Source organism: Massilia sp. DJPM01 (assembly GCF_030348125.1).
Classification (GTDB): domain Bacteria; phylum Pseudomonadota; class Gammaproteobacteria; order Burkholderiales; family Burkholderiaceae_D; genus Telluria_A; species Telluria_A frigida.
This window is the reverse complement of record NZ_JAQOZV010000039.1, coordinates 1-56,420: the sequence shown is the minus strand read 5'-3', so window position 1 is coordinate 56,420 and position 56,420 is coordinate 1. Positions and strand designations below refer to the sequence as shown.

The 56,420-nt window shown below is 65.3% G+C and carries 55 protein-coding genes and 2 pseudogenes (1 of these 57 running past the window's edge); 41 read left to right on the top strand and 16 right to left on the bottom strand.

What is annotated here, in order from left to right; genetic code table 11:
- From nuoL to PO883_RS22560, 9 genes are all read left to right on the top strand, one after another.
- Positions 1-211: the 3' portion of an NADH-quinone oxidoreductase subunit L gene (gene nuoL, locus PO883_RS22600; RefSeq protein WP_289311752.1), read on the top strand. The gene continues 1,973 nt to the left of window position 1, outside the view; only the last 211 of its 2,184 coding nucleotides appear in the window; the start codon falls outside the window, past its left edge; its stop codon occupies positions 209-211.
- 24 nt (positions 212-235) lie between these two features.
- Positions 236-1,741 (top strand): NADH-quinone oxidoreductase subunit M, encoded by a 1,506-nt coding sequence (locus PO883_RS22595; protein WP_289311751.1) that lies wholly within the window; start codon positions 236-238, stop codon positions 1,739-1,741.
- Between the two features lie 8 nt (positions 1,742-1,749).
- Positions 1,750-3,267 carry an NADH-quinone oxidoreductase subunit NuoN gene (gene nuoN, locus PO883_RS22590; protein WP_289311750.1) on the top strand — a complete coding sequence of 506 codons (1,518 nt, stop codon included), beginning with the start codon at positions 1,750-1,752 and terminating at the stop codon, positions 3,265-3,267.
- Complete coding sequence (locus tag PO883_RS22585; protein ID WP_289311749.1) at positions 3,267-3,590, top strand: DUF2818 family protein; 324 nt, start codon at positions 3,267-3,269, stop codon at positions 3,588-3,590. The genes nuoN and PO883_RS22585 overlap by 1 nt, the downstream gene beginning before the upstream one ends.
- Before the next feature lie 16 nt (positions 3,591-3,606).
- The gene (locus PO883_RS22580; RefSeq protein WP_289311748.1) at positions 3,607-4,179 is read left to right on the top strand and encodes an NUDIX domain-containing protein; all 573 of its coding nucleotides are present in this window, start codon (positions 3,607-3,609) and stop codon (positions 4,177-4,179) included.
- Between the two features lie 6 nt (positions 4,180-4,185).
- Positions 4,186-4,872 (top strand): hypothetical protein, encoded by a 687-nt coding sequence (locus PO883_RS22575; protein ID WP_289311747.1) that lies wholly within the window; start codon positions 4,186-4,188, stop codon positions 4,870-4,872.
- A gap of 8 nt (positions 4,873-4,880) precedes the next feature.
- Positions 4,881-5,567, top strand: a complete 687-nt coding sequence (gene ispD / locus PO883_RS22570; RefSeq protein ID WP_289311746.1) for a 2-C-methyl-D-erythritol 4-phosphate cytidylyltransferase — start codon at positions 4,881-4,883, stop codon at positions 5,565-5,567.
- Positions 5,568-5,585: 18 nt separating this feature from the next.
- Positions 5,586-6,101: a 2-C-methyl-D-erythritol 2,4-cyclodiphosphate synthase gene (gene ispF / locus PO883_RS22565; RefSeq protein ID WP_289311745.1), complete on the top strand. Its 516-nt coding sequence runs from the start codon at positions 5,586-5,588 to the stop codon at positions 6,099-6,101.
- Positions 6,102-6,223: 122 nt separating this feature from the next.
- Positions 6,224-7,174: a hypothetical protein gene (locus tag PO883_RS22560; RefSeq protein ID WP_289311744.1), complete on the top strand. Its 951-nt coding sequence runs from the start codon at positions 6,224-6,226 to the stop codon at positions 7,172-7,174.
- Here the strand turns inward: PO883_RS22560 and PO883_RS22555 are convergent.
- The gene (locus PO883_RS22555) at positions 7,161-7,694 is read right to left on the bottom strand and encodes a PaaI family thioesterase (RefSeq protein ID WP_289311743.1); all 534 of its coding nucleotides are present in this window, start codon (positions 7,692-7,694) and stop codon (positions 7,161-7,163) included. The two genes, PO883_RS22560 and PO883_RS22555, sit on opposite strands and share 14 nt — an antisense overlap.
- 112 nt (positions 7,695-7,806) lie before the next feature.
- On the opposite strand from PO883_RS22555, the gene PO883_RS22550 reads away from it, so the two are divergent.
- The 4 genes from PO883_RS22550 to PO883_RS22535 are packed head-to-tail and all read left to right on the top strand — an operon-like array spanning position 7,807 to position 10,148.
- Complete coding sequence (locus PO883_RS22550) at positions 7,807-8,271, top strand: MarR family winged helix-turn-helix transcriptional regulator (protein WP_289311742.1); 465 nt, start codon at positions 7,807-7,809, stop codon at positions 8,269-8,271.
- Positions 8,255-9,514 (top strand): MFS transporter, encoded by a 1,260-nt coding sequence (locus PO883_RS22545; RefSeq protein ID WP_289311741.1) that lies wholly within the window; start codon positions 8,255-8,257, stop codon positions 9,512-9,514. Before PO883_RS22550 ends, PO883_RS22545 begins: the two co-directional genes overlap by 17 nt.
- A gap of 2 nt (positions 9,515-9,516) precedes the next feature.
- Positions 9,517-9,825, top strand: coding sequence for a hypothetical protein (locus PO883_RS22540; RefSeq protein ID WP_167085046.1), 309 nt, complete (start codon positions 9,517-9,519; stop codon positions 9,823-9,825).
- 2 nt (positions 9,826-9,827) lie between these two features.
- Entirely contained in the window at positions 9,828-10,148 is a 321-nt protein-coding gene (locus tag PO883_RS22535) for a hypothetical protein (RefSeq protein WP_289311740.1), read from the top strand.
- A gap of 41 nt (positions 10,149-10,189) precedes the next feature.
- On the opposite strand, the gene PO883_RS22530 is transcribed toward PO883_RS22535, so the two are convergent.
- Complete coding sequence (locus PO883_RS22530; protein WP_289311739.1) at positions 10,190-10,642, bottom strand: hypothetical protein; 453 nt, start codon at positions 10,640-10,642, stop codon at positions 10,190-10,192.
- Between the two features lie 59 nt (positions 10,643-10,701).
- Entirely contained in the window at positions 10,702-11,616 is a 915-nt protein-coding gene (locus PO883_RS22525; RefSeq protein WP_289311738.1) for a LysR family transcriptional regulator, read from the bottom strand.
- A gap of 202 nt (positions 11,617-11,818) precedes the next feature.
- On the opposite strand from PO883_RS22525, the gene PO883_RS22520 reads away from it, so the two are divergent.
- The 4 genes from PO883_RS22520 to PO883_RS22505 all read left to right on the top strand — a co-directional run bounded on the left by PO883_RS22520 (position 11,819) and on the right by PO883_RS22505 (position 14,432).
- Positions 11,819-12,457 carry an NAD(P)-dependent oxidoreductase gene (locus PO883_RS22520; RefSeq protein ID WP_289311737.1) on the top strand — a complete coding sequence of 213 codons (639 nt, stop codon included), beginning with the start codon at positions 11,819-11,821 and terminating at the stop codon, positions 12,455-12,457.
- A gap of 109 nt (positions 12,458-12,566) precedes the next feature.
- Positions 12,567-13,118: an NADPH-dependent FMN reductase gene (locus PO883_RS22515; protein ID WP_289311736.1), complete on the top strand. Its 552-nt coding sequence runs from the start codon at positions 12,567-12,569 to the stop codon at positions 13,116-13,118.
- Between the two features lie 15 nt (positions 13,119-13,133).
- Positions 13,134-13,544: a VOC family protein gene (locus tag PO883_RS22510; RefSeq protein ID WP_167085035.1), complete on the top strand. Its 411-nt coding sequence runs from the start codon at positions 13,134-13,136 to the stop codon at positions 13,542-13,544.
- Between the two features lie 12 nt (positions 13,545-13,556).
- Entirely contained in the window at positions 13,557-14,432 is an 876-nt protein-coding gene (locus PO883_RS22505) for an ion transporter (RefSeq protein ID WP_289311735.1), read from the top strand.
- A gap of 91 nt (positions 14,433-14,523) precedes the next feature.
- Here the strand turns inward: PO883_RS22505 and PO883_RS22500 are convergent, their stop codons facing one another.
- Positions 14,524-15,252: a hypothetical protein gene (locus PO883_RS22500; RefSeq protein WP_289311734.1), complete on the bottom strand. Its 729-nt coding sequence runs from the start codon at positions 15,250-15,252 to the stop codon at positions 14,524-14,526.
- Positions 15,253-15,645: 393 nt separating this feature from the next.
- Here PO883_RS22500 and phaP point away from each other — a divergent pair, with 393 nt between their 5' ends.
- The gene (gene phaP / locus PO883_RS22495; RefSeq protein ID WP_167085029.1) at positions 15,646-16,320 is read left to right on the top strand and encodes a TIGR01841 family phasin; all 675 of its coding nucleotides are present in this window, start codon (positions 15,646-15,648) and stop codon (positions 16,318-16,320) included.
- 49 nt (positions 16,321-16,369) lie between these two features.
- Here phaP and PO883_RS22490 read toward each other — a convergent pair whose 3' ends face one another.
- The 3 genes from PO883_RS22490 to PO883_RS22480 form a co-directional block, all read right to left on the bottom strand.
- The gene (locus PO883_RS22490) at positions 16,370-17,578 is read right to left on the bottom strand and encodes an acyltransferase family protein (protein ID WP_289311733.1); all 1,209 of its coding nucleotides are present in this window, start codon (positions 17,576-17,578) and stop codon (positions 16,370-16,372) included.
- A 107-nt stretch (positions 17,579-17,685) separates the two neighbouring features.
- A complete protein-coding gene (locus tag PO883_RS22485; RefSeq protein WP_289311732.1) occupies positions 17,686-18,402 on the bottom strand; it encodes a LytTR family DNA-binding domain-containing protein in 717 nt (238 codons plus the stop codon).
- On the bottom strand, positions 18,390-19,445 hold the full coding sequence (locus PO883_RS22480; protein ID WP_289311731.1) for a sensor histidine kinase: 1,056 nt from the start codon (positions 19,443-19,445) through the stop codon (positions 18,390-18,392). The genes PO883_RS22485 and PO883_RS22480 overlap by 13 nt, the downstream gene beginning before the upstream one ends.
- 89 nt (positions 19,446-19,534) lie before the next feature.
- On the opposite strand from PO883_RS22480, the gene PO883_RS22475 reads away from it, so the two are divergent.
- Positions 19,535-20,140 carry a YdeI family protein gene (locus PO883_RS22475; protein ID WP_289311730.1) on the top strand — a complete coding sequence of 202 codons (606 nt, stop codon included), beginning with the start codon at positions 19,535-19,537 and terminating at the stop codon, positions 20,138-20,140.
- Between the two features lie 9 nt (positions 20,141-20,149).
- Here PO883_RS22475 and PO883_RS22470 read toward each other — a convergent pair whose 3' ends face one another.
- The 3 genes from PO883_RS22470 to ribA form a co-directional block, all read right to left on the bottom strand.
- Positions 20,150-21,121, bottom strand: coding sequence for an FHA domain-containing protein (locus PO883_RS22470; RefSeq protein WP_289311729.1), 972 nt, complete (start codon positions 21,119-21,121; stop codon positions 20,150-20,152).
- Positions 21,118-22,539: a S1C family serine protease gene (locus PO883_RS22465; protein ID WP_289311728.1), complete on the bottom strand. Its 1,422-nt coding sequence runs from the start codon at positions 22,537-22,539 to the stop codon at positions 21,118-21,120. The genes PO883_RS22470 and PO883_RS22465 overlap by 4 nt, the downstream gene beginning before the upstream one ends.
- A 76-nt stretch (positions 22,540-22,615) precedes the next feature.
- Positions 22,616-23,266, bottom strand: coding sequence for a GTP cyclohydrolase II (ribA, locus tag PO883_RS22460; RefSeq protein WP_289311727.1), 651 nt, complete (start codon positions 23,264-23,266; stop codon positions 22,616-22,618).
- A gap of 175 nt (positions 23,267-23,441) precedes the next feature.
- Here ribA and PO883_RS22455 point away from each other — a divergent pair, with 175 nt between their 5' ends.
- Positions 23,442-25,340: a PAS domain-containing sensor histidine kinase gene (locus PO883_RS22455; protein ID WP_289311726.1), complete on the top strand. Its 1,899-nt coding sequence runs from the start codon at positions 23,442-23,444 to the stop codon at positions 25,338-25,340.
- Positions 25,341-25,405: 65 nt separating this feature from the next.
- Here the strand turns inward: PO883_RS22455 and PO883_RS22450 are convergent, their stop codons facing one another.
- Positions 25,406-26,107 (bottom strand): pirin family protein, encoded by a 702-nt coding sequence (locus PO883_RS22450; protein ID WP_289311725.1) that lies wholly within the window; start codon positions 26,105-26,107, stop codon positions 25,406-25,408.
- A gap of 151 nt (positions 26,108-26,258) precedes the next feature.
- Between PO883_RS22450 and PO883_RS22445 the strand changes: the two genes are divergently transcribed.
- From PO883_RS22445 to PO883_RS22430, 4 genes are all read left to right on the top strand, one after another.
- Complete coding sequence (locus tag PO883_RS22445; RefSeq protein WP_289311724.1) at positions 26,259-27,194, top strand: LysR family transcriptional regulator; 936 nt, start codon at positions 26,259-26,261, stop codon at positions 27,192-27,194.
- A 149-nt stretch (positions 27,195-27,343) separates the two neighbouring features.
- Complete coding sequence (locus tag PO883_RS22440; RefSeq protein WP_289311723.1) at positions 27,344-28,297, top strand: HDOD domain-containing protein; 954 nt, start codon at positions 27,344-27,346, stop codon at positions 28,295-28,297.
- Complete coding sequence (locus tag PO883_RS22435; RefSeq protein ID WP_289311722.1) at positions 28,290-30,476, top strand: bifunctional diguanylate cyclase/phosphodiesterase; 2,187 nt, start codon at positions 28,290-28,292, stop codon at positions 30,474-30,476. The genes PO883_RS22440 and PO883_RS22435 overlap by 8 nt, the downstream gene beginning before the upstream one ends.
- A 109-nt stretch (positions 30,477-30,585) precedes the next feature.
- Positions 30,586-32,466, top strand: a complete 1,881-nt coding sequence (locus tag PO883_RS22430) for a glycosyltransferase (RefSeq protein ID WP_289311721.1) — start codon at positions 30,586-30,588, stop codon at positions 32,464-32,466.
- A 15-nt stretch (positions 32,467-32,481) separates the two neighbouring features.
- Here PO883_RS22430 and PO883_RS22425 read toward each other — a convergent pair whose 3' ends face one another.
- Positions 32,482-32,697, bottom strand: coding sequence for a DUF3820 family protein (locus PO883_RS22425; protein WP_289311720.1), 216 nt, complete (start codon positions 32,695-32,697; stop codon positions 32,482-32,484).
- Positions 32,698-32,847: 150 nt separating this feature from the next.
- Between PO883_RS22425 and PO883_RS22420 the strand changes: the two genes are divergently transcribed.
- Positions 32,848-33,741 carry an NAD(P)/FAD-dependent oxidoreductase gene (locus PO883_RS22420; RefSeq protein WP_289311761.1) on the top strand — a complete coding sequence of 298 codons (894 nt, stop codon included), beginning with the start codon at positions 32,848-32,850 and terminating at the stop codon, positions 33,739-33,741.
- Between the two features lie 158 nt (positions 33,742-33,899).
- Positions 33,900-34,592: pseudogene (locus PO883_RS22415) on the top strand (alpha/beta hydrolase domain-containing protein); the annotation flags it as partial.
- Positions 34,593-34,613: 21 nt separating this feature from the next.
- Here the strand turns inward: PO883_RS22415 and rsgA (PO883_RS22410) are convergent.
- The 3 genes and pseudogenes from rsgA (PO883_RS22410) to PO883_RS22400 form a co-directional block, all read right to left on the bottom strand.
- The gene (rsgA, locus tag PO883_RS22410) at positions 34,614-34,979 is read right to left on the bottom strand and encodes a GTPase RsgA (RefSeq protein ID WP_289311719.1); all 366 of its coding nucleotides are present in this window, start codon (positions 34,977-34,979) and stop codon (positions 34,614-34,616) included.
- A gap of 8 nt (positions 34,980-34,987) precedes the next feature.
- A pseudogene (locus tag PO883_RS22405) lies at positions 34,988-35,167 on the bottom strand (Tn3 family transposase); the annotation flags it as partial.
- Between the two features lie 27 nt (positions 35,168-35,194).
- Positions 35,195-36,076 carry a LysR family transcriptional regulator gene (locus PO883_RS22400; protein ID WP_289311718.1) on the bottom strand — a complete coding sequence of 294 codons (882 nt, stop codon included), beginning with the start codon at positions 36,074-36,076 and terminating at the stop codon, positions 35,195-35,197.
- A 454-nt stretch (positions 36,077-36,530) separates the two neighbouring features.
- Between PO883_RS22400 and PO883_RS35175 the strand changes: the two genes are divergently transcribed.
- From PO883_RS35175 to PO883_RS22375, 6 genes are all read left to right on the top strand, one after another.
- Positions 36,531-36,731, top strand: coding sequence for a hypothetical protein (locus PO883_RS35175; protein ID WP_373890094.1), 201 nt, complete (start codon positions 36,531-36,533; stop codon positions 36,729-36,731).
- The gene (locus PO883_RS22395; protein ID WP_289311717.1) at positions 36,703-37,062 is read left to right on the top strand and encodes a hypothetical protein; all 360 of its coding nucleotides are present in this window, start codon (positions 36,703-36,705) and stop codon (positions 37,060-37,062) included. The genes PO883_RS35175 and PO883_RS22395 overlap by 29 nt, the downstream gene beginning before the upstream one ends.
- Entirely contained in the window at positions 37,059-37,637 is a 579-nt protein-coding gene (locus PO883_RS22390) for an ester cyclase (RefSeq protein WP_289311716.1), read from the top strand. Before PO883_RS22395 ends, PO883_RS22390 begins: the two co-directional genes overlap by 4 nt.
- 61 nt (positions 37,638-37,698) lie before the next feature.
- Positions 37,699-38,547 carry a CDGSH iron-sulfur domain-containing protein gene (locus PO883_RS22385; protein ID WP_289311715.1) on the top strand — a complete coding sequence of 283 codons (849 nt, stop codon included), beginning with the start codon at positions 37,699-37,701 and terminating at the stop codon, positions 38,545-38,547.
- On the top strand, positions 38,502-39,110 hold the full coding sequence (locus PO883_RS22380; protein ID WP_289311714.1) for an NAD(P)/FAD-dependent oxidoreductase: 609 nt from the start codon (positions 38,502-38,504) through the stop codon (positions 39,108-39,110). The genes PO883_RS22385 and PO883_RS22380 overlap by 46 nt, the downstream gene beginning before the upstream one ends.
- A 46-nt stretch (positions 39,111-39,156) precedes the next feature.
- On the top strand, positions 39,157-41,136 hold the full coding sequence (locus tag PO883_RS22375; protein WP_289311713.1) for an alpha/beta hydrolase domain-containing protein: 1,980 nt from the start codon (positions 39,157-39,159) through the stop codon (positions 41,134-41,136).
- Here the strand turns inward: PO883_RS22375 and rsgA (PO883_RS22370) are convergent.
- Positions 41,133-42,197 (bottom strand): ribosome small subunit-dependent GTPase A, encoded by a 1,065-nt coding sequence (gene rsgA / locus PO883_RS22370; RefSeq protein WP_167085003.1) that lies wholly within the window; start codon positions 42,195-42,197, stop codon positions 41,133-41,135. The two genes, PO883_RS22375 and rsgA (PO883_RS22370), sit on opposite strands and share 4 nt — an antisense overlap.
- Positions 42,198-42,530: 333 nt before the next feature.
- Here rsgA (PO883_RS22370) and PO883_RS22365 point away from each other — a divergent pair, with 333 nt between their 5' ends.
- The 9 genes from PO883_RS22365 to PO883_RS22325 form a co-directional block, all read left to right on the top strand.
- Positions 42,531-43,112 carry a cysteine dioxygenase gene (locus PO883_RS22365; RefSeq protein WP_289311712.1) on the top strand — a complete coding sequence of 194 codons (582 nt, stop codon included), beginning with the start codon at positions 42,531-42,533 and terminating at the stop codon, positions 43,110-43,112.
- Between the two features lie 70 nt (positions 43,113-43,182).
- On the top strand, positions 43,183-44,685 hold the full coding sequence (locus PO883_RS22360; RefSeq protein WP_289311711.1) for an NYN domain-containing protein: 1,503 nt from the start codon (positions 43,183-43,185) through the stop codon (positions 44,683-44,685).
- Between the two features lie 174 nt (positions 44,686-44,859).
- On the top strand, positions 44,860-45,285 hold the full coding sequence (locus PO883_RS22355; protein ID WP_289311710.1) for a hypothetical protein: 426 nt from the start codon (positions 44,860-44,862) through the stop codon (positions 45,283-45,285).
- On the top strand, positions 45,286-45,753 hold the full coding sequence (locus tag PO883_RS22350) for a metallophosphoesterase family protein (protein ID WP_167084999.1): 468 nt from the start codon (positions 45,286-45,288) through the stop codon (positions 45,751-45,753).
- Between the two features lie 61 nt (positions 45,754-45,814).
- Entirely contained in the window at positions 45,815-47,308 is a 1,494-nt protein-coding gene (locus tag PO883_RS22345; RefSeq protein WP_289311709.1) for a sodium:solute symporter, read from the top strand.
- Positions 47,309-47,345: 37 nt separating this feature from the next.
- Entirely contained in the window at positions 47,346-49,211 is a 1,866-nt protein-coding gene (sppA, locus tag PO883_RS22340; protein WP_289311708.1) for a signal peptide peptidase SppA, read from the top strand.
- Between the two features lie 295 nt (positions 49,212-49,506).
- The gene (locus PO883_RS22335; protein WP_289311707.1) at positions 49,507-50,784 is read left to right on the top strand and encodes an efflux RND transporter periplasmic adaptor subunit; all 1,278 of its coding nucleotides are present in this window, start codon (positions 49,507-49,509) and stop codon (positions 50,782-50,784) included.
- Between the two features lie 10 nt (positions 50,785-50,794).
- Complete coding sequence (locus PO883_RS22330; protein WP_289311706.1) at positions 50,795-53,899, top strand: efflux RND transporter permease subunit; 3,105 nt, start codon at positions 50,795-50,797, stop codon at positions 53,897-53,899.
- Positions 53,896-56,420: efflux RND transporter permease subunit (locus PO883_RS22325; protein WP_289311705.1), on the top strand; the 2,525-nt coding region annotated here is incomplete at its 3' end. The genes PO883_RS22330 and PO883_RS22325, both read left to right, overlap by 4 nt.

The following is a 56,420-nucleotide window of genomic DNA, read 5'->3' as shown; positions in this document are numbered from 1 at the left end:
TGGCGCGCGCCTGCTTGGCAACGGCCTGTGGAATATCGGCGACAAGGGCCTGATCGATGGCCTGGTCGTCAACGGAAGCGCGAAAGTGGTTGGCTGGTTCTCGTCCATCGTCCGTCTCGGACAGACCGGCTATATCTACCATTACGCGTTCGTGATGATCATCGGCGTGCTTGGCGCACTGATGTACTTCCTCCCGTTCTGGCACGCTTAATCAGACACGCAAAGACAACAAAACATGATGCAGTCTACGATTTCTAACTTCCCTCCGTATCTGAGCCTGGCGATCTGGCTCCCGATCGTCCTTGGCGCGGCCATTCTTGCGATAGGCCGCGACGACAAGCCGGGCATGACCCGGTGGATGGCGCTGATCGCCTCCATCGCCAGCTTCCTGGTGACGCTGCCGCTGCTCCAGCACTTCGATAACGCCGCGCACGGCATGCAGTTCGTCGAAAGCACGCCGTGGATCGGCCGCTTCAACATCATGTACTCGCTGGCGATCGACGGCCTGTCGCTGTGGTTCGTGCCGCTGACGGCCTTCATCACCGTGATCGTCGTGATCTCGGCTTGGGAAGTGATCGAAAAGCGCGTGGCCCAGTACATGGGTTCCTTCCTGATCCTGTCGGGCCTGATGATCGGCGTGTTCTGCGCCATGGACGGCTTGCTGTTCTACTTCTTCTTCGAAGCGACCCTGATCCCGATGTTCATCATCATCGGCGTGTTCGGTGGCGAGAACCGTGTGTACGCGTCGTTCAAGTTCTTCCTGTACACCTTCCTCGGTTCGCTGTTGACGCTGGTCGCCATCATCTACCTGTACAACGTCTCGGGCGGCAGCTTCGACATCCTGACGTGGCACAAACTGCCGCTGACGATGAAAGAGCAGATCTTCATCTTCCTGGCCTTCCTGATGGCGTTTGCCGTCAAGGTGCCGATGTTCCCGGTCCACACCTGGCTGCCGGACGTCCACGTCGAAGCGCCAACAGGCGGTTCGGCCGTGCTGGCCGCGATCATGCTCAAACTGGGCGCGTACGGCTTCCTGCGTTTTTCGCTGCCGATCACCCCTGACGCATCGCACTACATGGGTGGCTTCATCATCACCCTGTCGCTGATCGCCGTGATCTACATCGGCCTGGTGGCGCTGGTCCAGAAGGACATGAAAAAACTGGTCGCCTATTCGTCGATCGCGCACATGGGTTTCGTGACCCTGGGCTTTTTCATGTTCAACCAGATGTCGGTCTCGGGCGGCATCGTGCAAATGATCTCGCACGGCTTCATTTCGGGCGCCATGTTCCTGTGCATCGGCGTGCTGTACGACCGCATGCACTCGCGCCAGATCGCCGACTACGGAGGGGTGGTCAACCGCATGCCGAAGTTCGCCGCCTTTATCGTGCTGTTCTCGATGGCGAACTGCGGCCTGCCTGCGACCTCCGGTTTCGTGGGCGAGTTCATGGTCATCCTGGGCGCCGTCGAATTCAATTTCTGGATCGGCATGCTGGCGGCGACCGCCCTGATCTTCGGCGCGGCTTACTCGCTGTGGATGGTCAAGCGCGTTGTCTTCGGCGCTGTCGCCAACAAGCACGTCGCCGAACTGACGGACCTGAACACGCGCGAATTCGTCATGCTCGGCACCCTGGCCATCGCCGTGATCGCCATGGGCCTGTACCCGGCGCCGTTCACCGACACGATGCAAACCTCGGTCGCGGACCTGCTCCAGCATGTCTCCGTGTCGAAACTGCCGCAATAAAGAAGACTATGATCCAGACTACGAATCCCAACCTGATCCCGGTTTACGCCGAAATCTTCCTGCTGGTCGCCGCTTCGGCGATCCTCTTGATCGACATGTACCTCAAGGATGGCAAGCGCGTCCTGACCTACTGGCTGTCGCTGGCGACACTGGTCGGCTGCGCCGCCCTGACGTACTCGGACTATGCGGCCGGCACCACGGTCTACACGTTCCATAACATGTTCGTGTCGGACCCGATGGCGAACCTGCTCAAGCTGTTCACCTACCTGGCCATCGGCATCACGCTGGTCTACTCGCGCACCTATGCGACCGAGCGCGGCATGTTGTCCGGTAACCTGGGCGGCGAATTCTATGTGCTCGCGCTGTTCTCGATGCTCGGCCAGATGATCATGATCTCCGGTAATAACATGCTGATCATTTACCTGGGCCTGGAACTGATGTCGCTGTCGCTGTACGCCCTGGTTGCGCTGCGCCGCGATCACGCCGTCTCGACCGAAGCGTCGATGAAGTACTTCATCCTCGGCGCGCTGGCGTCCGGCTTCCTGCTGTATGGTATTTCGATGCTGTACGGCGCCACCGGTTCGCTCGACATCAATGAAATCTCGAAGGCGGCGGCAGCGTCCACCGCCAACCTGAACATCCTGGTGTTCGGCCTGGTGTTCCTGGTGGCCGGCCTGGCGTTCAAGCTCGGCGTCGTCCCGTTCCACATGTGGGTGCCGGACGTGTACCAGGGCGCGCCGACCGCGGTGACCCTGCTGCTGGGCGGCGCGCCGAAACTGGCGGCGTTCGCGATCTGCATCCGCCTGCTGGTGGAAGGCTTGCTGCCGATGGCGATCGACTGGCAGCAGATGCTGATGGTCCTGGCCGTGCTGTCGCTGGCGATCGGTAACCTGACCGCGATTGCCCAGACCAACCTGAAACGGATGCTCGCCTATTCGACCATCGCGCAGATGGGCTTCGTGCTGCTGGGCCTGCTGGCCGGCGTGGTCGCCAATCCGCTCGACGCCAACGCGATTCCCGACGCCAGCAATGCCGCTTCCGCCTACAGCGCCGCCATGTACTACTCGATCACCTACGTGTTGACGACCCTCGGTACTTTTGGCCTGATCATGATGCTGGCCCGTACCGGCTTCGAAGCCGAGGAATTGAACGACTTCAAGGGCCTGGCCAAGCGCAGCCCATGGTTCGCGGCGGTCATGGCGATCCTGCTGTTCTCGCTGGCCGGCGTGCCACCGATGATGGGCTTCGCGGCCAAGTTCGCGGTGCTCGAAGCGGTGCTCTCGACCGGTGCCGTGTGGCTGACCGTGGTCGCGGTGATGTTCTCGCTGATCGGCGCGTTCTACTACCTGCGCGTGGTCAAGGTGATGTACTTTGACGAACCGCTTGATACCACCCCGATCGTTGCGCCGTTCGACATGCGCGCCGTGCTCTCGATGAACGGGATCGCGGCCGTGCTGCTGGGCGTGTTTGCCGGTCCGCTGCTGGCCGCTTGCCTGAACGCGATGACGAAGACTATCGGTTCCTGATGGACGTGTCGTTATCGAGCTGGCTGGCGATCGCCGTGGCACTGGCGGGGGCCAACCTGCCGTTCATGAATGAACGCTTGTTCGGCTTCATCCCGGTGGGCCACGCGACGCCGGAGCATGGTCCGGTCAAGGCCGGCTGGTGGCGCGTGCTGGAACTGGTGGTGCTGTATTTCGTCGTCGGTGGCGTCGCTTATCTGCTGGAAGCGCGCATCGGGAACGTCTTTGGCCAGGCCAAGGAGTTCTACATGATCACCGTGCCGCTGTTCGTGGTGCTGGCGTTTCCCGGTTTCGTCATGCGCTACCTGCGCAAGCGCCATCACTAATTCATTGGAGCCGCGCATGCAGCCGCACCTCACCACCGATCATCTGACCGAGCGCCGTATCGATGGCGAACTGGCCTACGAGGGCAGCTTCCTGAAGGTCTCGCGCGACCGGGTCAGCCTGCCCAACGGCGCCGTCGCCACCCGCGAATACATCCGCCATCCGGGCGCCGTGGTGATCTTGCCGCTGCTGGGCGATGGCCGGGTGCTGCTCGAACGCCAGTTCCGCTATCCGCTCGGGCGCGTCTTCATCGAATTCCCGGCCGGGAAAATCGATGCCGGCGAAGAGCCGCTGGCCTGCGCCAAGCGCGAGCTGCAGGAAGAAACCGGCTACACGGCAACCGACTGGCAATTCATCAGCACCATCCACAACGCCATCGCCTACTCGGACGAGCACCTTGAACTGTTCGTCGCGCGCGGCCTCACCGCCGGCGAGGCGCGCCTGGACGAGGGCGAGTTCCTGGAAACCTTCAGCGCCACCGTGCCCGAGCTGCTCGAGATGGTGCGCACTGGCCGGATCACGGACGTGAAGACCATCATCGGCGCCTTCTGGCTCGATAAACTCCTCGGCGGAAGCTGGCCGCCGGCTTGATCGGCCATGAAGATACTGGCGTTCGCGCTGGCCTTGTCCTGCTCGCACGGCAGCTGGGCGGCGCGCACCGCCTTCCAGGCCCAGTGCGAGGATTCGATGGCCAAGCCGGTCTCGGTCCTGCACTCGACGCCGAACGGCTACTCCATCAACAACACGGTTTCCTTCCACGGCCTGAGCGCCATGAAGCCGGGGGCGCCGGGTACCTTCGTGCTGGGCCTGACCAAGACCGAGTCGCGCTCCACGATCTCGCTCAAGACCCCGACCTTGATCGACCCGGTCAGCGGCTACGAATGCGTGGCGCCGCAGATCACCGTCTCGCTGCTGTACAGCCCGGTCGTGGTGTATGTCGGACGCGAATTTCGCCCGGGTTCTTGTGCATATCAGGAGATTCTTGCGCATGAGATGCGCCACCTCAAGACCTATCTCGACCATTTGCCGAAAGTGGAAGTAACGGTGCGCGCGGCACTGGCCCGGCGCTTCAACGACAAACCCCTGTACGCGCCGCGCGGCCAGGCCATGGCCTTGTTGCAGCAGAAACTCAATACCGGCTGGGCACCGTATATACAAAAAGAGATGGCCAAAGTAGACCCGCTACAAGCCGCCATCGACACGCCGCAAGAGTATGCGCGCCTGAGCAAAGTTTGCGCAGGTGAGGTACAGTCCATTGTGAGACCGGCTAACCGAGACAGATGAAGACAGCCATGAAGCAGATCGCACCGCGCTATATTGCCCTGATCCCCGCCGCCGGCGTCGGCGCGCGCATGGCATCGAGCAGTCCCAAGCAATACCTGCCGATCGGCGCCAAGCCGATGCTGCGCCACACGCTCGACGCCTTCGTGTCGAGCCCCCTGATCGCCCATACCTACGTCGTGGTCAGCGCGCACGACGCGTATATCGACGCCATCGTGCCGTCCGGCGCAGCCACCGTGCTGCGCTGCGGCGGCGCCAGTCGCATGGAGTCGGTCCGCAACGCCCTGCGGGCGCTGGAAGGCGAGCTGCACGCGCATGACTGGGTGCTGGTGCACGACGCGGCGCGGCCGGGACTGGACGCCGCCCTGATCGCCAGGCTGATCGACGCGGTCGGCGACGATCCGGTCGGCGGCTTGCTGGCCTTGCCCGTAGTCGACACCGTCAAGCGCGGCGGCGCCCACGTCAGCACCGTCGCGCGCGACGGCCTGTGGCTGGCGCAGACCCCGCAAATGTTTCGCTACAAGCTGCTGTGCGATGCACTGGCGGCGGCCACCGACGCCAGCGTCATTACCGATGACGCCAGTGCGGTCGAGGCCCTGGGCTTGTCGCCCAAGCTGGTCGAAGGACATCCCCGTAATTTAAAAGTGACGCTGCCGGCGGACATCCGGATCGCCGAGATGTACCTGGCCGCGCCTTAACCTGAAATGAGTGAGACCATGACACTGGCATCCTACAATCCCACCCCGCCGTTCCGTGTCGGAACCGGCTACGACTGCCACGCCCTCGTCGAGGGCCGCAAACTGATTATCGGCGGGGTTGCAATCCCGCACCGCATGGGCCTGTTGGGCCATTCGGACGCCGACGTCCTGCTGCATGCGATCATCGATGCGATGCTCGGCGCGGCCGGCCTGGGTGACATCGGCAAGCATTTCCCTGACACCGATCCGATGTTCGCCGGCGCCGATTCGCGCACCCTGCTGCGCGAAGTGGCGCACCGCGTGGTCGCCACCGGCTACACCATCGGCAACATCGATGCGACCATCATCGCCCAGGCGCCGAAAATGGCGCCGCATATTGCGCAGATGGTGTCGCGCATCGCCGAAGACATCGGCGTGTCGCCCCAGCAGGTCAACATCAAGGCCAAGACCAACGAAAAACTGGGTTACCTGGGACGGGAAGAGGGCATGGCCGCCGAGGCGATCTGCCTGCTGATCAAGTCCGCCTCCGCGTAAGCATCGGCGGCAAGGCCCGCCGGGACGGCGACCGGGAACCTTGATCGCCGTCATGCGGGCCTGAAAACGCGGTCCCTACACTTGAACTTGATTCAACAAGTTCAACCATGGGGAGAAAGATCATGAAATCCGCACTATCGGCCCTCGCCACCGCCCTGGCGTTGGCCAGCGGCCCGGCGCTGCCGCAGGCATACGTCAACACCACCCAGCAGGGAAGCGGCAACAAGAGCTTGGTCGAGCAGCGCGAGAGCAACGACGATGCCCAGGTGGACGTGACGCAAATCGGCACCGGCAACGTCATCGGCGACCCGGCCATGGGTGACAGTGGCATTGTCCAGATCGCCACTGTGGCGCGTGTGCATGTTCGTCAGGATGGCAGGGCGAACCACGCCAACATCCTGCAGGACCATACGGACCGCAGCGACAACAAGCTGCTCCAGGCCGGCCAGGATAATGTGGCCCTGTTCAGGCAGGACAATGTGAACAGTTCAAGCCTGACCCTCGAACAGCGCGGCAGCGCCAACGTCACTTCCATCAACCAGAAGGACATTCCCACCTTCTCGGTGCGCGCGCGCCAGACCGGTGCGGCTAACCGGATCGTGGTGCAACATTACTTTTCGGGATACGGCGGACCGGACATCGAGCAGGCCGGCATCGCCAACAAGGTACTCATCGACCTGTCCGATGCCGCCTACTCCTTCGTCCGGGTCGACCAGGCCGGCGCGCTGAACGACGCCTCGGTGCGCCAGAACGGCACCACCTTCACGGTAGACCAATCGATCGTGCAACGGGGCGAGCGCAACGTCGCCCGTGCCGATGAAAGCGGGCAGGTCAATGGCTCGACCATCGTCCAGACCGGGAACGAGAACCTTGCCTCGGCGACGTCGACCTTGAACGGCAGCGTCTCGGAGATCATCCAGACCGGCAGCGACAACCGCGCCAGCGCGCTGCAGAATGGCGCGCTCTCCTGGACGACAGGCAACTTCTCGCGCATCAGGCAAACCGGCAACGCCTTCAGCGCCAGCGTGCTGCAAGACGGCAGCGGCAACCTGTCCCTCATCAGCCAGCGCTGATATCGAATACCAGGCAGGTTGTCGTCGCAAATGCGTACAGCTTGCCGTTCGCATCGGTGATGCGCGCTTCGGCAACGCCGACCTGGCCCCCCACGCTGACCACCGTCGCCTCGGCCCGCACCGGCCCGGTCGTATCGGTCATCGCGCGGATATGGTTCACCTTCAGCTCCAGGGTCGTGTATCCCTTGCCGGCCGGGAGCATTGTGTGGATCGCGCAGCCGAGCGCGGTGTCGAGCATGGTCGCCGCGTAGCCGCCGTGCACCACGCCGCTCGGGTTGTAGTGCGCCCGCTCCGGGGTTCCCTGGAATACCGTGCGGCCGGGCTCCACCGACATCGGCAGGATCCCCATCAAGTGCGCGATCGGCGCCGGGGGCAGGGCGCCGCTGCCGATGCCATCCAAAAATTCCATGCCGCTGCTGCTACGCAAGGTGGCGCGGTCCGCCACGCCCGGCGCGGCCAGTCTGGCGCGCATTGCAGCGGCCTCGTCCAGCCATTGCTGGCGTTTGTCTTGCTGTTCCATGATCATCCTTTTGCTTGATGGTTAAAAAGCCGGGAGATGCGCACACGGTTCGTGAATTGTAATATACTTCAAACAATCAGTGTACCTGCACCTATTTCCGCAACGCCACAATATGACCGATCCGATTGAAAAACCGCTGGGCTGTACCTGCTTCAAGCTGCGCAAGCTCACGCGCGCCATGTCGCGCGTGTACGACCACCATATGGCCGCCGTGGGCCTGAAGACCACCCAGTACAGCGTGCTGGCCAACGTCGCGCGCGAGGCGTTGCCGGTGGCCGAGCTGGCCGAACGCCTGGGCATGGAACGCACCACGCTCACGCGCAACCTCAAGCCGCTGATGGACGCCGGCTGGGTCGTCGCGCGCCCCGGTGCCGACAGCCGCCAGCGCATCGTCACCATCACCATGTCCGGGCAGCAAAAACTCGCCGCCTCCTACCCGGTGTGGTGCGGCGCCCAGCACGCATTCGAACAACTGGTCGGGCGCGAGGCCGTGCGCGCCCTGCACGCCCAGCTGGAAAGCACGCTTACCCAACTCACTCCACTGATCGAGGACCTGCCCCATGCCCACCCAGAATGAGATGACGCCGCGCGCCGCGTGGCTGCTGATCCTCGCCGCCTCGGCGATACTGATGATCACGATGGGCGCGCGCCTGACCACCGGCCTGTTTCTCTCGCCGATTAACACCTCGACCGGGCTGGGCGTGGCCTCGATCAGCTTCGCCATGGCGATCGGCCAGTTCGTGTGGGGCGCGGCGCAGCCGGTGTTCGGCGCGGTGGCCGACAAATGGGGCTCGGCCAAGGTCATCATCCTCGGCGCCTTCATGCTCGCGGCGGGCATGGCGCTAACGCCATTCGTGTCTTCGCAGTGGGGCCTGATGCTGACCATGGGCGTGTTGACGGCGGCGGGGGCGGGCGCGGGCAGCTTCTCGATCCTGATCGGCGCTACCGCGCAGCGCTTGCCGGCCGCGCGCCGGCCGTTCGCGGCGGGCTTCATCAACGCCGGCGGCTCGTTCGGCCAGTTCGTGTTCGCGCCGCTGATGCAGGCGATCATCAACAGCGCCGGCTGGATCGCGGCGATGCTGACCATGGCGGCCACCACCCTGCTCACCATTCCCCTGGCCTGGCCGCTGCGCAAGGGCGCCGGGCTGGCCAAGCCCGATCCCGCTATCGCGGCGCCGCCCAAGCCGCTTGATGCACCCGGCATCGGCCTGGGCGCGCAGATCAAGATCGCGCTGCGCGACCGCAGCTACCTGTGCCTGCACGCCGGCTTTTTCACCTGCGGCTTTCACATCGCCTTCCTGGTCACGCACCTGCCGGGCGAGGTGGGCCTGTGCGGCCTGCCGGCGGGCGTGTCGGCCAATGCGCTTGCGCTGATCGGCTTGTTCAACATCGCCGGCAGCCTGACCGCCGGCGCGCTGTCGACCCGCTACCGCATGAAGTCCCTGCTGGCCCTGATGTACGCCAGCCGCGCCGTGATCGTCATCGCCTTCCTGCTGGCGCCCAAGACCGCCATGACCTTCTACCTGTTCGCCGGCGCGCTCGGTTTCACCTGGCTGGCGACGGTGCCGCCCACGGCGGGCCTGGTCGGCAAACTGTTCGGCATGCGCTACCTGTCGACGCTGTTCGGCTTGACGCTGCTGTCGCACCAGGTGGGCGGCTTCTTCGGCGCGTGGCTCGGCGGGCTCTCGTTCGTGGCCTATGGCGACTTTACCTGGATGTGGTACGCCGACATCGTGCTCGCCCTGGCCGCGGCCCTCATCAACCTGCCGATCCGCGAAGCGCATGTCGTTCGCGCACCGGCGCTGGCAGTGAAGGCATAAGCATGGCACGCGATACCTGGGCTTACCGCGACGTGGCGGTCGAATCGTTCGTCGATGCGCGCAGCGGCGCCTTGCGCGTCCGCCCGATGGCGGGGCAAGCCTTTGCCCCCAGCCTGCGCGTGCAGTGCGCGCGGGCGCTGGTGGACCCGGCGCTCCATCCGCCCGGCACCCGCTTCCTGCTGTCGGCCAAATTAACCGATCGCCTGGGCGGCACGCCGTTTTTGTATGCGTGGCATGGCGATCCGGTGGTCGTCCTGAGCGCCGCGCAGGCGAAGAAATTTCTGGCCGAGTTCCGGCGTGGCAGGATTTAGCGGTGGATTTGCTCGAACAATTGGCGGCGCTGGCAGACGATGTCGATCGCTACCACGGCACTGACTTCGGCAGCGAGGACGAGGGCGAGCGCGCCAACCGCCGCCTCAAGCTGCGCATGCGCGACCTGATCGTCGCGGCGCACGAGGCGGCGCAGGCGCGGGTGCTGGAACAGGCGCTCGATCTGCTGTGCGGGAACACCGGCTGCGCCGAAGATCACGCGATCTTCCTTGAGATTGGCGCGCAGCTGGCAGGCCGCGGCATCGTCGACGAAGCGCGCATGACGGCGTGCCTGCGCAACGCCCCCGTCAACCGCTGGCTGTAAGGCCCCGGTTCATTCGATGCAGCCGCCGGGGTTTTGCCGTCTTACGGCGCCAGGCCTTTCAAGTGCTCCTGAAATTCCCCGACGGTTTTATCGATGACGATGTCATCGCCAAAATAGGAATTCGCCATTCCCAGACTGAGCAGCCGAATCTCCAGTGCGGAGGGGTTCTTGTAATCGAACTTCAGATTGTAGTTTTTCCCGCTATCGACCGTGGCGACGATGACGACAGGCCGCTCCCGCCCCTCGCTGACCATCGCGTCGGATAAATCCTCCGCCAGCTTCTCCAGCGTGGTCTGATAGGTCATTTCCAGTTGTGCCATGCCCTGGAAGTAATTCAAATCCCTGTCTTTTCGATACAGCCATTCGGAGCTGGTCGTCCCTCCGCCAGGCCTGGCGAAGCGGAAATAGGTGGCATCCCAATCGAGCCTGGTCAAGGCCATGAATTCCAGCAGTACGCCGGTCATTTCCCGCACTACTTCATCTTTTTTAGTCATGCCGCTGGTCCCCCTGTAAACACCTCGAAGATCATACCGCACGATGGGCTCCCCGATCGTCAAGGCGTCGCCGCGCGCAGCAGATAGTCCCGATAAAAGTCGATGAAGGCGCGCACCCGCGCCGGCGCCTGGCGTCCCGGCGGCAGCACGGCATACATGCCGCCGCGCGGCAGCGACCATTGCGGCAGCAGTTCGACCACGGCGCCGGCCTTCAGGCCCGCGGCCAGCGTTTGCCCCTCCAGCACCGAGATCCCGGCGCCTTGCTCGATCAGCGCCAGCAAGGCGGCGGGCGAATCGACCTGCATGCGCGAATTGGTCTGCACCACGGTCTCGGCGCCATCGGCTCCGGTGAACGTCCAGGTGTGCGGGGTGCGCATCAGCGACAGCGCCACCCAGTCGTGCCGCACCAGGTCCTGCGGCGTGGCCGGATAACCGCGCTGGCGCAGATACGATGGCGCCGCCACCACATGCTGCGAGAATTCCCCGAGCTTGATGGCGCGCTGGGTCGAGTCGCGCAGCCAGCCCATGCGAAACGACAGGTCGATGCCTTCGGCGATCATGTCGACTACTTTGTCGGCGGTGCGCAGGTCGACCGTGAGGCGCGGATGCAGCGCCATGAACTGCACCAGCGCCGGACCGATGGCGTGCGCCACCTGCAGCGCCGTGGTGGAGATGCGCAGCATGCCGGACAGTTCGCCCTGGTCGCTGCCGGCCTGCGCCAGCGCGTCGGACAGGGCGCGCAGCAGCGGCTGGCATTGCGCGTGCAGCGCGCGCCCGGCGTCGGTGGGCGCCACCTGGCGCGTGGTGCGGGTGAACAGCGACACGCCCAGCTGGCGCTCCAGGCGCGCTATTTGCACGCTGATCCTGGCCTTGGCCACGCCCAGCCGGTCGGCTGCGGCGGTAAAACTGCCCGCCTCGGCAACGGCATCGAAGATGGTCAGGCTGTTCAGGTCGATCTGGTCGAGAGGCGTCATCTGGATTGATAAGGAATTGGAATCAATCCATTATCAACCATGCGAGTTGGGCGATCAATCGCCATCGGCGGCGTGCGCCGTTGTGCGTATGACTCCTTAATTGATTAGAATTGAGTAACAATGAATTTTTCCAACTGCTATTTATCGAATCAATGCTTGCTGTCATCATGCATCTCATCCAAACCACAGCAGGAGTCTCGCAATGAACATCGTACTGATCGGCGCCACCGGATTTATCGGCACAGCCTTGCTTAATGAAGCCCTCAATCGCGGCCATGCGGTCAGCGCGCTGTCGACCCGCCCGGACAAGCTGGCCCCGCGCGAGCGGCTCCAGGCGCGCGCAGTGGACGTGATGGATGTCGCCGCGCTGACCGCGCAGCTGGCCGGCGCCGATGCCGTGCTGTCGGCCTTCAGCGGCCATGCCCAGGGCGATGTGCAGGCTTACTATGTGAGCGGCGCGCGCAACATCATCGCCGCCGTCAAGGAAGCGCGCGTGCCGCGCCTGCTGATGGTCGGCGGTGCCGGTTCGCTGGAAGTGGCGCCCGGCGCGCAGCTGCTCGATTCGCCGGACTTTCCGGAGCAGTACCGCGCCAGTGCCGAAGGCGCGCGCCAGTCGCTCGCGCTGCTGCGCGCCGAGGCCTCGCTCGACTGGACCATGCTCAGTCCCGCCGCCATGATTTCGCCCGGCCAGCGCAGCGGGGTGTTCCGCCTGGGCGGCAATGCGCTGCTGCTTGACGCTGCTGGCAAGAGCGCCATTTCGGTGGAAGACTACGCCGTGGCCATGATCGATGAACTGGAAAAGCCGGCGCACAGCCGCCAGCGTTTCACCGTGGCTTACTAAGGTTGCCGTTCGAGGGGTGTTCAGGAAAGCGCGCGCGGTGCTGTGAAAATTGTTAAGATTTACAATTCACCCACCGCCGACCGAACGACCACCCCCCGAAAGGACCGACATGGCTTCTAGAAAAATCGCTGTCATCATTGGCAGCTTGCGCAAGGATTCATTCAACCGCAAGGTCGCCAGGACGCTGATGCTGCTGGCGCCGCCCACGCTCGACATGGAGATCGTCGAGATCGGCCAGCTGCCCCTGTACAACCAGGACGACGACGCCGCGCCGCCGCCGGTGTACACCGAGTTCCGCGACAAGCTCAAGGAATTCGACGGGGTCCTGTTCTGCACCCCGGAATACAACCGCTCGGTGCCCGCCGCGCTGAAAAACGCGATCGACGTCGGCTCGCGTCCCTATGGCCAGAGCGCGTGGGGCAGCAAACCGTGCGCCGTGGTCAGCGTCACGCCGGGCGCGCTCGGCGCATTCGGCGCCAACCATCACCTGCGCCAGTCGCTGGTGTTCCTGAACATGCCCGCCATGCAGCAGCCCGAAGCCTACCTGGCCAATATCGGCAGCCATTACGACGGCGACACGCTCACCAACGACAGCACCAAAGCCTTCCTGCAGAAGTTCGTCGACGCGTTCGCGGTCTGGGTCGAACGTCACGCCGACTAAGGCAAGGAGGCGGTCATGATACGCATACGTCACATCGACCATGTGGTCCTGCGGGTGGTGGACCTCGGCGCCATGACCACGTTCTACTGCCAGGTGCTTGGCTGTACGATCGAACGGCGCCAGGACGACATAGGCCTGGTGCAGCTGCGCGCTGGCGCTGCGCTGGTCGATCTGGTGCCGGTCGACGGTAAACTGGGACGCTCTGGCGGCGCGCCGCCCGGGCGCGAAGGGCGCAATATGGACCATCTGTGTTTTCGGGTGGAGCCCTTCGATGCCGGGTCGATCCGCACCCATCTGATTGCATGCGGCGTCACACCCGGCGCGGTCGAATCGCGTTACGGCGCCGAAGGAGAGGGGCCTTCGATCTACCTGGACGACCCCGAAGGCAACACGGTCGAGCTGAAAGGTCCGGCCTGGCCGGGCTGATCGCACACGACGATGACAGAACAAACCACGCCGGCGGCGGACATTGCGCCGCACACGCCGCCCGCTTTCGGCAAGCCGGACAGCGGCCTGCGCCGGCGCGTCTACACGATTATCTTTGAAGCCGATACCAGCGCCGGCCGCCATTTCGACGTGCTGCTGGTGGCCGTCATCCTGCTCAGTATCGCGGTCGTCATTCTCGACAGCGTGCCTTCGGTGGTGGGCCGGGTGGAGAAGCCGCTCAACGTGCTCGAGTGGACCTTCACGCTCCTGTTCACGGCTGAATACGTCGCGCGCCTGTGCTGCGTGCGTCATCCGTGGCGCTACGCGAGCAGCTTTTTCGGCGTGATCGACCTGGTATCGGTGCTGCCGACCTGGTTTGCGCTGCTGGTGCCGGAAGCGTCGGCCTTCCTCGACATCCGCATCCTGCGCCTGCTGCGCATCTTCCGCATCTTCAAGCTCACGCTGTACATCGACGAATACCTCCGGCTTGGGCGCGCCCTGCGCGCGAGCGGACGCAAGATCCTCATCTTCCTGTCGGTGGTGATGATGGCTGTGCTCATCCTGGGCACCGTGATGTACGTGGTCGAAGGCCCGAAAAACGGCTTTACCAGCATTCCGATGGCGATGTACTGGGCCACCGTGACCATGACCACGGTCGGCTATGGCGACCTGACCCCGCAGACCACCCTGGGACGGTTTATCGCCTCGTTCATGATGCTGCTGGGATGGGGGGTGCTGGCGGTGCCGACCGGGATCGTGACGGCGGAAATGACATCGCAGCGCATGAACTGGAAGCCCACTAACCGTACCTGCCCCTCGTGCCTGAGCGAAGGACACGATCCGGAAGCGAAGTATTGCAAGGATTGCGGAGAAGCCTTGTCCGCATAGAAAAACGGCCCCGCGAAGGAGGCCGTTGTTGCTGCAAGCGAGCGTTCCCGATGCGCCGCACCAAGCTGGCACGGTGCGCCGGGGCGATGGCTCACGCCGAGGTGCTGGCGGCGGGCACGTCCTTGCCGATCCAGTAATTGAACTGGCCGAAGGTGGGCAGCAGTTCGGCATCGCGGGCATCGAAGAAGTCCTGGATCATTTGCCGGTACGCGCCGCGCCGCGAGAACTCGGCATGGGTGGCGCTGTACCGCGCCACGGCCGCGTGAAAGGTGCGGCGGATGCCGTCGTCGGCATTGAGGCCCGGATGGCTGCCCGCTTTGCGCGGCCGGCCACGTTTGACGTTGGCGCTGGAGCCGCGCGTCTTGCCCGGCGCGCCGGAGTTCTTATAGTCCGGCAGCAGCGCATCCGGATGCTGGCCGCGCTCCCAAAAGCGGCGCAGATAGCGATAGATGGAAGGATGCGATACCCCGTGCAGCGCGCTTTGCGCCATCACCATGCGCCCGCGCTTGCGCGCCTGGTAGATCGCCGGTTGCTCGGCGACCAGGGCCTGCACCACGGTCCAGGCCCGGTCGCGCACCTGGCGGTGGCGCGCGGGCAGGGCTGCGCTGTCGCCGCTGGGCGCATGCGGGTCGGCCGGCAGCAGGCGCGCGCGCTGTTCGCGCAGGTCGGCGCTCAGGGCCGACAGCGCGGCCAGCTCGGGATGCGCACCTTTCGCGCCCAGTTCAAAGGTGTAAGCGGCGCTGGCGGCGCTGTCGATCCAGAGGATGCGGATCGTGCGCGCTTGCGCCGGGTAGTCGAGCAAGTCATTTTTCAGCAGCATGGCAGCGCTCCCTATGTCGAGTTGTTAGGGTGTCCATGCATGCAAGTTTCACGCCATGGCTGGGTTTGCTTGCCAGCGCCTGTGCCAGGCCGGCGTCGGAGCAGCATCGGCATGTTTTTGGTGCATTGCAGCACGAGTGCACCGTTTCAAGTCAGTACGGCGGCTGAGAACGTTGCCGACTTGAACACGTTTGATCTATATCAAACTCTGATCGCCCTTGTCCCCTAGTCTTGGGGCTCGTGCTGAAGAAGAATCTTGCAGAAGTTTTGATACGAGACAAGGAGTTCTCACACGCCTGCGCTGCGGCGGCGCGATAAGGGTCGCATATCAGGCCGCTTGTCCCCGATACAGCAACTTCGCTTACTAGAAACAATCACTTTTAACGAGGTCTACATGTTTCCATATTCACAATCCGTGACGCCTGCTGTGCGAAGCCACCTGGACGCACAAGTTTCTTTCCTCAACGATATGTCGAAATCGTTGTTCCATTCCTTCCAGCAGCTGTGCAATCTGAACATCCAACTGACCCAGACCTTGCTGGAAGAGACTGCCATCGGCAGCCAGCAACTGCTGACCGCCGACCGCCAGACCGACGTGATCAGTGCAGCCGTATCGCGCGCCCAGCCGGCCACGGAAAAACTGCGCGCCTATCAGCAGCACATTTCGCGCGTGGCGGCCGATGCGCAGGTCGAGCTGGCCCGCGTGACCGAGCAGCACGTGCAGGAAACCACCCGCACCGCGCGCGCCCTGGCTGACGAAGTGGCCCGCGTCGCGTCGGAAGAAACCGAGCGCAGCGTACGCACCCAGCAGGAGAACATGCGCAAGTTCAGCGATCCGTTCACGCAACATGGTGGCGCATGGCGCGGCAACGGCAGCACCGAAGTGCGCGGCAGCACCAGCATGCAGAGCGGCCAGAGCGGCAACGCCCAGGGCGGTTCGGCCGGCAGCAGCCAGAGCGACCAGCATGCCAGCATGCAGGGCAATAGCACTGGTGCTCCGTCGGCTGGCCAGGCTGGCAGCTCCGCGAGCGCGAAAACCGGTGGCGCCAGCGCCGGCAAGAATACGTAAGAATACGCACCGGGGCGCGTCCGACCGGCAAGGCGCCGGCCGGAATCAGTCACATCGTTGCCGGGGCGGGCTGCTTGCCCGCTTCGGTAACCGGATCTGCACGATTGCTGGAAGCGATGCCGAAAAGCGGCCCAAGCACGCGTGAGCGCCGCACGATGTCGACGACAGTAAAACTGAGGCACAAGGTCAGCACGATCAGCACCAGCGCTTCGAGCGGCGGTGCCAGCTTGGCCGGCTGGATGGCATGGGCGATCACGACGATCAGCGTCTGATGCACGATGTACACGGGGAACACCGCCTGCGCCAGATAGCGCCGGTTGGCGCTGTCGCAATTGAGGTGGCGGTGCGCAAATCCCAGCACGGCCACGATCGCGCTCCACGCAAACAGGCAATACACGATGCGTTGCGCGTGCATCAGCGGTATCTGTGCCTGCGCCGAGACCAGCTCATCCGGCAGCGCATAGTAAATGGTCAGTGCGGCCCAGCCGGCTGCCGCCATTCCCAGGCCGTGCCAGCGCAGCGCTTGCAGGCGCGGCCAGAACTGCGGCGTGCGCGCGAGCATGGCCCCGAGCAGGAACAGGAACAGATAGCTCGCATGGTTGAACCAGTCGTCCACCAGCGCATGCGTGGTCGGAAAGCGCGACAGCAGCGCCATGCGCGCGATGGCCAGTACCGCCACCGGCAGCACGATGATCTTCCATCCGGCCAGCAGCGCGCCGACGCGCACGGCCAGCCGGTCGACATGTTCGCCGAGCGCCATCACCAGGCCACCCAGCAGGAGCGTGTACACCCACAGGTAGGCCACGAACCACAGATGGTTCCAGGTCGGCATGATCAGGCAGTCGGTGCCCCGGCAGAATCCATGATAACGGCCGAGGTACAACTGCATGAAGTCGCCGTAGCCGCCCTGGTAGGCCACCTTTTCCACCACTTCAAAGTACGCCTGCGGCGGCACCACCACCAGCATGCCGAAGATGAGCGGCAGCAGCAGGCGCGCACTGCGCTGGCGCAGGAAACGGCCGGCGCCGGTCTTTACCAGCATCAGGCTCGATGCCACGCCGGACACCAGGAACAGCAATCCCAGGCGCCACGGCGACGACAGCAGCATCAGCGGCTCGATGGCATGGCTGGCGAAGGGACTTTTGACATGCCAGTCCCACGTCACGTAATACATGCCGACGTGGTAGAGGATCAATACAAAAAAAGCGAGAATGCGGACCCAGTCGAGGAACCAGAGCCGGTTGGGGGAGGAAGTCATGGCGCGCGCTTCGTGAGTGGAAAACCCCCAGTCTGGCTTGACACGCTCCGGCGCACCAGCGAAATGGGGCGAGCCGGGCTCCCGGTGGGGCGAAACGGGGCGCGGCCTTACAAAAGCGCGATCACGGCGGCCCGGTACTGGCGGCTGCACGGTACGCGCGCGCCGTCGCGCAGCACCAGTTCGCAGTCGCCCTTGTCGAGCGCCTCGACCCGTTCGATCCATGCCAGCTGTACGGCTGCGCGCCGGTGGCAGCGTACGAATCCCGGTCCCAGCTTGTCGAGCAGGCCGGCCAGCGTTTGCCGCATCAGCGGCTGCTCGCCGGCCGTGTGCAGCACCACGTAATTGTCGGCCGTTTCGATCCACCCGATCTGGTCGACACGGATCACGCGCGTGACGCCCCGTTCGGTCACCAGCAACTGGCGCAGCGCATGCTCGCCCGCGAATGGCGGCAGTGGCTGTGCGCTGCGCGCCAGCAGGCGTTCGCGCAGGCGCTGCAAGGCGCGCCGCAGGCGGGCCTGGTCATAGGGCTTGAGCAGATAATCGATGGCGTTGGCGTCGAAGGCCTTCAAGGCATACTGGTCGAACGCGGTCGCGAACACGATCAGCGGCGCCGGCGCGGGCAGCGAGGCGGCCAGTTCCAGGCCGCTCACCTCGGGCATCTGGATATCCAAAAACAGTGCGTCCGGCGCGAACGCCGCGATCTGCTGCATGGCGTCGATCCCGTCGCACGCTTCGGCAATGGCCTCGACGTCGGCCTCCTGTTCCAGCAGGTGGCGCAGCTTGGCGCGCGCGGGGCGCTCATCGTCGACGATCAGGATGCGCATGGCACCCTCATGAGCGCGCGCACGCCCCCCGGCGCCAGCGCCGACAGGGCCAGGCTGGCGCGCTCGCCGTACAGTGCCGCCATGCGCTCGCGCAGGTTGGACAGGCCAACGCCAGCCGGTGCATCCGGCGCCAGCGTGCCGGTGTCGTCGTCCAGGGTCACCACCAGCATGCCGTCATGGCGGCTGGCGGCGATGGCGATATGCGTCGTCCCGCGCCGCTTCTCCACGGTGTGCTTGAAGATATTTTCGAGCAGCGGCTGGATGCTCATCACCGGCACGGGGCAGGCCAGCGCATCGTCGTCGATCCGCCATTCGATGGCCACGCGTTCGGCGTAGCGTTCTTCCATCACGCGCGCATAGCCGCGCACCAGCCGCAGTTCGGTCGATAGCGGCGCGACCTGCAGTTCGCCGACGTCGAGCGTGGCACGCAGCACGTCGGCCAGCTGGATCAGCGTGGCGTCGGCGCGCGCCACGTCGGAATGCATCAGCGAGGAAATGGTGTTGAGCGCATTGAACAGAAAGTGCGGCTGCATCTGCTGGCGCAGGCGTTGCAGGTGCGCCTCGCGCAGCAGGGCGTTGGCCTTCTCGGCGCGCAGCTTCGCCTCCAGCAGCTCCTGATACGACAGGATGCCGAACACGATGACCGTGAACAGGCCGACAAACACGGACAGCTTGAGCGATTCGTAAAAGAAGGTCGGGCCCCAGGCTTCGTGCTCGTAGCGCGAACCGGCCAGCGCGTACACGCCATGGCGGATGCCGAACGCGATCGGCACGAACGCGATCCAGTACATCGGCAGGTATAGCGTCTGCAAGCCGAACCAGCGCCACGGTGTTGCCAGCAGATAGTCGTATTTGCGCGTCAGGCGCCGCTGGAGCGCCAGCAGGCTGCTTGCGGCCAGCATTGAGGAGCTTTCCCACAGCACCGGCTGCCACACCGTCTTGCCGCCATCGCGCAGATAATCTTCGACGGCGACCGATACCATGAGGGCCCAGAACAGCAGCCAGGCGACGCCGATGACGATGGTGAAACGTTCAAGTCGCATGAATAGGCCGCGGGGCTGGTCGAAGCGCTGATGATTGCGTATTCTGTCTTCCATGTCAAAGAATCGGGGGAGATGAGATGGAAGACGGGATGGAAACACCGCTGGCGCAGGACGACACCCCGCGCGCATTCGCCTCGCAGGCCGCCTGGGCGCAATGGCTGGCCGAACACCATGCCGCATCGCGCGGCGTATGGCTGCGCCACGCGAAGAAGGGCGCGCCGGATGCGACCGTGACGTACCAGGAAGCGCTGGAAGTGGCGCTGTGTTTCGGCTGGATCGACGGCCAGAAAAGAAGCCAGGATCAGCACCACTGGCTGCAGCGCTGGACGCCGCGCGCCGCCCGCAGCATCTGGTCGCGCGTGAACCGCGACAAGGCGCTCGGCTTCATCGCCGAGGGCAAGATGCAGCCGGCCGGCTTGGCCGAGGTGGAGCGCGCGCAAAAGGATGGCCGCTGGGACGCCGCCTACGAACCGGCCAGCGCGGCGCAGGTGCCGCCCGACCTGGAGGCGGCCTTCGATGCGCACCCCGGCGCGCGCGAATTCTTCGCCACGCTCAATGGGCAGAACCGCTATGCGGTGCTGTTTCGCATCCAGACCGCGGTCAAGCCCGACACGCGCGCGCGCCGCATCGCCACCTATGCGGCCATGCTGGCGCGCGGCGAAACGCTGCATCCCCTGATGGCCAGGAAAACCTGAGTCCGCGCCTCAGTCGTCGCCGCCGCCGTCGCCCTTGACCTTTTTGGCGCGTTCCGCATCGAGCCTGGCCTTCATGGCGGTGACGTCGCCCATGAATTCGTCGACGCTGTGGTCGGGACTGACGCGCGTCGATGGCGGCATCAGCACCGACATGAACAGCTCGTCGGCCACGCGTCCGTAGCGCTGCTGGTTGCTGATCAGGGTCAGGCCCGATCCGATCAGGGCCAGGATCAGGCAGGCCAGGGCGAAGCGGCGGGTCTGGTGCGGTTTGACCGTCCCCAGGTGAAAGAAGATCACGCCGGCCACGATGGCGATCGCCACGTGCGCACTGTAGCCGGTCAGCGCTTCGAGCGAAAACGCGTAGGCCGCGGTGCTCGACGCCATTTTGTAGGCCAGGATCGCCGTCAGGCCGCAGCCGAAGATGAACAGGTGGCGCCCGAGCCGCGCGTGGCGTCCGAACAGGCGGTTGGCGAAGGCCCAGGCGCCGCTCCATACCAGGCCGGCGCCGATGCCGTAGGCCAGGCCGAGCAGGTAGCGGATCAGCTGGAACGACTGGGTGTCGTTCAGCCACGTGGTAAACAGCGCAAAGGCGCCGATCAGCAGCAGGCCGACCAGGCCGGGAATGCCGCCCTCCCAGCCGTGCATGGTGCGGTCGACCAGCTCCGGCCCGACCGGAAAGTCGGCCCCGCGCACGCGCAGGCTGGTGTGGCCGATGCGGATCACGGTGTCGCCCGTCAGCACCAGGCTGGTCTTGCGCCGGCCCAGGTGGATCACGCCGTTCCTGGTGCCCAGGTCGCGCAGCACGACCTGGCCATCGTCGCCCGCTTCGAGCACGGCGTGGCGCGGCGCGGCGAAGGCGTCGTCGAGAATGAAGTCGTTGTCGTAGCCGCGGCCGAAGCGGATCGGCAGCGTGTGGACCTGGTGCCGGTGCAGCACGTCGCCATTGCGTGCCAGCGTTTCGATGAAGTAGGGCGCGTTCATGGCTTGGTCCCGCGCGCCAGCGCTTCGAGAAAGGTGCGCGTGGTGCGCAAGCCGTTTTCGTAGGAGACGCCGGAGACGTCGAGGCGGCTCTGCAAGGTGGCGCGGGCGTCGTCGGTGCTGGCCGTGAGCAGGGTGAAGTTGTACAGGCCCGCGAACTTGCGGTAGGCGCGCACGCAGGTCACCGCGCGCAGCGGGAGCGACTTGGTCTTGACGAATTTTTCGGTGCACATTGGCCCGGTCAGGCGCGTGTCCTTGGTGCTGCCCAGGTTATCGGTCTTGAACAGGGTCGTGGCCAGCACCGCGAAGCGCACCGGGTCCAGGATGGCCGAGCGCACGTACTGGTGCGTCATCGATACGTGCCCGGTCTGCTGCGAGTCCGATACGAAAATGGCGGACTCCATCGCGCAAGCCATGGTGTCGGCATTGAAGGTGGCTTCGGCCTTGACGTTCGAGCGCCCCCAGCAGCGCACCTGTTCCGACTCGCGCACCGGCACCTGGTACGGGCCCATGGTCTTGAGCGAGAGCGGGGCATCGAGCAGGCGGTCGATCATGGCGCGCTGGTGGGCCAGCAATTGCTGGCCGATCAGGGGATTGAAATCCTTGGGCGTGCTGGTTTGCGCCGCCACGCGTTTCAGCAACTCCTGGGCGAAGCGCACCGGCACCAGGAAGCTGATCAATTCGCCGTCGCGCCGCTTCGAGACATTGACCCCGGCCACGTCGCCGGCCACGGTCACGCTGGGGCCGCCGCTCATGCCCGAGTTGATCGGGCCGGTGAACATCAGCTGGTCGTAAAAGCTGCGCGTGATGATGCCGTTATACGAGCCCTCCGAAATGGCGAAGCCGAGATCGAGAGGATTGCCCAGCGAATACAGATACTGGCCCTGGGTCAGCTTGACCAGTTTCTCGGGGATATTGAAAAAGCCGCTGCCGTTGCGGTTGATGCGCACCACCGCCAGGTCGTGCAGCACGTCCACGGCCAGCAGCTCGACCGGACCGCTCTTGCCGTCGGTATCGATATATTCGCCCACGTAGACATCCGGGTCGAGCGCCATCTGCGATACCACGTGGTAATTGGTCAACACCAGGTTGCTGGTGCCGACCATGAAGCCCGAACCCACGGTCGACTGGCTGCGTCCATTCTTGAGCAGCATGCGGATTTGCAACAGGTCGCCCTTGGCGGCGGAATACACCTTTTGCGCGGCCGAGGAGGGCGGCGGCAGGGCGGCATTGTCTTCGACTTCGGGGGCGGGGGCCGGAGGCTGGGCGCCGGGCGGAATGACGGCCGGGGCTGGCGGGGGTACGACGGCGGGAATGGTCAGCGGGGCGGGCGGGCGGGGCGGCGCGGGTGGCGTCGCGGGCGCCGCGATAGCATGGGCGGCGAAGCAATAAGCAAGCACTGCAGTATTGACAAATTTCATGCAATCCTTCGGTGGCAAGAGCTGTTTCCGCTATCTTGCCACCAGCTTAGCTTATTTGCGCGCGTTACGGGTTCCCTTACAGTTCGCCGTCTTGCGCGACCGGCTCGGCCAGCGGGGTCATCATGTGGCCGAGTTTGGCTTCCTTGGTGTTCAGGTAGCTGTTGTTGAAGGCGTTGCGGTTCACCAGCAGCGGCACGCGTTCGCTGACGCTGACGCCGAGTTTTTCCATCGCATCGATCTTGCGCGGATTGTTGGTCATCAGGCGCAGCGCGCGGATGCCGAAATGGGCGAACATCGGCTGGCACAGCTCGTAATTGCGGGCGTCGGCGTGAAAGCCCAGCGCCAGGTTGGCCTCGACCGTATCGGCGCCGGCTTCCTGCAGGCGGTAGGCGCGCATCTTGTTGACCAGGCCGATGCCGCGCCCTTCCTGGCGCAGGTACAGCAGGATGCCGCGGCCTTCCTCGGCGATGCGCTTGAGTGCGCCTTCGAGCTGGGCGCCGCAATCGCAGCGTTGCGAAAACAGCACATCGCCGGTGAGGCATTCGGAGTGCACGCGCGCGAGCACGGGTGCGCCGTTGCCGATCTCGCCCAGGGTCATCGCCAGGTGCTCCTTGCCCGTTGCATGCTCGACAAAGGCGTGCAAGGTGAACTGCGCCCAGGGAGTGGGCAGTGCGCACGAGGTGGTGTAATCGAGGAGTTCTTCAGTGACGGGGGAGGGCATGGCCATGTTCTCAAATCTATTGCTGTAGCCGCAAGTGTAGCGGAAAATGGGGGGAGCCGTTGGGGGAGGGGCTCTAACACGGCCGGGAAAACCCTGACGCGCGCCCCCATAACGGTGTTCTGAACGAAAATGTCCGTTGGACAAAAAAGAGTGTACTTGCATTTTAATCTATAAAGTTGCCATGTCTCAATCCTATCTCGAAGCCGACCGCCTGAACCTGTTCATTTCCAAGGTCACCGATTACGCGATCTATATGCTGTCGGCCGATGGCGAGGTCGTGAGCTGGAATGCGGGCGCGGAACGCTTCAAGGGCTACACGCCGGATGAAATCATCGGCACGCATTTTTCGGCCTTTTACACGCCCGAGGACCGGGCCAACGGCGTTCCGCACAGGGCGCTGTATCAGGCCCGCACGACCGGCAAGTTCGAAGACGAGGGCTGGCGCGTGCGCAAGGACGGGTCCCTGTTCTGGGCCAGCGTCGTCATCGATCCGATTTTTGGCGCGGACGACGAGCTGCTGGGATACACCAAGATCACGCGCGACATCACGGAAAAGCGCCGCACGGCCGAAGCGCTGCACGCCAGCGAAGAGCGGTTCCGGCTGCTGGTGCAGAGCGTGACCGATTACGCTATCTATATGTTGTCGCCCGCCGGGCTGATCACCAATTGGAACGAGGGCGCCAGGCGCATCAAGCGGCTGGACTTCGACGACGTCAAGGGCAGCCATTTTTCGCGCTTCTATACCGACGAGGATAAACGCAACGGCATCCCGGGAAAAGCCTTGCGCACGGCGGAGCGGGACGGACGCTACGAGACGGAAGGGTGGCGCGTGCGCGGCGACGGCACCCGCTTCTGGGCTCACGTGGTGATCGATCCCGTGTTCGACTCGGCCAGGCAGCTGATCGGCTTCGCCAAGATCACGCGCGATATTACCGAGCGGCGCGAGGCGGCCCTCATGCTTGAGCGCACCCGGGAAGCGCTGCAGCAATCGCAAAAACTGGAGGCCATCGGCAAGCTGACCGGCGGTATCGCGCACGACTTCAATAACCTGTTGAACGTGATCTGCAGCGGCATCGACTTGTTGCGTGCGACGCCTTCGGATACCACCAAGCACCGCAGGATCATGGATAGCATGGAGCGCGCCGCACAGCGCGGCGCCGCGCTCACCGGCCAATTGCTTGCGTTCGCACGTCAACAACCGCTGGCACTCGAACTGCTTGACATTAACCACGTCATCGCGTCGTTCGAGGCCGTGCTGAGACGGGCCATTCCCAGCTCGGCCAGATTCGTGATTGAAAAGGCGCACGTCGGCACGGTGCGCACCGATGTCTCGCAATTCGAGTCCGCGCTCCTGAACCTGGTGATCAATGCACGCGATGCCTTGAATGACGACGGGACCATTTCGCTGGAAACGCGCCAGGTCATCCTTGGCGATAACGAGATCGATCACCTCCCTGCGGGGATATATGCGCTCATTACGGTCGGCGACGATGGAACCGGCATGGCGCCAGAGGTCGCGGCCCGTGCGCTGGAGCCTTTTTTCACGACCAAAGCGGTAGGCAAGGGAACCGGCCTCGGGCTGAGCCAGGTGTATGGCTTGATGCAGCAATCGGGCGGCCACCTGGTCATCAAGTCGGTGGTGGGGCAAGGCACCTGCATTTCCTTGTACTTTCCGGCGCAGGAGGCGGAGCTGGGGGCGGAGCCTGAAGCGCCAAGTCTCGATAAAGCACTGGTCGTCGATGACCAGCCCGATGTGCTGGACATGACGGTGGCCATCTTCCAAAGCCTGGGTTACGATGCGATCGCTGCGAACAGCGGGGCCGAAGCGATGCACCTGTTGCAGCAGCATCGTGATATCAAAGTGCTGTTTACCGACGTGGTGATGCCCGACATGAACGGCGTGGTGCTCGCGCAGGCCGCCAGGGAGCTTGCGCCCGAGATGAAAATCCTCCTCACCTCCGGCTACATGAGTGGTCCGCTGCGCGAGCAATTCGGCGACGGCCTCGCGCAGTTCGAACTGATCACCAAGCCGTACCGGCTGGCGGACGTGGCCAAGCGCCTGCGCGCTGCCACCACCTGACAGGCAAGCCCCCGATCGATCGCCCGGATGGTGCGCAGCGCACACTGCGCACCATCGACGGCCGGTTAGTAAGGCAGGTCAAACACCAGCACCTCGGCCGCCTCGGTGTTCTCGATCCTGATGGCGCTCTCCTGCGTCATTTTCAGGGCATCGCCGCCGTTGAGCTGCACGCCGTTCACCGTCAGCGAACCCCGGATCAGGTGGACGTAGCCCGTGCGTCCTTGCGCCAGCGTGTGTTCGATCGCCTCGCCGCCATTCAGGATCCCCGCATAAATCGCGGCATCCTGGTGAATCAGCACCGAACCCTGGCGACCGTCGCCCGAGGCAATCAGGCGCAGCTGGCCGATTTTGCTCTCCGGCGTGAAGTGCTTTTCCTCGTAGCTGGGAGCAATGCCCGTCACGTTCGGCTGGATCCAGATTTGCAGGAAGTGCACCTGCTCCGTGGCCGAGCCGTTGAATTCGCTGTGCCGCACGCCGGTCCCGGCGCTCATCCGCTGCACATCGCCATAGTGCAATACCGACCCGGTGCCCATGCTGTCCTTGTGTTCCAGCGCCCCTTCCAGCACGTAGGAAATAATCTCCATGTCGCGGTGGCCGTGGGTGCCAAAACCTTGCGAGGGCGCTACTTTGTCTTCGTTAATGACCAGCAGCGGGCCGAAACCGGTGTGTTTCGGATCGTGATAGTGACCGAAAGAAAACGTATGTTTGGATTGCAGCCAGCCATGATTTGCGTTGCCACGTTCTGCGCCTTGACGAATTTCCAACATGATATGCTCCGTTTCTTTAAGGTTAATGTGCAATAATTTCGATCCACGTTATCGGTGGATTTCTGTTTCACTGCACCGATGAAGCTAGTATAGGCGTCGTCAAGCGAATCAAAAAACGGAAAATTTCGTCCTCTATGATCGAAAAAATCGAATGTTAAAACTGAGCCTGGAAGCACTGCTGATCATCGACGCCATCGACCGCCGTGGCTCGTTTTCCAAGGCGGGCCAGGAATTGCACCGGGTGCCCTCGAGCATTTCCTACACGGTGGCCAAGCTGGAGGAAGACCTGGGCGTGCAAGTGTTCGAGCGCAATGGTCCGCGCATCCTGCTCACCCCGGCCGGGCGCGAATTGCTCACCGAAGGGCGCTACCTGCTCAAGGCCGCGCAAGACCTGGAACACCGCGTGCGCCGTGTCGCTTCCGGCTGGGAAACCGAACTGGGCATCGGCATCGATTCGATGTTTTCCGCGCTGGCGCTGCGCGACGATATCCGCGCCTTTTACGATGTAGCCCAGCAGACCCGCCTGCGCATCGTGCAGGAAACCTTGTCCGGCCCGTGGGAAGCCTTGCTCGACCGCCGCGTCGACCTGCTGGTCGGCGTCGCCGGCGACGGTCCGGCCGGGGGCGGCTACGTTGCGCGCGTGATCGGCTCGATGCCCTTCGTGTTCGCCGTCGCGCCCGGCCATCCGCTGGCGGCCATGCCCGAGCCGCTCGGACGCAGCCAGTTGCAGAATCACCGCGCCATCGTGGTGGCCGATTCGGCACGCAATATGGCCGCGCGCACGGTCGGCCTGCTGCTCGGCCAGGACGCGCTGACCGTGCCCACCATGCAAGCCAAATACGATGTGCAGATCGCCGGCCTGGGCTTCGGCTTTCTGCCCGAAGCCTGCGCCCGCCCCGCCATCGAACGCGGCTTGTTGATCGAAAAACAGGTCGAGGAAGTACGCGGCGCCGAAACCTTTTACCTGGCCTGGCGCGTGGGCGAGGAGGGCGCGGCCCTGCGCTGGTGGCGCGAGCGCATGCAGCGCCCCGGCCTGTTTGCGCAACTGGCCGGTTTTGTGCCGGGCGGATTTGCAACACGGGCTTGAACAGGGAAAAATTTTTCCGCGAATCACCTTAGTTCTTGATCGAAACGTTGGTGAGGGTAAATAACTCGGGGGTACCATGAACTTCACTGTTACCCACCTTCTCGATCCCGATGACTTGCTCGAGCCCGGCGCCATTACTTGTTTTACGCGTGTTAGCGGACCGCCGCGGCGTACCGTCCGGCCTGCTGATCGAGGCCGGCGCGGCAGCGGCCGACGCGCTCGTGGCGCCGTCCACCGTGGCCGCGCTGGGCGCCTTGCGCGAGGAATTTCCCTGCCTGTACCGGGCCGGCCTTGATGTCCGGCTGGCCGACCTGCTGCGCGGCCAGGGCTGGAGCGAGCTGGCCGCGCCCAGCCTGTTTTGCGCCGACGAGCGCCTGAGCGCGGCGCTGCTGCCCCCTGAAGCGCGCTGGATCGATGGCGACTGGTGCATGGCCGCGCCAGCCAGGGAGCCGGCCCGCCAGGCGGCATCGCGCACGCTCGCCCTGCAACTGGTGCAACTGGTCGCCGCCGACGCCGACACCCACGAAATCGAAGCGCTGCTGCGGCTCGACCCGACCCTCTCTTACCAGCTGCTGCGCCTGGTGAATTCACTCGGCATGGGTGTGGTGCGGCGCATCACCAGCTTTGGCCAGGCGCTGCTGATCCTTGGGCGCCAGCAACTGCGGCGCTGGCTCAACCTGATGCTGTTCGCCGCCAACAAGGATGACATCCGTTCGCCCATGCTGCTGGCGCGCGTGTCGGTGCGCGCGCGTGCGCTCGAACTGCTGGCGCGCACCCGAGGCCTGGACAAGCTCACCCAGGAGCAAGCCTTCATGACCGGCATGTTCTCGCTGCTCGGCGTCCTGTTCGGCATGCCGCTGCCGGCGATCCTGGCGCCGCTCTCGATCAGCGACGCGGTCCAGGGCGCGCTGCTGCACCGCGACGGTGAACTGGGCGCGCTGCTGGACCTGGTCGAAAGCGCCGAACGGGGCCAACCCGATGCCCTGGCGGCGCGCATCGATGCGCTGCAAATGACGCCGTGCGACTTCAACGGCGCCATCATCGAAGCGAACCGCTGGATGCTGGGCGCGCTGCGCGACAGCGGCGCGCGTCATCATGGCTGAATCGGCCCTCGACCGCAGCCTCGACCTCGTGCGCACCGCGCGCGCGATGGAGGGCAGTGCGCTGACCCAGATGCTGGTGCGGCTCGAAGCCGAGCTGCTGCTGGCCAAAGAGGCCCAGCAACCACCGGCGCGGCGCCTGCTGCGGCACCACGCCGACACCTACGAAGCGTCCGACGAACCGGTGATCGTGCTCGATTTGTCGGGCTACCTCACCAGCTGGAACCGTGGCGCCGAGGCGGTGTTCGGCTACAGCAGCGAGGAAGCGATCGGCCAGCACGTGCTGTTCCTGTACGCCGACGATACCGACGAAGTCGACCCCGGCATCGCCGAACTGTTCCTCGAACACGGCAGCTGCCTGGTCGAAGTGCGGCGCCGCCGCAAGAGCGGTGACGTGATCTGGGTGCGCCTGGCGCTGTCGCTGATCCACGATGACGATGGCGAAGCGGTCGGCATGCTGGTGCACCTCTCGCCGCTGGCGGAACACCTGACCGAGGAAGACAAGATCCGCCTGTACGCCCGCATCATCGAAGACAGCGACCAGGGCGTGCTCATTACCGATGCCAGCGAGCGCATCGTCTCGATCAACAGTTCGTTTACCCGCATCACCGGCTACTCGGCGGCCGAATCGATCGGCCAGACCCCCGACCTGCTGCGCTCCGGCGTGCACGACGCCGAGTTCCGCGCCAAGGTGCGCGCCGCCATGCAGGGCAACGGCCCGTTCCGGGGCGAGATTGTCGGCAAGCGCAAAAATGGCGAGCTGTTTCCGCAATCGGTCACCATCAGCGTGGTGCGCAATGCGGCGGGCAGGATCACCCACACCTTCTCGCTGTTTTCCGACATCAGCGTGCACAAGGACGCCGAAGCGCGCATGCAGCGCATGGCCAACTACGACGGCCTGACCGGCCTGCCGAACCGCTCGCTGTTCAATCACCTGGTCGGACAAGTGCTCAACGAAGCGCGGCGCGGCAACGAGTACGGCGCGTTGATGGTGGTCGAAGTGAACCGCATCGGCGCCATCAGCGACACGCTCGGCCACGACGTGGCCAGCGAAGTCATTTGCATGGTGGGGCGCCAGTTCCGCTGCGTGCTGCGCGAGCCGGACATCCTGGCGCGCATCGACGGCAGCAAATTCGCCATTGCCCTGCCCAGCATCGGCCAGCGCGAGCACGCCGGCATCGTCGCGCAAAAGCTGCTGGCGACACTGGCCGCGCCGCTGCTGGTGGCCGGCCATGGCTTGCAGGTGAGCGCCAATATCGGCATCGCGCTATACCTCGACGACAGCATGGATACCGCCTCGCTGCTGCGCTTTGCCGAGGTGGCGCTGGCCAAGGCCGGCGAATCCGGCGCCGGCGGTTTCCTGTTCTACCGCGACGAGATGGACCAGCGCGCGCGCGAGCGCCTGCGCCTGGAAACCGAACTGCGCGACGCCCTGGCCGGCAACCAGTTCGAGCTGCACTACCAGCCCAAGGTGAGCCTGCGCAGCGGCCGCATCGTGGGTGCCGAGGCGCTGATCCGCTGGCGCCATCCGGAGCGCGGCATGGTCTCGCCAGGCGTGTTCATTCCGCTGGCCGAGGAAACCGGCCTGATTTTCGATATCGGCAACTGGGTCATGAACGAAGCCTGCCGCCAGATCCGCGCGTGGGACGATGCGGGCCTGTCCATGCCGCCGATCGCGATCAACGTCTCGGCGCGCCAGTTCGACCGCACCCTGCCGGGCCGTGTGAGCGACATGCTGGACCGGCACCGCGTCGAGCCGACGCAAATCATGCTGGAGATAACCGAGAGCCTGCTGGTGCGCGGCACCGACGGCGTGATCGCCATCATGAACGAACTGGTGGCCATGGGCCTGGCGCTGGCGCTGGACGACTTTGGCACCGGCTATTCGAGCCTGGCTTATCTGAAGAAATTTCCGATCAGCACGCTCAAGATCGACCGCTCCTTCGTGATTGGCTTGCCGTACGAAGAAAACGATTGCGCCATCGCCCGCGCGATCGTGACGATGGCCCAGCAATTGCGCCAGGAAATCGTGGCCGAAGGCGTCGAGACGCCTGAGCAGATGGCCTTCTTGCGCGACCTCGGCTGCGACCAGCTGCAAGGCTATCTGTTCAGCCAGGCGGTGTGCGCGGATGAGTTTGCCCGCATGCAGCGCGAAGCGAAACGGCTGATGGTGACCCGCTGAAGCGCTGGAGCGCCAATCGCGCGCACTTCTGTTCAACATCAAACAAGGCGCGCATTTTCCGCGCATGCTTTCTTCACAGGTCAACCACCCCTTTGAAGAGTCCGCTTTGATGATCCCTTCCCCTACCGATCCGCAAGTCACGGTGCTGATGCCGACCTACGGCCAGTCCGCTTTCATCCGGCGCGCGCTCGACAGCCTGCTGGCCCAGTCCATGCAGGACTGGGAAGCCATCCTCATCGACGATGGCTCGCCCGACGACACGGCCGCCATCGCCGCCCCGTTCCTGCTTGACGCGCGCGTGCGCTACCGGCGCCTGCCGCACAACACCGGCCTGGGCAACGCCCTGAACTGCGCGCTGGACCTGGCGCGCGCGCCGCTGATCGCCTGCCTGCCCAGCGACGATGTGTTCTACCGCGACCATCTGGCCTCGCTGTGCGCGGCGCTGCATGCCGATCCCGGCGCCGTTCTCGCCTACGCGGGCGTGCGCCATCATTACAACCGCGAAGCCGACGGCCTGATCGCCGGCGGCGCGCTGCAACTGGTCCAGTGCATGTACCGCGCGAGCGAGCTGCGCTGGACCGACCGCGACGAGCTCGAATCGGACGACCTGGAACGCCTGTTCTGGTCGCGCCTGCGCGCGCAGGGCGCCTTTAGCGGCACCGGCCGGGTAACGTGCGAATGGACCAGCCACCCGGCCCAGCGCCACAAGCTGATGCAGGAGCCGGCGGGCGGCATCAACCCGTTCCGCCAGCATTACCGGGTGCGCGAACCGCTGCGCTTCCACACCACGGTAGGCAACGCGATCGACGAGGTGGCGCAGTACCGCGCCATGCGCGCGCGCCCGCCCACGCCGGCTGCGGACGATGGCTTGACCATCCTGCTGGCCGGCGAACTGGCCTATAACGCCGACCGGGTGCTGGCGCTGGAAGAGCAGGGCCACACCCTGCACGGACTATGGATGCGCGCGCCGTACTGGTACAACACGGTCGGGCCGCTGCCGTTCGGCCATGTGCGCGAAGTGCGCTCCGGCCGCTGGCGCGAGGCACTCGCGCAGCTGCGGCCGCACATCATCCACGCCCAGCTGAACTGGCAAGCGGTGCCGTTTTGCCACGAGCTGATGCTGGCCACGCCCGGCGTGCCGTTCGTGTGGCACTTCAAGGAAGGCCCGTTCATCTGTCTTGAAAAAGGCAGCTGGCCGCAGCTGATGGACCTGTTCGAGCTGGCCGACGGCTGCATTTTCAGCAGCCCGGAAATGCGCGACTGGTTCGATACGGTCTTGCCGGGTTTGTCGACGTCCAAGCCCTGCCATGTGCTCGATGGCGACCTGCCCAAGGCGAGCTGGTTCGGCGGCGTGCGCACACCCTTGCTGTCCGCCGCCGGGGACGGCGAATTGCACACCGTGGTTCCCGGCCGCCCCATCGGCCTGCATCCCCACACCGTCGGCGAACTGGCGGCCCAGGGCATCCACCTGCATTTCTACGGCGACTTTACGCACGGCCAGTGGCGCCAATGGATCGCCGACGCACGGCGCCTGGCGCCACGCCACCTGCACCTGCACGCCAACGTCGACCAGTCGCGCTGGGTCGACGAATTCTCGCGCTACGACGCCGGCTGGCTGCACGCCTTCGCCAGCACCAACCAGGGCGAACTGCGGCGCGCCAACTGGGATGACCTGAACTATCCGGCGCGCATGGCGACGCTGGCGGCGGCCGGCCTGCCGATGATCCAGCGCCGCAACGAGGGCGCCATCGTCGCGACGCAGTCATTGTCGCGCACGCTCGGCACCGGCCTGTTCTACGATTCCATCGCGCACCTGGGCGCCTTGCTGCGCGACCGTCCGCACATGGACGCGCTGCGCGAGCAGGTGTGGTCGCAGCGCGCGCGCTTCACCTTTGATGCCCATGTACCCGAACTGGTCGCGTTTTTCCGGCAAGTGATCGCGGCGGCAGGCAGCAATCGCTCGCGTGGGGAGCGCACGGCGACGGGCTGACCGTCAGTGCACGGATCAGCGCCGCGCGCGCAGGGGATCGAGCAGGCTGCGCAGGTCGTTGTGATCGAGCTCGTACATCAGCGCCAGCAGCTCGCCGATTTCCCCGCGCGGAAAACCTTCGCGCGCGAACCAGCCAAGGTAGTGGCCGGGCAGGTCGGCGATGACGCGGCCTTTGTATTTACCGTAAGGCATCTCACGGGTCAGCAGCAGCTGGAGGTGTTCTGGTTTCATGATCCCGCTACTGTAGCAAAAACCGCGTCCCCGGGCCGCTTGCGCGTTCGCGACCATCCTCCGGTTGACATTGCCGGTTAACGTAACTATCATTGTTACATTAAATCCCGGCGAGTTGGCCGGGGTGCCAACCAAGCCAAAAGGCATATGATGGATACAGACTTTATCGTCGTCGGCGGCAGCTTCGCCGGCATGGCGGCCGCCATTCAACTGGCGCGCGCCAACCGTCCGGTGCGCGTGATCGACGCTGGCCAGCCGCGCAACCGCTTCGCCGCCGCCGCCCACGGCTTCCTGGGCCACGACGGACGCGCCCCGCGCGCCATCATCGACGATGCGCGCCGCCAGCTGCTGGCCTATCCCAGCGCCAGCGTCATCGATGCGACAGCCGACAGCGCGGCCCCTGTCGACGGCGGCTTCGAAGTCGTCCTGGCCGGCGGTGAGCGCATGCGCGGCAAGCGCCTGATCCTGGCCAGTGGCGTGGTCGACCAGTTCCCTTCGATTCCGGGCGTGCGCGAGCGCTGGGGCACCTCGGTGCTGCACTGTCCCTACTGCCACGGCTACGAATTCCTGGGCCGGCAGCTCGCGGTGATCGGCGTGATGCCGATGTCTTCCCACATGGCGCAGCTGATCGCCGAGTGGTCGCCGTTCGTCACCTACTGCGCCAACGGCATCGCGCTCGACCCGGAACAGGGGCAGGTCCTGCGCGCGCGCGGCATCCGCATCGAACACAGTCCGGTGGTGGCGCTCGGCGGCGTGGCGCCGGCGCTGGATGGGATTATCCTTGCGGATGGCACGCTGGTGCCGGCCGATGCCGCCTTCCTGGCCACGCAGGTGTCAACCAGCCCGCTCGCGCGGCAGCTCGGATGCGCGTTCGACGAAGGCCCGCTCGGTGCATATGTGCGCACCGACGAGTTCCAGGAAACCAGCGTGCGCGGCGTGTTCGCGGCCGGCGACGTGGCGCGCATGTGGCACAACGCCACCTGGGCCGCCGCCGATGGCGTGAGCGCCGGCACGGCGGCCCACCGCTCGCTGGTCTTTGCCTGACGCGGCCTGCCATGCTATCGTCTGGCTCATCTCAAGGAGCCAACAATTGACCTGCCTGCGCCGCCCCCGGCGGTCCGGGTTCGCCGGCCGCGCAGATCGAGCGCCTGGAAATCGTCAGCCGCAGCCCCGCCTTTGACGGCAAGGTCTTCGACGGCGCCATGCCGCTCATCGCCGGCAGCCGCAAGAGCTTCGTCAACCGCCGCTTCGGCCGCCCGGAACGCTACTCCACCCAGCACCTGAACCACTGGAGCTACGGCGACCAGTTCCCGTTCAGTTACGCCGTCACCACCGATCCGGTCAGTGGCGCCACCGACGGCATCTTGGCGCGCTGCCAGGCCAGCGACAGCTGTCCGAAGCTGATGCACGTCGATAGCAGCACCGAATTCTGGCAGGGGCGCGCCTCGCTGGTGGTGAGCGACGGCGCCGGCAAGGACATCGCGCTGCCGGCCGGCGTGCGCACCTATCTCATGGCGTCGACCCAGCACATGACGGCGAACCGGGCGACGGTCGGCAACTGCAAGTGGACCAATAATACGGCGCAGCAGGGTCCCGCCGTGCGCGTGCTGCTCGATCATCTGGTGGCGTGGGCGCGCAGCGGCAAGGAGCCGCCGGCCAGCCGCTATCCGCGCATCGGCGACGCCATGCTGGTGCCGCCGCAGCGCGACGCAGTGGGTTTTCCGGACCTGCGCGCGCTTGGCGTGAGCTATCCGGAAGGGTTGAATGAATTGACGGTGCTCGATTACGCCAGCCTGCCGTCCAGGCCGGCGCCGGACAAGCGTTATCCGGTGCTGGTGCCGATGGCCGATGTGGAGGTGCCCCTGGCCACCTACGCCGGCTGGAACCTGCGTCGTGGCGGCTTTGCGGAAGGCCAGCTATGTGGTCTGAATGGCTTGTCGGTGCCGTTTGCGGCGCTGCCGCACCCCGCCGGTTTCCTGGCTGCTCGACGAGAGCGCATTGGTCAGGGTCGACTTGCCCGCGCCGGAGGTGCCGAGCAGGATCAGTGTCTGCCCCGGCGCCAGCCATGGTGCGAGCACGCGCGCCAGCTCGTCGCCCAGGGCGTTGAGCGCAAACGCCTGCACGCGGCGCGGCAGGCGCTCGGTGAGCTGGCGCATGCGGCCCTCGACGTCGATGCCGATATCGGCCTTGGTCAGCACCACCACCGGCTCGACGCCGGACGATTCGGCCAGCGCCAGGTAGCGTTCGAGCCGGCGCAGCTTGAAGTCGTGGTCCAGGCCCATGACCAGCAGCGCAGCGTGCCGATGCTGCGCACCAGCCTGTCGAACTCGAAGATCGCACGCCGTGTCGGATTAGGTGCTGTATAAGTGCACAGCTTGCGGATCAGCGTACCTTGGGTCATTTCTTTTAGCGTCAAAGTGGCGACGATCTGATCGATATTCGGCTTCTCGCTGACAATGAGCTGCACATCGCGCCCGCGAGGCTATGCCGGACAGCTCTACTGCTGGGGCGTCAGCGGGTTCGCTTTCAGGTGCTCGATCATGTAGTCGCAGAAGACGCGCGCACGTCGCGGCAGTCTCATTGCTGGAGGGTGCACCGAGTACAGCTCGCCGACGTCCGTCATCAATTCCGGCAGCACCGCGACCAGGCGACCGGCCGTGACATCGGCCTGAGCCAGAAAGGTCGGAAGCATGACGATGCCCATGCCGGCTAGCCCCGCCTGATGCAGGAAACGCATGTCGTCTGCGACCAAGGCGGGCTTGCCGGCGGGACGAGGAAACCCCTCCAGATGCCCGTCCCTGAACGTTAGCCAAGGCAGGCGAGCGGCCTCCTCGGGGCTGCCGGGATAGCCAGAACGCAGCAACAGGGCGGGCGTGGCGTAGGCATGAAATCGCAATGCGCTGAGTCTGATCGCGATTAGGGTCGAGTCCGGCAGAGGCGCGAGTACAACCCGCAGTGCCACGTCGACGGCTTCCAACACCACATCGGCCTTGCGGTTCTCGATCCGGACATCGAGCCGAACGGCTGGGTAGCGGGCGGCGAATCCGGCCAGTGCGGCGGCCAAAAAGGTGGCCGCCATGTCCACCGGCACCGAGATGCGCAGCAGCCCCGACGGCGGCCCCGCCTTCTCGGAAATGCCCGCCACTGCGCCGCGCAGGGCTTGCATATGCGGCTCGATCTCGCGCAGGAAGGCGGCGCCAGCGCTGGTGAGCGCGATGTTGCGCGTGGTTCGACTGAACAGCTGGGTGCCCAGAGAACGCTCGAGCTGCGCAATGCCGCGGCTCACCGATGAGCGTTCCAGCCCGAGCGTCTCGCTGGCCGTGGAAAAATTTTTTTCCTTGGCGACTTCGAAGAAAAGGGTGAGTAGTTTCAGGTCCATTGGTGCAATCAGCGCAACACAGATGGAGCATAATATACCCAGTAGGGAGTGGGTGCAATATCTTATACTTACGCAATGTTATCAAGCACCCATACCCATATTTTGCCGCCGCCGATGCCCAGCCTGTCCGTGGCTCACGATTCGCCCCTGTTGCCGGAGGACGTGCTCTGGGTCGGCCAGTTGAAGAACTGGACTCAAGCCCTTCCCAGGCCGCAACCAATTCTGATGATCTCGGCACATTGGATGCGCCAGCCGTTGACCTTGGGTGCGACCGGTCCTGCCCCGCTGAGCGACGATTTTCTGGCTTCCCGCCGCGCTTATATGCGCAGACCTGTGCTGCGCCGAACGCACCGCGCCTTGCGCAAAGAGTTCGCGAACTCGTTACGGTGGTCTCGGGCTTGCCGGGGCGTGGCTCGGATCACGGTGCCTGTGTGCCCCTGTGCCCCTGGTCGCCATGTACCCGACGCGGACATTCCCGTGCTGCATCTCCCTGCCCGGACTGGAGCCGCAGGCGCTGTTTGACTTAGGGCGGGCGCTGGCTCCTTTGCGGCATGAGGGCGTGCTGATCATCGGCAGCGGTTTTCTCTGGCACAACCTCAGCGCTGCTGAGCGATTATCCGAGCAACTTGGCGCCACCGTGGGCGCACGAATTTGATGCCTGGGTCGCCGAGGCCTTGTTGCGCCGCGACCTTGATGCCCTGCTCGACTATCGTTGGCGCGCACCCGCGGTATCGCGAGCCCTGCCGACGCAGGAACATGTCGCGCCGCTATGCGTCGCCCTAGCCTGCCGCTGCGAATTTGACCGCCTTGTCGTTCCCGATCACCGGCTTCGCTGCGGGCGCGATGAGCAAGCGCTCGGTTCAGTTCGACTGATCTATATTTTGTTCCGCGCCGCTACCTTCCCGGTCGCGACGCGGCCTTTCTCGCCGATTTGCGGCATCCGACCCGATCCGGTTTTTTTACCTATGGAGCTCTTTCATTCATGAATCCACGCAACGCAATTCTTTTACTCGCCAAGACTACGGTCATGCTCGCCATCGCTGGCATGAGCGCGGCCACGCTGGCTGCCGACACAAACAAAAAGTCCGAACCGCCTGCGACCTTGCTGGCCCGCATCAAGGCCGTCGAGGCTCAACAGGAGAAAAACCTGGTGAACTTCGATGACCTCGACTTCAATGTCTACAGCAATCAAAAATGGGACGAGCTGACCAAGAGCCACACGCATGACATCATTGTTCATAACGCAGATGGCAAGGTCGTCAAGGGTCTGGCCGCCCATATCGACGATCTCAAACAAATGTTTGTGTTTGCGCCCGACACCAAGGTCGTGAGCCATCCCATCCGTATCGCCCAAGGCAACTACACGGCGGTTCAGGGTGTCGTTAAGGGCACGTTCAGCCAGCCCATGCCGATCGGCGATGGCAAGACCATTGCGCCGACCCATAAGAGCTTCACGCTCAGTATGGTTACCATAGGCCGCTGGGAAAACGGTGTCATGACGGAAGAGTGGCTCTACTGGGATAACCTCGACTTCATGAAACAAATCGGCGTCATGCCTTAAATTAACACAGCGAGGGAGGCGTCCGGCGCGCCCTCGTGATCAAGCACCAAGGAGAAGCGCCATGACGATAGAAGTCGTTGCCGGCCGACAGGCCACCATCCACTTCGATGCACACAAGTGCATCCACGCTCGGCACTGTGTGCTGGCTCACCCTGACGTGTTCGTGCCCAATGTGCAGGGGGAGTGGATACGCCCCGACGCCCAGCCGGTGGAGGTGCTGATGCAGCTCGGCAAGAGTTGCCCTTCCGGCGCGATAGGCGTCGTCCGCAACACACCCGCCCAGGGGCTCGCCCCGGACTCGGACACCTTCCCCCTCGTCAACACCGTACGGGTGCGAGAGAACGGGCCGCTGGCCTTCGAGGCCGAGTTGCGCATCGGCGGCGTGGCGCAGGCCGCGCCGCGCGCCACGCTATGCCGCTGCGGCCTCTCCGCCAACAAGCCGTTTTGCGACGGCAGTCATGGCGTGACCGGCTTCGTCGCCACCGGCGAACCAGCCACGGCCGACTTTCTGGCCCTGCCGGTACGCAGCGGCCCGCTCGACCTTGTCGCCCTGCCCAACGGTCCGCTGCAAATCTCAGGCCCTCTGGAAGCCGTCAGCGGCACGGGGCGCACCTTCAACAAGGTGAGCGAGACCTATCTGTGCCGTTGTGGCCAGTCCAAGAACAAACCCTATTGCGATGGCAGCCACAAGCCGGCTGGCTTTGAAGCGCTTATGGCCACGACGGTCGCGCCCCGCGCGCCATCATCGACGACGCGCGCCGCCAGTTGCTGGCCTACCCCAGCGCCACGGTCATCGATGCCACCGTCGACAGCGCGGCCCCTGTCGACGGCGGCTTTGAAGTCGTCCTGGCAGGCGGTGAGCGCATGCGCGGCAAGCGCGGCAAGCGCCTGCTCCTGGCGAGCGGCGTAATCGACCAGTTCCCGGCCATTCCCGGCGTGCGCGAGCGCTGGGGCACATCGATCCTTCACTGCCCGGACTGCCACGGCTACGAATTCCTGGGCCGGCAGCTCGCGGTGATCGGCGTGATGCCACTGTCGGCCCACATGGCGCGGATGATCGCCGAGCGGTCGCCCTTCGTCACCTACTGCGCCAACGGCATCGCGCTCGACCCGGAGCAGGAGCAGGTCCTGCGCGCACGCGCCATCCGCATCGAACACAGTCCGGTGGCGGCGCTCGGCGGCGCAGCGCCGGCGCTGGACGGCATCGTCCTTGCGGATGGCACGCTGGTGCCGGCCGATGCCGCCTTCCTGGCCACGCAGGTGTTCGCAAGCCCGCTCGCGCGGCAGCTCGGCTGCGCCTTCGACGAAGGAGCGCTCGGTCTTTATGTACGCACCAACGAGTTCCAGGAAACCAGCGTGCCCGGCGTGTTCGCGGCCGGCGACGTGGCGCGCATGTGGCACAACGCCACCTGGGCCGCCGCCGATGGCGTGAGCGCCGGCACGGCGGCCCACCGCCCGCTGGTCTTTGCCTGACACTGCCTGCCATGCTATCGTCTGGCTCATCTCAAGGAGCCAACAATTGACCTGCCTGCGCCGCCTGTCCTGCCTTTTCGCGTTGACCATGCTGGCCTCCTGCGCCGCGCCCGGCGGTCCGGGTTCGCCGGCCGCGCAGGTCGAACGCCTGGAAATCGTCAGCCGTGGCCCCGCCTTTGACGGCAAGGTCTTCGAGGACGCGGGCGCCTACGAGAAGATCGTCGCCATCGCGCATATGCGCATCGACCCGCGTCACCCGGCCAACCGCGCCATCGTGGACCTCGACAAGGCGCCCACCGCCGGCGGCTGGGTCAAGTACGATACCGACGTGATCCTCCTGCGCCCGCGCGACGCGGCCCGGGCCTCGCGCGTGCTCCTGCTCGATATCCCCAACCGTGGCGGCAAGCTGGCGCTCCAGATGGTCAACGAGGCCGGCGCAGGCGACACGGGCAACGGCTTCCTGATGCGGCGCGGGCATACGCTGGCGTGGATCGGCTGGCAGGGCGATATCGGCATCGCGGCCAACGGCGAGGTGGCCGGCACCGCCTTTCCCGTCGCGCGCGCGGACGGCCAGCCGCTCACCGGCCAGAGCGTCGAAGAGAAAATCTTCGACGACATCAAGCCCACCGGCAGCATCGACCTGGCGTATCCGGCGGCGTCCAGCGGGCAGGCCGGGGCGGTGCTGAGCGTGCGCGCCCATGCCACCGCCGCGCCTGTGACCCTGCCGGCCAGCGCGTGGAGTTACCACAGTCCCACGCGGATCGAGGTCGCCCGCCCGCGCGGGTTCGATGCCGGCGCGATCTACCAGTTCCAGTACGAGGCGGCCGATCCGGTGGTGATGGGGCTGGGCATGGCGGCGCTGCGCGACGTCGCCAGCCACCTCAAATCGGGCCTTGCCGACGGCGCCGGCCAGCCCAATCCGCTGGCCGACATCAAGCCGGACGTCACGCTGGCCATGGGCGTGTCGCAGTCGGGGCGCTTTCTGCGTGACCTGATCTGGCAGGGTTTCAATGCCGACCCGCGCGGCGGCAGGGTCTTCGACGGCGCCATGCCGCTCATCGCCGGCAGCCGCAAGAGCTTCGTCAACCGCCGCTTCGGCCGGCCGGAACGCTACTCCACCCAGCACCTGAACCACTGGAGCTACGGCGACCAGTTCCCGTTCAGTTACGCCGTCACCACCGATCCGGTCAGTGGCGCCACCGACGGCATCTTCGCGCGCTGCCAGGCCAGCGACAGCTGTCCGAAGCTGATGCACGTCGACAGCAGCACCGAATTCTGGCAGGGCCGCGCCTCGCTGGTGGTGAGCGACGGCGCCGGCAAGGACATCGCGCTGCCGCCCGGCGTGCGCACCTATCTCATGGCGTCGACCCAGCACATGACGGCGAGCCGGGCGACGGTCGGCAACTGCAAGTGGACCAATAATACGGCGCAGCAGGGTCCCGCCGTGCGCGTGCTGCTCGATCATCTGGTGGCGTGGGCGCGCAGCGGCAAGGAGCCGCCGGCCAGCCGCTATCCCCGCATCGGCGACGCCATGCTGGTGCCGCCGCAGCGCGACGCGGTCGGTTTTCCGGACCTGCGCGCGCTCGGCGTGACGTATCCGGAAGGGTTGAATGAATTGACGCTGGTCGATTACGCCAGCCTGCCGCCCAAGCCGGCGGCGGACAAGCGCTATCAGGTACTGGTGCCGATGGCCGATGTGGACGGCCACGATATCGCAGGCATCCGCCTGCCCGACGTGGAGGTGCCGCTGGCCACCTACGCAGGCTGGAACCTGCGCCGTGGCGGTTTTGCGGAAGGCCAGCTATGCGGCCTGAATGGATTGTCGGTGCCGTTGGCGGCGCTGCCGCGCGCGGGCGACCCGCGCCGCGCGCTCTCGCAGCGCTACCCCACGCGGCTGGAATACGCCAAGGCGGTGGCGCTTGCCGCGCGAGCCCTGCGCGACCAGGGCTTGCTGCTCGACGAAGACGTTACCCGTTTCATCGAGCGCGCCAAAGTCGAGCAGCGGGTCGGCCAGCAGACGCCTTAGTCGTGCTGCTGCCGGCCCTTGGCGTGATGGGCCTTGATGATCACCTTCCACTTGTTGCGGGCGGCGATGCGTTCCAGCGGCGTTTGCTGGCTGCGCCGGGCGTCGCGCAGCAGCTTGCGGTAGTTCAGCAAACGGTCCGGATCGACCGCGCCGCGCACCGCGCAGCCGGGTTCCTCTTCATGCGCGCAATCACGGAACTGGCAATGCTGCGCCAGTTCGCCGATGTCGTCGAAGCTGGCCGCCAGCGCTTCCTCGTCGGCATCCGGCTGCCACGAGCGCAGGCCGGGGGTGTCGATGATGCAGGCGCCGCTCGGGCACTGGTGCAGCGAACGCGCGGTGGTGGTGTGGCGTCCGCGGTTGTCGCCGCGCCGTACGCCGCCGGTTTCCTGGCTGCTCGACGAGAGCGCATTGGTCAGGGTCGACTTGCCCGCGCCGGAGGTGCCGAGCAGGATCAGCGTCTGCCCCGGCGCCAGCCAGGGTGCGAGCACGCGCGCCGGCTCGTCGCCCAGGGCGTTGAGCGCAAACGCCTGCACGCGGCGCGGCAGGCGCTCCGTGAGCTGGCGCATGCGTTCCTCGACGTCGATGCCGATATCGGCCTTGGTCAGCACCACCACCGGCTCGACGCCGGACGATTCGGCCAGCGCCAGGTAGCGTTCCAGCCGGCGCAGGTTGAAGTCGTGGTCCAGGCCCATGACCAGCAGCGCGGTGTCGACATTGCTGGCCAGTGACTGGCGGCGCCCGTCGCTGGTGCGGCGCGCCAGATGCGTGACCGGCGCCAGCCGTTCGGACAGCCATTGCTCGTCGTGGGCGTGGGTTTCGACCAGTACCCAGTCGCCCACGGCAAGGGCGTCGCCGCCGGCTTGCAGCGACTGGACCAGCCGGTTGAGCGAGCGCGCGCGCGACTCAAAGGCGCCGTCGTGGATGACGGCCCAGTCGCGGTGGATTTCAGTGACGCGCGCCAGGCGCGTGCCCTCGGCCAGTTCGTCGAGGGTGGCGAGTTGGCTGGCGACCGATTGCGTCAGTCCGATAGTGCGCAGTGATTCAAAATCGATGTGGATCATGGTGAGAAGGTGTTCCCGGATTCGTCAAGCCCGCGACGCGCGCGGGCACAAGCCGCGCGCAACAGCACGCAGGCAAAGGAAAACGGAGGTCGGCGCGCGATCAGGCGCGCATCAACACACGATGCTCAGTCCAGAGGAACAGCAGGCAGGCGGGTTGTGGCGGATCAGGCGGCCGACAGGAGGGCAATATCATTCGTATGCATGGTGTAGTCTCCTGTGGAAAGTCAATAGAAGCCCGGAGTGTGCCAGCGGCGGCCAGCCGCGTCAAGCGCAAGGACAGTGTTATATTCACCGCACCCGCCCCGCGCGAAGGGGCACCTTGGAGCTGAAGCGATGAACAACCCGGCCCGCCTGCGCGACTTCGTGCACGCCTTTACCCGCCTTGCCGATGCGGCGGCGCACGACGAAACCCGCATGCTGGAGCAGGGCAGGGCGCTGCTCGCCGATCTTGTCGTGCATGACGACTGGCTGCCCGCCGCCTTCGCCCAGCCCCATCCCGACCGCTATCAGCAATACCTGCTCCATTGCGACCCGCTCGGCCGCTTTTCGGTGGTGAGTTTCGTGTGGGGTCCGGGCCAGGCCACGCCGGTGCACGACCACACCGTCTGGGGCATGGTCGGCGTGCTGCGCGGCGCCGAACAGTGCGAGGAATTCGCGCCTCCCGCGGGCGCCGGCCCGCTGGCCGCACTCGGCGCCCATCACCTGGCGGCGGGCGCGATCGACATCGTCTCGCCCAGCGTGGGCGATATTCACCGCGTCTCGAATGCCAGCCCCGGCGCGGTCTCGGTCAGCATCCACGTGTACGGCGCCGACATCGGCCGCGTGGAGCGCCATGTGTACGACCCGGCCAGCGGCGCGGCCACCCGCTTCGTCTCCGGTTACAGCGCCCGCGCCACACCCGAAAGCTGGCAGTAATTGCCCATATCGGGTTGTTGCGTATAATCCAAGATCAGCTTGGCAAAACCATTATTAGAGAACAGATCATATGGCTTCATCCTCAGACAATATCAGCATGGCGGTGTTTTGCGACTTCGAGAACGTCGCACTCGGCGTGCGCGACGCGAACTACGAAAAATTCGACATCAAGCCGGTCCTCGAACGGCTTCTGCTCAAGGGCAGCATCGTGGTCAAGAAGGCGTACTGCGACTGGGAGCGCTACAAGGGCTTCAAGGCCACCATGCATGAAGCGAACTTCGAACTGATCGAGATTCCCCATGTGCGCCAGTCCGGCAAGAACTCGGCCGACATCCGCCTGGTGGTCGATGCGCTCGACCTGTGCTACACCAAATCGCACGTCAACACCTTCGTCATCATCAGCGGCGATTCCGATTTTTCGCCGCTCGTGTCCAAGCTGCGCGAGAACGCCAAGCAGGTGATCGGCGTGGGCGTCAAGCAGTCCACCTCGGACCTGCTGGTGGCGAACTGCGACGAATTCATTTTCTACGATGACCTGGTGCGCGAAGTGAAGCGCGCGGCCGCCAAGCGCGACGAGCGCAAGGTGCAGCCGCAGCCGAAGCGTTCGCCCGACGAAGGCAACCGCCGCAAGGAAGAACTTGAAGCGCGCAAGGCGCAGGCGATCGACCTGGTGGTCGAAATGTTCGATGCGCTGGTGTCCGAGCGCGGCGACAGCGGCAAGATCTGGGCGTCGCTGTTGAAAGACACGCTCAAGCGCCGCCGTCCCGACTTCAACGAAACCTATTACGGCTTCCGCACCTTCGGCAACCTGCTGGAAGAAGCGCAGAACCGCGGCATGCTCGAATTCGGCCGTGACGAAAAGTCCGGCGCCTACGTTTACCGCAGCAGCAATGCCGCCAACAACAACCATGCGCACGCGGTGGAGCAGCAAGCGCCGGCCATGCAGGACGCCCCGCTGGAAGCCGAGGTAGCCGAAGAAGCGGCGGCCAAGCCGGAATCGTCGCGTCGCGGCCGTGGCCGTGGTGGACGCAACCGCAACGACACGGTCGACGCGGCCGCGCCGGAGGTGCTGGAGGCGGAGGAAGCGGCAGTCGACGCGGAGGACGCCGAGCCGGTAGCGAGCGTGCCAGCCTGGTACGACCCGCAGCCGGAAACGGCGGATGCGGCGCCGGTGGTTCCCGAGTCGTCGCGCCGTCGTGGACGCGGAGGACGCAACCGCAACGAACCGGTGGCCGAGGCCGTCGTAGCGGAAGCGGCGCAGCCGGTTACGGCCGCTCCGGCCTGGTACGACCCGGTCCCGCAGGTCGAGGAAGAAGAACCGCCGGCCGAAGCGGAACTGAGCTTGGCGCCGCCAGTGCAGGAAAAACGCCGCCCCGCGCGTAAACCTGCGGCGAAAAAGGCTGCCAAGCAGGCCGACGTGGCGCCTGAACCGGCACCGCAGCCGGAACCGGAACCGGAACCGGTGGCGCTTGAGCTGCCAGCCGGCGAGGAAGCCGCCGCCAAGCCCGCCCGCAAGGCAATTCCGCGCAGCCGCCGTCCGGCCAAGCCGAAGGCGCCGGCAAAGAGCAAGTAATCCGCACCAGCGCGGGGGCGCCATGCCCCCCGCTTACCCAAGGGGGATGGGCGCCGTCCGTCCCCCGTCAGCGCGCATCGCGCTATCCGCACATCAAAACTCGCCTCCTGCACGCAATCGCAAAATGGTGCAAACTTCAAGCTGTCGCCATGATCGTCCGAAAAGGAAGCCGCCATGCGTATGCTCACCGCCCTTGCGCTGTCCCTGGCCGTGCTCGCGCCCGCCACCCACGGCGCGCCGCTGGCGGCCAGCCATCCCATCCTCGGCATCTGGAAGCTGACGCTGCCCGACGGCAGCTGCTCCGAAACCTACCGCTTTCGCGGCGACGGCACCACGCTCGTGATCAGCGCCGCCGAGGTCTCGGAAAGCACCTTCGACATTCCCGCGAAGCCGAGCGCCGCCGGCTACTACAAGCTGGTCGACAAGAACGTCAAAGTCAACGGCAAGCCCGATTGCTCGGGCAAGGTCATGAAAACCGGCGCCACGGGCACCAATTTCATTCGTTTTCATCCATCCGGCTTCTTGTTCGTGATGTGCGCCGCCGAGTCCTTCGATGCCTGCATCGGCCCGTTCCGGCGTGTCGCGGGTAAGGGGGTCTGATTGCTGCGCATCGGCGTCCTATCGGACACGCATGGCTTGCTGCGTCCCGAAGCCCTGGCCTTCCTGGCCGGTAGCGACTTTATCGTGCATGGCGGCGACATCGGCAATGCCGCCATGCTGGCGCAACTGGCCGCCATCGCGCCCCTGACGGTCGTGCGCGGCAATAACGACACGGGCGAGTGGGCTGCCAGCGTGCCGCACAGTGCCACCCTGGCCGTGGGCGGCGTGCGCCTGTTTGCGCTGCACGATATCGGCCAGCTCGATGCGGCCGCGCTGCCCGATGATGTCAGGGTGGTGGTGTATGGCCATTCGCACCGCCCGCTGGCCGAACAGCGCGGCCCGCTGCTGTACCTGAACCCCGGCAGCGCCGGCCCGCGCCGTTTCAGCCTGCCCGTCAGCGCCGCCGAACTGCTGGTCGATGGCGACCGGGTGCGGGCCAACATCGTCGAGCTGATTTCCCGGCCTTGAGCATCTGCCCCGGCCCGGCTGGGTGTATATTGCTGCCGGTTCTATCATCCAAGGCAATGTCATGTCCCCGGCTTTACTTCTTTGCATCCTCATCGCTTACTTTGCCCTGCTATTGGGCGTAGCCTGGGCCACCTCGCGCAACGCCACCAACGACAGCTTCTACATTGGGAATAAAAGCAGCAACTGGAAGCTGGTCGCCTTCGGCATGGTCGGCACCACCCTGTCCGGCGTGACCTTCATCAGCGTGCCCGGCGCGGTGGGGCGCGACGGCTTCGGCTACATGCAGATCCTGATCGGCTACGTGATCGGCTACATCGCGGTCGCGTTCATCCTGCTGCCGCTGTACTACCGCCTGAAACTGACCTCGATCTACGACTACCTGAACCAGCGCCTCGGCCGGCGCGCCTGCCAGAGCGGCGCTTCCTTCTTCATTCTCTCGCGCCTCTTGGGCGCCACCGCGCGCCTGTACCTGGTCGTGAACATTTTGCAGGCCATCATCCTCGATAGCCTGGGCGTGCCGTTCTGGCTCACCACCCTGGTCATCCTGGCCATGATTTTGATGTACACCTACCAGGGCGGGGTCAAGACCATCGTCTGGACCGATACCCTGCAAACGAGCTGCATGCTGTTCGGGCTGGTCGCCTGCATCGCCATCCTGCTCGGCCAGATGGACCTGTCGGTCGGCCAGGGCCTGGCCCAGATGCAGGAGCGCGGCCTGTCGCGCATATTTACCACGTCCTTCGACAGTCCCAACTTCTACCTCAAGCAGATCGTGGCCGGCGCCTTCATCGTCCTCACCATGACCGGCATGGACCAGGAGATGATGCAAAAGACGATCTCCGTCAAGACCCTGGCCGATTCCCAGAAAAACCTGCTCAGCCTCACCGTGATCCTGGTCGTGGTGCTGTCGCTGTTCATGTTCCTGGGCGGCCTGCTGTACCTGTACGCGCCGCTGGCGGGCGTGTCCGCCAGCGGCGACAAGCTGTTTCCCGCCATCGTCATGGGCCACTTGCCGGTGGCGCTGCAAATCATCTTTTTGATCGCGCTGATCTCGGCCCTGTTCCCCAGCGCCGACGGCGCCATCACCGCGCTCACTTCGACGGCCTGCATCGACCTGCTTGGCCTGACCCGCCGCCACGACCTGGCGGAGCACGACAAGGTGCGCTGGCGCCAGCGCGTGCACCTGGGTTTCGCGCTGCTGTTCCTGGTGCTGGTGATGGCCTTCAAATGGGTCGACAGTCCCAGCATGATCGGCGTGATCCTGAAAGTGGCCAGCTATACCTACGGTCCGCTGCTCGGCCTGTTCGCCTTCGGCATCCTGACCCGGCGCACGCTCAGGGACTGCTGGGTGCCGCTGGTGGCCGTCGGCGGGCCGGTCATTTGCGCTTTCCTTGAATATAATCAAACATTGCTGTTGGGAAGTTATCGCCTTGGGCTTGAGTTGCTCATGATTAATGGCATATTGGTGTTTGCCGGCTTGTGGGCGATTTCCAGCCCTGGGTGCGCCCCGCATTTCGGACGGGACCCGGCAATTTCGCTTACAGTAGACGTTTAGCCTTTACCAACCCCCTCATTTTTCTGCCGGAGTACCGATGTCATTCAAACCCTTGTCTTCCCTTCGCCGTGGTTTCGGCGTGTTCTGGAGAGCGGTCGACAGCACGCGCCGGGGCGTCCTGAACGTGCTGTTCCTGGTCATCGTCGTGTTCCTGCTGATCGCCATGTTCGGCGGCGGCGGCGTCAAGCCGATCGCGAAACAGACCGCGCTGGTGCTCGACATCAAGGGCAACCTGGTCGAACAGCACAGCGGCAACGTGCGCGAGGCGATCATGGCCAACGCCGGCGCCGGCGAAGTACGCAGGTCGGTGCAGCTGCGCGACGTGCTCACCGTGCTCGATCGGGCTGCCAAGGACCCGCAGATCAGCAGCGTGCTGCTGCTGCTCGACGAGATGGATGGCGCCGGCCTGGCCATGCTCAATGAAGTCGGCCTGGCCATCGACCGCGTCAAGGCGTCCGGCAAGCCCGTCATCGCCTGGGGCAGCTCGTTCGACCAGCGCCAGTACAGCATCGCCTCGCACGCCACCCAGGTCTATCTGCACCCGATGGGCGCGGTCATGATCGAAGGCTTCGGCCGTTACCGCAACTACTACCGCGATGCGCTCGACAAGGTTGGCGTGACGGTCAACCTGATGAAGGTCGGTACCTACAAGAGCTTCGCCGAGCCGTACATTGGCAATGGCCCGTCGCCGGAGGCCGCCGAAGCGGACGCCTTCCTCTACAAGGCACTGTGGGCCGGCTACACCGCCGACGTCGAAAAAAACCGCAAGCTGCCGGCCGGCTGGATTGCCAAGAGCATCGAGAACCTTCCTGCCCTGATGGAAGAAGCCGGCGGCGACACCGGCAAGCTGGCCCTCTCCAGCAAACTGGTGGACGGCCTGAAAACGCGCGACGAAGTGCGCGCCTTGATGATCGCGCGCGGCGCCAGGGACGATGAAGGCACGAGCTTTCGCCAGGTTGCATTCGGCGAGTACCTGATGCGCACCACCCCGGATCTGATGGGCGAGGCCGTCGGCGTGATCGTGGCCGCCGGCGAAATCAGCGACGGCAATGCACCTGCGGGCTCGATCGGTGGCCTGTCCACCGCGAACCTGATTCGCAAGGCGCGCGAGGACAAGCAGATCAAGGCGGTCGTGCTGCGCGTCGATTCGCCCGGCGGCAGCGCCTTCGGTTCGGAACTGATCCGGCGCGAGCTGGAACTGACGCGCGCCGCCGGCAAGCCGGTGGTGGTGTCGATGGGCAGCGTGGCGGCGTCCGGCGGCTACTGGATTTCGATGGCGTCCGACGAAGTGGTCGCCGACCGCGCCACCATCACCGGTTCGATCGGCGTGTTCGCGATCTTGCCGACCGCCGAAAAAGTGGTCGACAAACTGGGCATCCACACTGCCGGCGTGACCACCACCTGGCTGGCCGACGCCTACAATCCAATGCGTCCGCTCGACCCGCGCTTCGCCCAGCTGATCCAGAGCAGCATCAACCATATTTACAGCGACTTCACCACCAAGGCCGCCGCGGCGCGCAAGACCACCCAGCCGAAGATCGACGAAGTGGGGCAGGGCCGCGTGTGGACTGGCGTGCAGGCCAAGGAACGCGGCCTGGTCGACACCATCGGCAGCTACACCGATGCGCTCAAGTCGGCCGCCAAACGCGCCAAGCTGGCCGACGGCTACCGCGTCGCTTACGTCGAGCGCGAGGTGTCGGCATTCGAGCGCGTGCTCACGTCCGTGTTCGGCGTGAGCGCCGCGCACGCGGTCAACATCGAGGTCAAACTGGGCCTGATGCCGACCGGCGTGCCATCGAGCGCCGTGGCCGAAGTGAGCAAGGAACTGGGTTGGCTGTCCGACATGGCCAAGGACCGCAAGCCATTTACGGCGGTCACTCACTGCATGTGCACGGCGCCCTGACGTTTTGCCGCTGTATCCGGATGGGCAGTCCATGCCCATCCGCCCGACCAGCCATCGATTTGTAGCGACTTTGTAACGCCATGTAGCCTGTTACAAAGTCGCCCCCGCTACCTCTTCTCCCTATGACAAGGCATCCTGCGCCAGGCATTCGCGCCCGGTGGCGGCGTGTGCATGTCCATGCAGCCCATGAATCGCCTGTTGTTGGCGCCCGCTGCTGTCTCCCCCGAAACATGCCGTTTACCTTGTCCGTGCTAGAGTTCCTTGAATAATCGTTGCAATCAAGACAAGGAAAAGCATGAGCCCATCACCTTCCCAGCCACGGCGCAGCCGCCGGGCCAAGATCATCGGTAGCGTGATTGCCGTGCTCGCCATGGCCGGACTGGGCGGACTGGCCTGGTACCTGACCCACCAGAGCCCTGCCAGCGGCCCAGGCGCCGCGCCGGGCGCGCCATCCGGCCCCGGTGGTGGTGGTGGCGGGGGCCGCGGTGGGCGCGGCGGCGGCATGGCGACCACGGTCGGCGTGGCCACGGCCGAACGCACCGACATCCCGGTCATCCTCGACGCCCTCGGCACCGTCACCGCCGCCGCCACGGCCACGGTGCGTCCGCAAGTGTCGGGCATCCTGCAAAAGATCCACTTCAGCGAAGGACAACTGGTCAAGGCCGGCCAGGTGATGGCCACCATCGACCCGCGTCCGTTCGAGATGGCGCTGATGCAGGCCTCCGGCACGCGCCAGCGCAACGAAGCGCAGCTCGATAGCGCCAGGGTCACGCTGGAGCGCTACCGCACGCTGCTCGCGCAAGACTCGATCGCGCGCCAGGAAGTCGACACGCAGGCCGCGCTGGTCAAGCAGCTGCAAGGCACCGCCATGAGCGACCGCGCGGCCGAAGGCGTGGCGCGCCTGAATTTGAGCTACACCCAGGTCAAGGCGCCGATCACGGGCCGGGTGGGGCTGCGCGTGATCGACATGGGCAACCTGGTCGGCAGCGGCGACGCCAATGGCATCGCCGTGATCACCCAGCTCGCGCCCATCGATGTCGCATTCGCGGTGCCGCAAGACCGCGTGCCGGACCTGCAAGGGCGCATCCGCGACAGCGCCAGCCTGGCCGCCACCGCGTTCGACCGCACCCGTACCAACTCGCTTGCCAAAGGCGAATTCAAGGCGCTCGACAACCAGGTCGATGTGCAGACCGGCACCGTGCGCGCCAAGGCGCGCTTCGCCAACGGCGACCAGGCGCTGTTCCCCAGCCAGTTCGTCAACCTGCGCCTGGAACTGCGCACCATCAAGGATGCCGTGGTGGTGCCGGTGACCGCGCTGCGACATGGCAGCACGGGCGACTTTGTGTACGTGCTCAATCCGGCCGAGCGCACGGTCGCGGTGCGCCCGGTCACGCGCGGCCAGGCCACGGTCGACAAGGTGGAAGTAAAAACCGGCCTGAAAGCCGGCGAGCAGGTGATCACCGAAGGCGCCGACCGTCTCAAGGATGGCGCCAAAGTGAGCCTGCCGACCGACAAGCCGGCTGCCGGTGCCGCTGGCGGACGTCGCCGCCAGCGCGAAGGAACGCCGAAATGAAGGGCGCGCGATGAATCCATCCGCTCCGTTCATCCAGCGCCCGGTCGCCACCTCGCTGCTGATGCTGGCGATCGTGCTGGCCGGCTTTGTCGGCTTCAAGTTCCTGCCGCTATCGGCGCTGCCGCAGGTCGATTTCCCGACCATCCAGGTGCAGACGCTGTATCCGGGCGCCAGCCCGGAAGTCATGGCGCGCACCGTCACCGCGCCGCTGGAACGCCGCTTCGGCCAGATGTCCGGCCTGCAGCGCATGAGTTCCACCAGCGCGTCCGGCGTGTCGATCGTCACGCTGCAGTTCGGCCTGGGGCAAACGCTCGACGTGGCCGAGCAGGAAGTGCAGGCGGCGATCAACGCCGGCGGCTCGCTGCTGCCGGCCGACCTGCCCGCGCCGCCGGTGTACGCCAAGGTCAACCCGGCCGACGCGCCGGTGCTCACCCTGGCCATCACGTCCGACACGGTGCCGCTGACCGAGGTGCAGAACCTGGTCAACACGCGCCTGGCGCTGAAAATCAGCCAGGTGGCGGGCGTCGGCCTGGTCACCCTGAGCGGCGGACAGCGGCCGGCGGTGCGCATCCAGGCCGATACCGGCGCGCTGGCCACCTACGGCCTGGGGCTGGACACGCTGCGCAGCGCGATCTCGGGCGCCAACGCCAACAGCGCCAAGGGGAACTTCGACGGTCCCACGCGCTCTTACGCGATCAACGCCAACGACCAGCTCCTGACCGTGCCCGATTACGAAAAACTGATCATCGCCTACCGCAACGGCGCCCCGGTGCGCCTGTCGGACGTGGCCAAGGTGGTCGACAGCGCCGAAAACGTCAAGCTGGGCGCCTGGGCCAACATGAAGCCGGCCATCATCCTCAACGTGCAGCGCCAGCCCGGCGCCAACGTCATCGCCACGGTGGACGCCATCAAGGCGCGCCTGCCCGAGCTGCAAGCGAGCCTGCCCGGCGCGCTGCGGCTCGACGTGCTGTCGGACCGTACCACCGGCATCCGCGCCTCCGTTACCCACGTCGAACTCGAACTGCTGCTGGCCGTGGCGCTGGTGGTGCTGGTGATCTTCGCCTTCCTGCACAGCGTGCGCGCCACCGTCATTGCCAGCCTGGCGGTGCCGATCTCGCTGATCGGCACCTGCGGCGCCATGTACCTGCTCGGCTACAGCCTGAATAACCTGTCCCTCATGGCGCTGACGATCGCCACCGGCTTCGTGGTCGACGACGCCATCGTCATGATCGAAAACATCGCGCGCTACATCGAAGAAGGCGAAACGCCGATGGCGGCCGCCGTCAAGGGCGCGGCGCAGATCGGCTTTACCATCATTTCGCTGACGGTGTCGCTGATCGCCGTGCTGATTCCGCTGCTGTTCATGGGCGACGTGGTGGGGCGCCTGTTCCGCGAGTTCGCCATTACCCTGGCGATCACCATCCTGATCTCGGGCGTGGTGTCGCTGACGCTGGTGCCGATGATGTCGGCGCGCTGGCTGCGCAGCCATGAGGACGAGAAGCCGGGGCGCATGGCGCAACGCACCCAGCTTTTTTTTGAGCGCGTGATCGTCCGCTACGGCCACGCGCTGGACTGGGCCCTGGCGCGCCAGGGCCTGACCCTGCTGGTGGCGCTGGCTACATTGGTGCTCACGGCCGTGCTGTATGTGCTCATTCCCAAGGGCCTGTTCCCGACCCAGGACACCGGCCAGCTCCAGGCGCGCGTGGAAATGCGCCAGTCGATTTCCTACGACCGCATGGCCGAACTGCAGCAGGCGGCCGGCAAGGCGATCCTGGCCGATCCCGATGTGGAGTCGATCAGCTCCAACGTCGGCGTCGATGCGGCCAACAACACCATGCTGCACACCGGCCGCATGCTGATCAACCTGAAACACGACAAGGCGTCCAGCCAGGCCGCGATCATGGAGCGCCTGCGCCGCCGCGTGGCCGACGTGGCCGGCGTCACCCTGTACCTGCAACCGACCCAGGACCTGACCATCGACGCCGAAAGCGGCCCGACCCTGTACCGCGTCTCGCTCGAGGGGGCCGACAGCGCCACCGTCAGCCAGTGGGCGGCGACGCTGGTCAAGCAGCTCCAGCAGAACAGGCAGGTGACGAACGTGGTGACCGACGCCGGCGCCACCGGCGTCTCGGCTTTTGTGAGCATCGACCGCGATACCGCCTCGCGCCTGTCGGTCACGGCGGCCTCCATCGACGACGCCCTGTACAGCGCCTATGGCCAGCGCATCGTCTCAACCATCTTCACCGAGACCAACCAGTACCGCGTGATCCTGGAAGCCCAGCGCGACCCGCACATGTCGATCGCCGCGCTGGGCCAGTTGCCGATCAAGACCGGCTCCGGCAAGACTACGCCGCTGTCGGCGGTGGCAAACATCAGCGAGCAGCCGGCACCGCTGCAAATCACCCACGTGGCGCAATACCCGGCCACCACCATCGGTTTCGACACCGCGCCCGGCGTCTCGCTGGGCCAGTCGGTCGAGGCGATCCGCGCCGCCGCCCTGGAGATCAAGCTGCCGGCGTCGGTCAGCATGACCTTCCTCGGCGCAGCGGGCGCCTATCAAGCGTCGTTGTCGAACCAGCTGTGGCTCATCCTGGCGGCCGTGGTGTGCGTCTACATCGTGCTCGGCGTGCTGTACGAAAGCTATGTGCATCCGCTGACGATCCTGTCCACCTTGCCGTCGGCCGGCGTGGGCGCGCTGCTGGCGCTGATGATCAGCGGCCAGGACCTGGGCGTGATCGGCATTATCGGCATCATTCTCCTGATCGGCATCGTCAAGAAGAACGCGATCATGATGATCGACTTTGCCATCGAGGCGGAGCGGGAGCAGGGCATGGCCCCGCGCGAGGCGATCCGGCAGGCCGCGCTGCTGCGCTTTCGCCCGATTCTGATGACCACCCTGGCCGCGCTGTTCGCGGCGGTGCCGCTCATGCTCGGCTGGGGCGAGGGCGCCGAACTGCGCCGCCCACTGGGCCTGGCCATCTTCGGTGGCCTGATCGTCAGCCAGATGCTTACGCTGTTTACGACGCCGGTGATTTACCTCGGCTTCGACAGCCTGGCGCAGCGCTGGTCGGGTAAACATGCCACCGCCCTTACCGCAGGCGAGGGGACCAGGTGAACCTGTCCGAGCCATTCGTGCGGCGCCCGATCGCCACCGTCCTGCTCACGCTCGGCATCGCGCTGGCCGGTATCGGCGCGTTCTTCGTGCTGCCGGTCTCGCCGCTGCCGCAGGTGGATTTCCCGACCATCTCGGTGAGCGCGTCGCTGCCGGGCGCCAGCCCCGACACCATGTCGACCAGCGTGGCCACGCCGCTGGAGCGGCGCCTGGGCGTGATCTCCGGCGTGAACGAAATGACTTCGTCGAGTGGCAGCGGATCGACGCGCGTGAGCCTGCAGTTCGATTTGAACCGCAAGATCGATTCCGCCGCGCGCGAAGTGCAGGCGGCCATCAGCGCGGCGCGCGCCGACCTGCCGTCCACCCTCAAAAGCAATCCGACCTACCGCAAGGCCAATCCGTCCGACGCGCCCATCATCATCCTGGCGCTGACGTCCAAGACCAAGTCGCCGGGCCAGATTTTCGAGTCGGTATCGAACCTGGTGCAGCAAAAACTGGCGCAGGTGCAGGGCGTGGGCGACGTGGAAATCGGCGGCGGCTCGCTGCCGGCGGTGCGCGTCGAATTGCTGCCGTATGCGCTGAACCGCTACGGCGTCTCGACCGAGGATGTGCGCGCCGCGATCCAGTCGACCAATGCCAACCGGCCCAAGGGTGCGATCGAAGGCAATGGCATGCGCCTGCAAATCTACTCGCAGGCCAGCACCGCCACCGGCGGGCGTAGCGCGGCCGACTACCGCAGCCTGGTGGTCGCCTGGCGCAACGGCGCCGCCGTGCGCCTGGACGACGTGGCCGACGTGATCGATGGCGTCGAAAACGTCAATACACTGGGCCTGTTCAACGGCCAGCCGGCGGTGATCGTGCTGATCACGCGCCAGCCCGGCGCCAACGTCATCGAAACGGTGGACGGCGTGCGCGCCCTGATTCCCTCGCTCCAGGCGCAGCTGCCGCAAGACGTGAAGCTGGAAGTGGCGTCCGACAGCACCAACTCGATCCGCTCCTCGCTCGCCGAAATCGAGCTGACCCTGATGATCTCCATCCTGCTGGTGGTGCTGGTGGTCAGCCTGTTCCTGCGCAGCGTGCGCGCGACCATCATCCCGGCGGTGGCCACGGTGGTGTCGCTGCTCGGCACCTTCGGGGTGATGTACATGCTGGGTTTTTCCCTGAACAACCTGTCGCTGATGGCGCTGACCGTGGCCACCGGTTTCGTGGTCGACGATGCCATCGTGGTGCTGGAAAATACCGCCCGCCACATCGAAAACGGCATGGACCGCATGAAGGCGGCGCTGCTGGGCGCGCGCGAAGTCGGCTTTACGGTGCTGTCGATCAGCCTGTCACTGGTGGCGGTGTTCATTCCGCTGCTGTTCATGGGCGGGCAGGTGGGCCGCCTGTTCCGCGAGTTCGCCGTGACCTTGTCGGCGGCGGTGATGATTTCGCTGGTGATTTCGCTCACCACCACGCCGATGATGTGCGCCTGGCTGCTCAAACCCGCCGACCGTGAGCGCCAGCCCGGCCGCCTTGCGCGCTGGGCCGAGCGCGGTTTCGACCGCATCCACAAAGCCTACGAGCATTCGCTCGACTGGGCGTTGGGCAGCATCGCGCTGGTAATGCTCATTTTCGTATTCGTGATCGGCCTGAATGTGTATCTGTTCAGCGCCGCGCCCAAGGGCTTCTTTCCACAACAGGACACGGGCCAGATCAGCGGCGGCCTGCGCGCCGACCAGAGCATTTCGTTCCAGGCCATGCAGGCCAAGTTGAAGCAGCTGGTCGACATCATCCGGCGCGACCCGGCGGTGGCCACGGTGGTCGGCTTTACCGGCGGCGCGCGCGCCGGCGGCGGTTTCATGTTCATCAACCTGAAACCGGTGTCCGAACGCAGCGACGGCGGCCAGGCCGTGATTGCGCGCCTGCGCCCGCAACTGGCCAAGGTCACCGGCGTGTCGATGTTCCTCAACCCGGTGCAGGACTTGCGCATGGGCGGGCGCCAGTCCAACTCGACCTACCAGTACACCTTAAAGAGCGACAACCGGGTCGACCTCAAACTGTGGGCCGGCAAGCTGGCCGATTCCATGAAGCGCCAGGGCGCGCTGGTCGATGTCGATACCGACCAGGCCGAAAACGGCGTCGAGATGTTCGTCCAGATCGACAAGGACAGCGCCGCGCGCCTGGGCATCAACCCGCGCGATGTCGACAATGCGCTGTACAACGCCTTCGGCCAGCGCCAGGTCAGCACCATCTACGATGAACTTAATCAGTACAGCGTGATCATGGGCGTGGCGAAGCGGTACCAGCAGTCGCCGGAAGCGCTGAACGACGTGTACCTGCCCTCGCGCGGCACCGCCAGCGCCGGCGGCGCGGCCACGTCGCCCAACACCACCGCCGCGCGCGATCCATCCAGCGGCCAGGCTTTGAGCGGCGCTGCCACCACCATGGTGCCGCTGTCGGCGATTGCCAGCTTCGCCGAAGGCTCCACGCCGACCTCGGTCAACCACCAGGATGGCGAGCTGGCGACGACCGTCTCGTTCAA

Coding starts and splice junctions, on each gene's coding strand:
- PO883_RS22595 (WP_289311751.1), top strand. CDS start 236: ATGATGCAGTCTACGATTTCTAACTTCCCTCCGTATCTGAGCCTGGCG.
- nuoN (WP_289311750.1), top strand. CDS start 1,750: ATGATCCAGACTACGAATCCCAACCTGATCCCGGTTTACGCCGAAATC.
- PO883_RS22585 (WP_289311749.1), top strand. CDS start 3,267: ATGGACGTGTCGTTATCGAGCTGGCTGGCGATCGCCGTGGCACTGGCG.
- PO883_RS22580 (WP_289311748.1), top strand. CDS start 3,607: ATGCAGCCGCACCTCACCACCGATCATCTGACCGAGCGCCGTATCGAT.
- PO883_RS22575 (WP_289311747.1), top strand. CDS start 4,186: ATGAAGATACTGGCGTTCGCGCTGGCCTTGTCCTGCTCGCACGGCAGC.
- ispD (WP_289311746.1), top strand. CDS start 4,881: ATGAAGCAGATCGCACCGCGCTATATTGCCCTGATCCCCGCCGCCGGC.
- ispF (WP_289311745.1), top strand. CDS start 5,586: ATGACACTGGCATCCTACAATCCCACCCCGCCGTTCCGTGTCGGAACC.
- PO883_RS22560 (WP_289311744.1), top strand. CDS start 6,224: ATGAAATCCGCACTATCGGCCCTCGCCACCGCCCTGGCGTTGGCCAGC.
- PO883_RS22555 (WP_289311743.1), bottom strand. CDS start 7,694: ATGGAACAGCAAGACAAACGCCAGCAATGGCTGGACGAGGCCGCTGCA.
- PO883_RS22550 (WP_289311742.1), top strand. CDS start 7,807: ATGACCGATCCGATTGAAAAACCGCTGGGCTGTACCTGCTTCAAGCTG.
- PO883_RS22545 (WP_289311741.1), top strand. CDS start 8,255: ATGCCCACCCAGAATGAGATGACGCCGCGCGCCGCGTGGCTGCTGATC.
- PO883_RS22540 (WP_167085046.1), top strand. CDS start 9,517: ATGGCACGCGATACCTGGGCTTACCGCGACGTGGCGGTCGAATCGTTC.
- PO883_RS22530 (WP_289311739.1), bottom strand. CDS start 10,642: ATGACTAAAAAAGATGAAGTAGTGCGGGAAATGACCGGCGTACTGCTG.
- PO883_RS22525 (WP_289311738.1), bottom strand. CDS start 11,616: ATGACGCCTCTCGACCAGATCGACCTGAACAGCCTGACCATCTTCGAT.
- PO883_RS22520 (WP_289311737.1), top strand. CDS start 11,819: ATGAACATCGTACTGATCGGCGCCACCGGATTTATCGGCACAGCCTTG.
- PO883_RS22515 (WP_289311736.1), top strand. CDS start 12,567: ATGGCTTCTAGAAAAATCGCTGTCATCATTGGCAGCTTGCGCAAGGAT.
- PO883_RS22510 (WP_167085035.1), top strand. CDS start 13,134: ATGATACGCATACGTCACATCGACCATGTGGTCCTGCGGGTGGTGGAC.
- PO883_RS22505 (WP_289311735.1), top strand. CDS start 13,557: ATGACAGAACAAACCACGCCGGCGGCGGACATTGCGCCGCACACGCCG.
- PO883_RS22500 (WP_289311734.1), bottom strand. CDS start 15,252: ATGCTGCTGAAAAATGACTTGCTCGACTACCCGGCGCAAGCGCGCACG.
- phaP (WP_167085029.1), top strand. CDS start 15,646: ATGTTTCCATATTCACAATCCGTGACGCCTGCTGTGCGAAGCCACCTG.
- PO883_RS22490 (WP_289311733.1), bottom strand. CDS start 17,578: ATGACTTCCTCCCCCAACCGGCTCTGGTTCCTCGACTGGGTCCGCATT.
- PO883_RS22485 (WP_289311732.1), bottom strand. CDS start 18,402: ATGCGCATCCTGATCGTCGACGATGAGCGCCCCGCGCGCGCCAAGCTG.
- PO883_RS22480 (WP_289311731.1), bottom strand. CDS start 19,445: ATGCGACTTGAACGTTTCACCATCGTCATCGGCGTCGCCTGGCTGCTG.
- PO883_RS22475 (WP_289311730.1), top strand. CDS start 19,535: ATGGAAACACCGCTGGCGCAGGACGACACCCCGCGCGCATTCGCCTCG.
- PO883_RS22470 (WP_289311729.1), bottom strand. CDS start 21,121: ATGAACGCGCCCTACTTCATCGAAACGCTGGCACGCAATGGCGACGTG.
- PO883_RS22465 (WP_289311728.1), bottom strand. CDS start 22,539: ATGAAATTTGTCAATACTGCAGTGCTTGCTTATTGCTTCGCCGCCCAT.
- ribA (WP_289311727.1), bottom strand. CDS start 23,266: ATGGCCATGCCCTCCCCCGTCACTGAAGAACTCCTCGATTACACCACC.
- PO883_RS22455 (WP_289311726.1), top strand. CDS start 23,442: ATGTCTCAATCCTATCTCGAAGCCGACCGCCTGAACCTGTTCATTTCC.
- PO883_RS22450 (WP_289311725.1), bottom strand. CDS start 26,107: ATGTTGGAAATTCGTCAAGGCGCAGAACGTGGCAACGCAAATCATGGC.
- PO883_RS22445 (WP_289311724.1), top strand. CDS start 26,259: ATGTTAAAACTGAGCCTGGAAGCACTGCTGATCATCGACGCCATCGAC.
- PO883_RS22435 (WP_289311722.1), top strand. CDS start 28,290: ATGGCTGAATCGGCCCTCGACCGCAGCCTCGACCTCGTGCGCACCGCG.
- PO883_RS22430 (WP_289311721.1), top strand. CDS start 30,586: ATGATCCCTTCCCCTACCGATCCGCAAGTCACGGTGCTGATGCCGACC.
- PO883_RS22425 (WP_289311720.1), bottom strand. CDS start 32,697: ATGAAACCAGAACACCTCCAGCTGCTGCTGACCCGTGAGATGCCTTAC.
- PO883_RS22420 (WP_289311761.1), top strand. CDS start 32,848: ATGGATACAGACTTTATCGTCGTCGGCGGCAGCTTCGCCGGCATGGCG.
- rsgA (WP_289311719.1), bottom strand. CDS start 34,979: ATGGGCCTGGACCACGACTTCAAGCTGCGCCGGCTCGAACGCTACCTG.
- PO883_RS22400 (WP_289311718.1), bottom strand. CDS start 36,076: ATGGACCTGAAACTACTCACCCTTTTCTTCGAAGTCGCCAAGGAAAAA.
- PO883_RS35175 (WP_373890094.1), top strand. CDS start 36,531: ATGTACCCGACGCGGACATTCCCGTGCTGCATCTCCCTGCCCGGACTG.
- PO883_RS22390 (WP_289311716.1), top strand. CDS start 37,059: ATGAATCCACGCAACGCAATTCTTTTACTCGCCAAGACTACGGTCATG.
- PO883_RS22385 (WP_289311715.1), top strand. CDS start 37,699: ATGACGATAGAAGTCGTTGCCGGCCGACAGGCCACCATCCACTTCGAT.
- PO883_RS22380 (WP_289311714.1), top strand. CDS start 38,502: ATGCGCGGCAAGCGCGGCAAGCGCCTGCTCCTGGCGAGCGGCGTAATC.
- rsgA (WP_167085003.1), bottom strand. CDS start 42,197: ATGATCCACATCGATTTTGAATCACTGCGCACTATCGGACTGACGCAA.
- PO883_RS22365 (WP_289311712.1), top strand. CDS start 42,531: ATGAACAACCCGGCCCGCCTGCGCGACTTCGTGCACGCCTTTACCCGC.
- PO883_RS22360 (WP_289311711.1), top strand. CDS start 43,183: ATGGCTTCATCCTCAGACAATATCAGCATGGCGGTGTTTTGCGACTTC.
- PO883_RS22355 (WP_289311710.1), top strand. CDS start 44,860: ATGCGTATGCTCACCGCCCTTGCGCTGTCCCTGGCCGTGCTCGCGCCC.
- PO883_RS22345 (WP_289311709.1), top strand. CDS start 45,815: ATGTCCCCGGCTTTACTTCTTTGCATCCTCATCGCTTACTTTGCCCTG.
- sppA (WP_289311708.1), top strand. CDS start 47,346: ATGTCATTCAAACCCTTGTCTTCCCTTCGCCGTGGTTTCGGCGTGTTC.
- PO883_RS22335 (WP_289311707.1), top strand. CDS start 49,507: ATGAGCCCATCACCTTCCCAGCCACGGCGCAGCCGCCGGGCCAAGATC.
- PO883_RS22330 (WP_289311706.1), top strand. CDS start 50,795: ATGAATCCATCCGCTCCGTTCATCCAGCGCCCGGTCGCCACCTCGCTG.